The sequence below is a fragment of the Halobaculum saliterrae genome (assembly GCF_009831625.1).
GTDB lineage: Archaea > Halobacteriota > Halobacteria > Halobacteriales > Haloferacaceae > Halobaculum > Halobaculum saliterrae.
The window spans coordinates 112,327-165,329 of sequence record NZ_WUUS01000009.1 but is presented as its reverse complement, the minus strand read 5'-3'; the positions used below and the strand labels follow the sequence as shown (position 1 = coordinate 165,329).

65 protein-coding genes and 1 tRNA gene (2 of these 66 only partly in view) are annotated in these 53,003 nt (G+C 69.5%); 35 read left to right on the top strand and 31 right to left on the bottom strand.

Annotated features, from left to right (window positions below; genetic code table 11):
- Window positions 1-532: the end of a ribosome biogenesis/translation initiation ATPase RLI gene (locus GRX01_RS14710; protein ID WP_159669094.1), read on the top strand. The gene continues 1,298 nt to the left of window position 1, outside the view; 532 of the gene's 1,830 nt are visible here — the last part of the coding sequence; its start codon lies beyond the left edge, outside the window; it ends in the stop codon at window positions 530-532.
- A 71-nt stretch (window positions 533-603) separates the two neighbouring features.
- Here GRX01_RS14710 and GRX01_RS14705 read toward each other — a convergent pair whose 3' ends face one another.
- Both GRX01_RS14705 and GRX01_RS14700 read right to left on the bottom strand, forming a co-directional pair.
- Window positions 604-1,056, bottom strand: a complete 453-nt coding sequence (locus GRX01_RS14705; RefSeq protein ID WP_159669091.1) for a ferritin-like domain-containing protein — start codon at window positions 1,054-1,056, stop codon at window positions 604-606.
- A gap of 145 nt (window positions 1,057-1,201) precedes the next feature.
- The gene (locus tag GRX01_RS14700) at window positions 1,202-1,723 is read right to left on the bottom strand and encodes an archaemetzincin family Zn-dependent metalloprotease (protein WP_159669088.1); all 522 of its coding nucleotides are present in this window, start codon (window positions 1,721-1,723) and stop codon (window positions 1,202-1,204) included.
- Window positions 1,724-1,763: 40 nt separating this feature from the next.
- On the opposite strand from GRX01_RS14700, the gene GRX01_RS14695 reads away from it, so the two are divergent.
- The 3 genes from GRX01_RS14695 to GRX01_RS14685 all read left to right on the top strand — a co-directional run bounded on the left by GRX01_RS14695 (window position 1,764) and on the right by GRX01_RS14685 (window position 3,421).
- Complete coding sequence (locus tag GRX01_RS14695) at window positions 1,764-2,189, top strand: UPF0146 family protein (RefSeq protein WP_321168134.1); 426 nt, start codon at window positions 1,764-1,766, stop codon at window positions 2,187-2,189.
- A 106-nt stretch (window positions 2,190-2,295) separates the two neighbouring features.
- Window positions 2,296-3,162 carry a TIGR01548 family HAD-type hydrolase gene (locus GRX01_RS14690; RefSeq protein WP_159669085.1) on the top strand — a complete coding sequence of 289 codons (867 nt, stop codon included), beginning with the start codon at window positions 2,296-2,298 and terminating at the stop codon, window positions 3,160-3,162.
- 7 nt (window positions 3,163-3,169) lie between these two features.
- Complete coding sequence (locus tag GRX01_RS14685) at window positions 3,170-3,421, top strand: DUF7534 family protein (protein ID WP_159669082.1); 252 nt, start codon at window positions 3,170-3,172, stop codon at window positions 3,419-3,421.
- 43 nt (window positions 3,422-3,464) lie between these two features.
- On the opposite strand, the gene GRX01_RS14680 is transcribed toward GRX01_RS14685, so the two are convergent.
- Complete coding sequence (locus GRX01_RS14680; RefSeq protein WP_159669079.1) at window positions 3,465-3,944, bottom strand: hypothetical protein; 480 nt, start codon at window positions 3,942-3,944, stop codon at window positions 3,465-3,467.
- Between the two features lie 144 nt (window positions 3,945-4,088).
- Here GRX01_RS14680 and npdG point away from each other — a divergent pair, with 144 nt between their 5' ends.
- Window positions 4,089-4,757, top strand: a complete 669-nt coding sequence (gene npdG / locus GRX01_RS14675) for an NADPH-dependent F420 reductase (protein ID WP_159669076.1) — start codon at window positions 4,089-4,091, stop codon at window positions 4,755-4,757.
- A 44-nt stretch (window positions 4,758-4,801) separates the two neighbouring features.
- On the opposite strand, the gene GRX01_RS14670 is transcribed toward npdG, so the two are convergent.
- The 3 genes from GRX01_RS14670 to GRX01_RS14660 all read right to left on the bottom strand — a co-directional run bounded on the left by GRX01_RS14670 (window position 4,802) and on the right by GRX01_RS14660 (window position 7,862).
- Complete coding sequence (locus GRX01_RS14670; RefSeq protein WP_159669073.1) at window positions 4,802-4,978, bottom strand: hypothetical protein; 177 nt, start codon at window positions 4,976-4,978, stop codon at window positions 4,802-4,804.
- A gap of 64 nt (window positions 4,979-5,042) precedes the next feature.
- Window positions 5,043-6,053: an NADP-dependent oxidoreductase gene (locus tag GRX01_RS14665; protein ID WP_159669070.1), complete on the bottom strand. Its 1,011-nt coding sequence runs from the start codon at window positions 6,051-6,053 to the stop codon at window positions 5,043-5,045.
- Window positions 6,054-6,191: 138 nt separating this feature from the next.
- Entirely contained in the window at window positions 6,192-7,862 is a 1,671-nt protein-coding gene (locus tag GRX01_RS14660) for an NADH-quinone oxidoreductase subunit D (RefSeq protein ID WP_159669068.1), read from the bottom strand.
- A gap of 140 nt (window positions 7,863-8,002) precedes the next feature.
- Here GRX01_RS14660 and GRX01_RS19525 point away from each other — a divergent pair, with 140 nt between their 5' ends.
- From GRX01_RS19525 to GRX01_RS14635, 5 genes are all read left to right on the top strand, one after another.
- The gene (locus GRX01_RS19525; protein ID WP_201289615.1) at window positions 8,003-8,665 is read left to right on the top strand and encodes a helix-turn-helix domain-containing protein; all 663 of its coding nucleotides are present in this window, start codon (window positions 8,003-8,005) and stop codon (window positions 8,663-8,665) included.
- Window positions 8,666-8,780: 115 nt separating this feature from the next.
- The gene (gene ubaA / locus GRX01_RS14650) at window positions 8,781-9,596 is read left to right on the top strand and encodes an SAMP-activating enzyme E1 (protein WP_159669065.1); all 816 of its coding nucleotides are present in this window, start codon (window positions 8,781-8,783) and stop codon (window positions 9,594-9,596) included.
- Between the two features lie 147 nt (window positions 9,597-9,743).
- A complete protein-coding gene (locus GRX01_RS14645; RefSeq protein ID WP_159669062.1) occupies window positions 9,744-10,184 on the top strand; it encodes a PaaI family thioesterase in 441 nt (146 codons plus the stop codon).
- Window positions 10,185-10,271: 87 nt separating this feature from the next.
- A complete protein-coding gene (gene citZ, locus GRX01_RS14640) occupies window positions 10,272-11,408 on the top strand; it encodes a citrate synthase (RefSeq protein WP_159669059.1) in 1,137 nt (378 codons plus the stop codon).
- 107 nt (window positions 11,409-11,515) lie between these two features.
- Entirely contained in the window at window positions 11,516-11,776 is a 261-nt protein-coding gene (locus GRX01_RS14635; protein WP_159669056.1) for a hypothetical protein, read from the top strand.
- A gap of 51 nt (window positions 11,777-11,827) precedes the next feature.
- Here the strand turns inward: GRX01_RS14635 and GRX01_RS14630 are convergent, their stop codons facing one another.
- Together GRX01_RS14630 and GRX01_RS14625 are read right to left on the bottom strand one after the other, a co-directional pair.
- Complete coding sequence (locus GRX01_RS14630) at window positions 11,828-13,330, bottom strand: MATE family efflux transporter (protein WP_159669053.1); 1,503 nt, start codon at window positions 13,328-13,330, stop codon at window positions 11,828-11,830.
- Between the two features lie 76 nt (window positions 13,331-13,406).
- Complete coding sequence (locus tag GRX01_RS14625; protein WP_159669050.1) at window positions 13,407-14,831, bottom strand: MATE family efflux transporter; 1,425 nt, start codon at window positions 14,829-14,831, stop codon at window positions 13,407-13,409.
- Between the two features lie 123 nt (window positions 14,832-14,954).
- Here GRX01_RS14625 and GRX01_RS14620 point away from each other — a divergent pair, with 123 nt between their 5' ends.
- The 5 genes from GRX01_RS14620 (at window position 14,955) to GRX01_RS14600 (ending at window position 17,721) form a co-directional block, all read left to right on the top strand.
- Window positions 14,955-15,428: a gamma-glutamylcyclotransferase family protein gene (locus GRX01_RS14620; RefSeq protein ID WP_159669046.1), complete on the top strand. Its 474-nt coding sequence runs from the start codon at window positions 14,955-14,957 to the stop codon at window positions 15,426-15,428.
- Between the two features lie 288 nt (window positions 15,429-15,716).
- Entirely contained in the window at window positions 15,717-16,928 is a 1,212-nt protein-coding gene (ilvA, locus tag GRX01_RS14615) for a threonine ammonia-lyase (RefSeq protein ID WP_159669043.1), read from the top strand.
- Between the two features lie 95 nt (window positions 16,929-17,023).
- Window positions 17,024-17,404, top strand: coding sequence for a Rid family detoxifying hydrolase (locus GRX01_RS14610; RefSeq protein WP_159669040.1), 381 nt, complete (start codon window positions 17,024-17,026; stop codon window positions 17,402-17,404).
- Between the two features lie 3 nt (window positions 17,405-17,407).
- A complete protein-coding gene (locus GRX01_RS14605; RefSeq protein WP_201289614.1) occupies window positions 17,408-17,611 on the top strand; it encodes a hypothetical protein in 204 nt (67 codons plus the stop codon).
- A 28-nt stretch (window positions 17,612-17,639) separates the two neighbouring features.
- A tRNA-Ser gene (locus GRX01_RS14600) sits at window positions 17,640-17,721 on the top strand.
- A gap of 427 nt (window positions 17,722-18,148) precedes the next feature.
- On the opposite strand, the gene GRX01_RS14595 is transcribed toward GRX01_RS14600, so the two are convergent.
- The 3 genes from GRX01_RS14595 to GRX01_RS14585 form a co-directional block, all read right to left on the bottom strand.
- Window positions 18,149-18,580, bottom strand: a complete 432-nt coding sequence (locus tag GRX01_RS14595) for a hypothetical protein (protein WP_159669037.1) — start codon at window positions 18,578-18,580, stop codon at window positions 18,149-18,151.
- Window positions 18,581-18,753: 173 nt separating this feature from the next.
- The gene (locus tag GRX01_RS14590; RefSeq protein WP_201289613.1) at window positions 18,754-19,323 is read right to left on the bottom strand and encodes a helix-turn-helix domain-containing protein; all 570 of its coding nucleotides are present in this window, start codon (window positions 19,321-19,323) and stop codon (window positions 18,754-18,756) included.
- A 200-nt stretch (window positions 19,324-19,523) separates the two neighbouring features.
- A complete protein-coding gene (locus GRX01_RS14585; protein WP_159669031.1) occupies window positions 19,524-19,982 on the bottom strand; it encodes a hypothetical protein in 459 nt (152 codons plus the stop codon).
- 153 nt (window positions 19,983-20,135) lie between these two features.
- Here GRX01_RS14585 and GRX01_RS14580 point away from each other — a divergent pair, with 153 nt between their 5' ends.
- Window positions 20,136-20,687: a DUF4188 domain-containing protein gene (locus tag GRX01_RS14580; protein ID WP_159669028.1), complete on the top strand. Its 552-nt coding sequence runs from the start codon at window positions 20,136-20,138 to the stop codon at window positions 20,685-20,687.
- Window positions 20,688-21,005: 318 nt separating this feature from the next.
- Here GRX01_RS14580 and GRX01_RS14575 read toward each other — a convergent pair whose 3' ends face one another.
- Window positions 21,006-21,677 (bottom strand): riboflavin synthase, encoded by a 672-nt coding sequence (locus GRX01_RS14575; protein WP_159669025.1) that lies wholly within the window; start codon window positions 21,675-21,677, stop codon window positions 21,006-21,008.
- A 95-nt stretch (window positions 21,678-21,772) separates the two neighbouring features.
- Between GRX01_RS14575 and GRX01_RS14570 the strand changes: the two genes are divergently transcribed.
- Window positions 21,773-22,417 (top strand): DUF502 domain-containing protein, encoded by a 645-nt coding sequence (locus GRX01_RS14570; protein WP_159669022.1) that lies wholly within the window; start codon window positions 21,773-21,775, stop codon window positions 22,415-22,417.
- A gap of 70 nt (window positions 22,418-22,487) precedes the next feature.
- Window positions 22,488-22,736 (top strand): DUF7533 family protein, encoded by a 249-nt coding sequence (locus tag GRX01_RS14565; protein ID WP_321168133.1) that lies wholly within the window; start codon window positions 22,488-22,490, stop codon window positions 22,734-22,736.
- A gap of 13 nt (window positions 22,737-22,749) precedes the next feature.
- Here the strand turns inward: GRX01_RS14565 and GRX01_RS14560 are convergent, their stop codons facing one another.
- From GRX01_RS14560 to GRX01_RS14535, 6 genes are all read right to left on the bottom strand, one after another.
- On the bottom strand, window positions 22,750-24,027 hold the full coding sequence (locus tag GRX01_RS14560; RefSeq protein WP_159669019.1) for a M24 family metallopeptidase: 1,278 nt from the start codon (window positions 24,025-24,027) through the stop codon (window positions 22,750-22,752).
- Window positions 24,028-25,887, bottom strand: a complete 1,860-nt coding sequence (locus tag GRX01_RS14555; RefSeq protein WP_159669016.1) for a UvrD-helicase domain-containing protein — start codon at window positions 25,885-25,887, stop codon at window positions 24,028-24,030. It abuts the gene before it with no gap.
- Between the two features lie 189 nt (window positions 25,888-26,076).
- Complete coding sequence (locus GRX01_RS14550) at window positions 26,077-26,265, bottom strand: HVO_0416 family zinc finger protein (protein WP_159669013.1); 189 nt, start codon at window positions 26,263-26,265, stop codon at window positions 26,077-26,079.
- Window positions 26,266-26,497: 232 nt separating this feature from the next.
- Window positions 26,498-28,027 (bottom strand): carboxypeptidase M32, encoded by a 1,530-nt coding sequence (locus tag GRX01_RS14545; protein WP_159669010.1) that lies wholly within the window; start codon window positions 28,025-28,027, stop codon window positions 26,498-26,500.
- 75 nt (window positions 28,028-28,102) lie between these two features.
- A complete protein-coding gene (locus GRX01_RS14540; RefSeq protein ID WP_159669007.1) occupies window positions 28,103-28,522 on the bottom strand; it encodes a hypothetical protein in 420 nt (139 codons plus the stop codon).
- An 87-nt stretch (window positions 28,523-28,609) separates the two neighbouring features.
- The gene (locus tag GRX01_RS14535; protein ID WP_159669004.1) at window positions 28,610-29,461 is read right to left on the bottom strand and encodes a deoxyribonuclease IV; all 852 of its coding nucleotides are present in this window, start codon (window positions 29,459-29,461) and stop codon (window positions 28,610-28,612) included.
- Between the two features lie 145 nt (window positions 29,462-29,606).
- Here GRX01_RS14535 and GRX01_RS14530 point away from each other — a divergent pair, with 145 nt between their 5' ends.
- Window positions 29,607-30,155, top strand: coding sequence for a peroxiredoxin family protein (locus GRX01_RS14530; protein WP_159669001.1), 549 nt, complete (start codon window positions 29,607-29,609; stop codon window positions 30,153-30,155).
- A gap of 85 nt (window positions 30,156-30,240) precedes the next feature.
- On the opposite strand, the gene GRX01_RS14525 is transcribed toward GRX01_RS14530, so the two are convergent.
- On the bottom strand, window positions 30,241-31,110 hold the full coding sequence (locus GRX01_RS14525) for a lipoate--protein ligase family protein (protein WP_159668998.1): 870 nt from the start codon (window positions 31,108-31,110) through the stop codon (window positions 30,241-30,243).
- Window positions 31,111-31,290: 180 nt separating this feature from the next.
- Between GRX01_RS14525 and GRX01_RS14520 the strand changes: the two genes are divergently transcribed.
- The 4 genes from GRX01_RS14520 to GRX01_RS14505 all read left to right on the top strand — a co-directional run bounded on the left by GRX01_RS14520 (window position 31,291) and on the right by GRX01_RS14505 (window position 34,140).
- Window positions 31,291-32,208, top strand: coding sequence for a serine/threonine-protein kinase RIO2 (locus GRX01_RS14520; protein WP_159668995.1), 918 nt, complete (start codon window positions 31,291-31,293; stop codon window positions 32,206-32,208).
- Window positions 32,209-32,265: 57 nt separating this feature from the next.
- Complete coding sequence (locus tag GRX01_RS14515) at window positions 32,266-32,574, top strand: hypothetical protein (protein WP_159668992.1); 309 nt, start codon at window positions 32,266-32,268, stop codon at window positions 32,572-32,574.
- 134 nt (window positions 32,575-32,708) lie between these two features.
- Entirely contained in the window at window positions 32,709-33,299 is a 591-nt protein-coding gene (locus GRX01_RS14510; RefSeq protein WP_159668989.1) for a 50S ribosomal protein L15e, read from the top strand.
- Window positions 33,300-33,453: 154 nt separating this feature from the next.
- Entirely contained in the window at window positions 33,454-34,140 is a 687-nt protein-coding gene (locus tag GRX01_RS14505) for a rhomboid family intramembrane serine protease (protein WP_159668986.1), read from the top strand.
- A gap of 19 nt (window positions 34,141-34,159) precedes the next feature.
- Here the strand turns inward: GRX01_RS14505 and GRX01_RS14500 are convergent, their stop codons facing one another.
- Genes GRX01_RS14500 through GRX01_RS14490 form a run of 3 tightly spaced genes read right to left on the bottom strand, consistent with a single transcriptional unit; the run spans window position 34,160 to window position 35,729 of the window.
- The gene (locus GRX01_RS14500) at window positions 34,160-34,768 is read right to left on the bottom strand and encodes a uracil-DNA glycosylase (protein WP_159668983.1); all 609 of its coding nucleotides are present in this window, start codon (window positions 34,766-34,768) and stop codon (window positions 34,160-34,162) included.
- A gap of 30 nt (window positions 34,769-34,798) precedes the next feature.
- Window positions 34,799-35,512: an endonuclease dU gene (locus GRX01_RS14495; RefSeq protein ID WP_321168140.1), complete on the bottom strand. Its 714-nt coding sequence runs from the start codon at window positions 35,510-35,512 to the stop codon at window positions 34,799-34,801.
- 46 nt (window positions 35,513-35,558) lie between these two features.
- Window positions 35,559-35,729, bottom strand: a complete 171-nt coding sequence (locus GRX01_RS14490; RefSeq protein ID WP_159668980.1) for a DUF5786 family protein — start codon at window positions 35,727-35,729, stop codon at window positions 35,559-35,561.
- A gap of 125 nt (window positions 35,730-35,854) precedes the next feature.
- Here GRX01_RS14490 and GRX01_RS14485 point away from each other — a divergent pair, with 125 nt between their 5' ends.
- Entirely contained in the window at window positions 35,855-36,481 is a 627-nt protein-coding gene (locus GRX01_RS14485) for an MBL fold metallo-hydrolase (protein ID WP_159668977.1), read from the top strand.
- 137 nt (window positions 36,482-36,618) lie between these two features.
- On the opposite strand, the gene GRX01_RS14480 is transcribed toward GRX01_RS14485, so the two are convergent.
- Window positions 36,619-36,768, bottom strand: coding sequence for a 50S ribosomal protein L40e (locus GRX01_RS14480; protein WP_159668974.1), 150 nt, complete (start codon window positions 36,766-36,768; stop codon window positions 36,619-36,621).
- Between the two features lie 128 nt (window positions 36,769-36,896).
- Window positions 36,897-37,163, bottom strand: coding sequence for a thioredoxin family protein (locus GRX01_RS14475; RefSeq protein ID WP_159668971.1), 267 nt, complete (start codon window positions 37,161-37,163; stop codon window positions 36,897-36,899).
- Window positions 37,164-37,295: 132 nt separating this feature from the next.
- Here GRX01_RS14475 and GRX01_RS14470 point away from each other — a divergent pair, with 132 nt between their 5' ends.
- The 5 genes from GRX01_RS14470 (at window position 37,296) to GRX01_RS14450 (ending at window position 40,094) form a co-directional block, all read left to right on the top strand.
- Window positions 37,296-37,457 carry a preprotein translocase subunit Sec61beta gene (locus GRX01_RS14470; RefSeq protein ID WP_073306607.1) on the top strand — a complete coding sequence of 54 codons (162 nt, stop codon included), beginning with the start codon at window positions 37,296-37,298 and terminating at the stop codon, window positions 37,455-37,457.
- A 48-nt stretch (window positions 37,458-37,505) separates the two neighbouring features.
- Entirely contained in the window at window positions 37,506-38,135 is a 630-nt protein-coding gene (pdxT, locus tag GRX01_RS14465) for a pyridoxal 5'-phosphate synthase glutaminase subunit PdxT (RefSeq protein ID WP_159668969.1), read from the top strand.
- An 83-nt stretch (window positions 38,136-38,218) separates the two neighbouring features.
- On the top strand, window positions 38,219-38,494 hold the full coding sequence (hisE, locus tag GRX01_RS14460) for a phosphoribosyl-ATP diphosphatase (protein ID WP_321168139.1): 276 nt from the start codon (window positions 38,219-38,221) through the stop codon (window positions 38,492-38,494).
- An 89-nt stretch (window positions 38,495-38,583) separates the two neighbouring features.
- Window positions 38,584-39,405, top strand: coding sequence for a prephenate dehydratase (gene pheA / locus GRX01_RS14455; RefSeq protein WP_159668966.1), 822 nt, complete (start codon window positions 38,584-38,586; stop codon window positions 39,403-39,405).
- A 251-nt stretch (window positions 39,406-39,656) separates the two neighbouring features.
- The gene (locus tag GRX01_RS14450; protein ID WP_159668963.1) at window positions 39,657-40,094 is read left to right on the top strand and encodes an Hsp20/alpha crystallin family protein; all 438 of its coding nucleotides are present in this window, start codon (window positions 39,657-39,659) and stop codon (window positions 40,092-40,094) included.
- Between the two features lie 60 nt (window positions 40,095-40,154).
- Here the strand turns inward: GRX01_RS14450 and hisH are convergent, their stop codons facing one another.
- Window positions 40,155-40,799 carry an imidazole glycerol phosphate synthase subunit HisH gene (gene hisH / locus GRX01_RS14445; protein WP_159668959.1) on the bottom strand — a complete coding sequence of 215 codons (645 nt, stop codon included), beginning with the start codon at window positions 40,797-40,799 and terminating at the stop codon, window positions 40,155-40,157.
- 158 nt (window positions 40,800-40,957) lie between these two features.
- Between hisH and GRX01_RS14440 the strand changes: the two genes are divergently transcribed.
- Window positions 40,958-41,398, top strand: a complete 441-nt coding sequence (locus GRX01_RS14440) for an Hsp20/alpha crystallin family protein (RefSeq protein ID WP_159668955.1) — start codon at window positions 40,958-40,960, stop codon at window positions 41,396-41,398.
- Window positions 41,399-41,456: 58 nt separating this feature from the next.
- Here GRX01_RS14440 and GRX01_RS14435 read toward each other — a convergent pair whose 3' ends face one another.
- Window positions 41,457-41,936 carry a hypothetical protein gene (locus GRX01_RS14435; RefSeq protein ID WP_159668952.1) on the bottom strand — a complete coding sequence of 160 codons (480 nt, stop codon included), beginning with the start codon at window positions 41,934-41,936 and terminating at the stop codon, window positions 41,457-41,459.
- Window positions 41,937-42,065: 129 nt separating this feature from the next.
- Here GRX01_RS14435 and GRX01_RS14430 point away from each other — a divergent pair, with 129 nt between their 5' ends.
- Complete coding sequence (locus GRX01_RS14430; RefSeq protein WP_159668949.1) at window positions 42,066-42,557, top strand: hypothetical protein; 492 nt, start codon at window positions 42,066-42,068, stop codon at window positions 42,555-42,557.
- A gap of 39 nt (window positions 42,558-42,596) precedes the next feature.
- Here GRX01_RS14430 and leuS read toward each other — a convergent pair whose 3' ends face one another.
- Window positions 42,597-45,302: a leucine--tRNA ligase gene (gene leuS / locus GRX01_RS14425; protein WP_159668946.1), complete on the bottom strand. Its 2,706-nt coding sequence runs from the start codon at window positions 45,300-45,302 to the stop codon at window positions 42,597-42,599.
- Window positions 45,303-45,438: 136 nt separating this feature from the next.
- On the opposite strand from leuS, the gene GRX01_RS14420 reads away from it, so the two are divergent.
- Window positions 45,439-45,678, top strand: a complete 240-nt coding sequence (locus GRX01_RS14420) for a DUF7535 family protein (protein WP_321168132.1) — start codon at window positions 45,439-45,441, stop codon at window positions 45,676-45,678.
- A gap of 37 nt (window positions 45,679-45,715) precedes the next feature.
- Here GRX01_RS14420 and GRX01_RS14415 read toward each other — a convergent pair whose 3' ends face one another.
- Window positions 45,716-46,708: an ornithine cyclodeaminase family protein gene (locus GRX01_RS14415; RefSeq protein ID WP_159668940.1), complete on the bottom strand. Its 993-nt coding sequence runs from the start codon at window positions 46,706-46,708 to the stop codon at window positions 45,716-45,718.
- A 240-nt stretch (window positions 46,709-46,948) separates the two neighbouring features.
- On the opposite strand from GRX01_RS14415, the gene GRX01_RS14410 reads away from it, so the two are divergent.
- Both GRX01_RS14410 and GRX01_RS18920 read left to right on the top strand, forming a co-directional pair.
- Window positions 46,949-47,266 (top strand): hypothetical protein, encoded by a 318-nt coding sequence (locus GRX01_RS14410; protein WP_201289612.1) that lies wholly within the window; start codon window positions 46,949-46,951, stop codon window positions 47,264-47,266.
- Window positions 47,267-47,402: 136 nt separating this feature from the next.
- On the top strand, window positions 47,403-47,918 hold the full coding sequence (locus GRX01_RS18920; RefSeq protein ID WP_201289611.1) for a hypothetical protein: 516 nt from the start codon (window positions 47,403-47,405) through the stop codon (window positions 47,916-47,918).
- Window positions 47,919-48,043: 125 nt separating this feature from the next.
- Here GRX01_RS18920 and thsB read toward each other — a convergent pair whose 3' ends face one another.
- The 3 genes from thsB to GRX01_RS18915 all read right to left on the bottom strand — a co-directional run bounded on the left by thsB (window position 48,044) and on the right by GRX01_RS18915 (window position 50,571).
- On the bottom strand, window positions 48,044-49,687 hold the full coding sequence (gene thsB / locus GRX01_RS14400) for a thermosome subunit beta (protein WP_201289616.1): 1,644 nt from the start codon (window positions 49,685-49,687) through the stop codon (window positions 48,044-48,046).
- Window positions 49,688-49,919: 232 nt separating this feature from the next.
- A complete protein-coding gene (locus GRX01_RS14395) occupies window positions 49,920-50,339 on the bottom strand; it encodes a DUF7383 domain-containing protein (protein ID WP_159668934.1) in 420 nt (139 codons plus the stop codon).
- A gap of 55 nt (window positions 50,340-50,394) precedes the next feature.
- On the bottom strand, window positions 50,395-50,571 hold the full coding sequence (locus GRX01_RS18915; RefSeq protein ID WP_201289610.1) for a hypothetical protein: 177 nt from the start codon (window positions 50,569-50,571) through the stop codon (window positions 50,395-50,397).
- Window positions 50,572-50,662: 91 nt separating this feature from the next.
- Here GRX01_RS18915 and GRX01_RS14390 point away from each other — a divergent pair, with 91 nt between their 5' ends.
- On the top strand, window positions 50,663-53,003 hold the 5' portion of the coding sequence (locus GRX01_RS14390) for a penicillin acylase family protein (RefSeq protein ID WP_321168131.1). 104 nt of this gene lie beyond the right edge of the window; only the first 2,341 of its 2,445 coding nucleotides appear in the window; the start codon lies at window positions 50,663-50,665; the stop codon falls past the right edge of the window.

Genomic DNA, 53,003 nt, shown 5'->3' with positions numbered 1-53,003 from the left:
GATGCGCGTCGACGCGTTCCTCTCGTCGATCGCCGACGACTTCGGCTCCTCCTATTGGGACACCGAGATCGCCCGGCCGCTCCAGCTCAACCCGATCATGGAGCAGTCCCTCACCGACCTCTCGGGCGGGGAGCGACAGCGCGTCGCCATCGCGGCGTGCCTCTCTGAGGACGCCGACCTGTACCTGCTCGACGAGCCGTCGGCGCACCTCGACGTGGAACAGCGCGTGCAGGCGACGACCGCGATCCGCCGGTACGCCGAGAACCACGACGCGACGGTGATGGTCATCGACCACGACATCTACATGATCGACCTGCTGGCCGACCGGCTGATGGTGTTCGACGGCGAGCCCGCCGTGCACGGACAGGCGAGCCGGCCACAGGGAATGCGCTCGGGGATGAACGACTTCCTCGGCGACTTGGACATCACGTTCCGCCGCGACGAGCGGACGGGACGCCCGCGGATCAACAAGCCCGGCTCGCAGCTCGACCGCCAACAGAAGGGCGACGGCGAGTACTACTACTCCCGGTAGGCCGCTCCGCCCGTTCGATCCATGGCCGTCCGCGGGTCCGGAACGACCCGCCCTCGGGGAGGCGACGCGATCTACTCCCGCTTGTACTCCTTGCGGTACCCCTTGAACTCCGAGCGATGGGCCTCCTCCTCGGAGAGGATCGTCACCGCGAGGTCCTCGGTGACCGGGTCGTCGGCCGCCTCCGCCGCGTCGACGAGGTCGCGGTACACCGAGATGGCGCCCTCCTCGGCGTCGATGACGCCCTCGATCACCGACAGCACGTTCGTCGAGTCCTCCGGCGGCTGCAGCGAGTCCTGGCCCGCGGTGAACTCCGCCGACCCCGGCGGCCGCGCGTCGAGCTGCTTCAGTCGATTGCCGAGCTGTTCGGCGTGGGTCAGCTCCTCCTGAATGTCCGCCCGGAGGCTGTCCTTGATCTCCTCGGCGCGCACGCCGTCGAGGACGATGGCGTTCGTCTGGTAGTTCATCACCGTCTCCATCTCGTCGCCGTACGCCTCGCGCAGCAGGTCGATGACTTCCTCGGACATGACAACTCGATGTCGTCGTCCCGCGGCAATATAGCTGTCCGCCGGAGCGGGACCGTTGGAAACGTGAGACTGGAGGAGGGCGCCGATGGATGGACCGGAAGAGGGCGCCGATGGGAGAACGGAGGGTGCCGCTGGCGGGGGAACGCTACAGGTACTCGCGGGCGCAGGTGCCACAGAGGTGCTCCTCCTTCACGTCGACCTCGCGGACCGTCGGGGAGAAGGACATCACGCACTTGCTGTTGTCGCAGTGCTCTAAGCCGAGCGTGTGGCCGATCTCGTGGACGATCTCCTTGCGGACGCGGTCGGCGAACACCTCGCGGGAGGGCTTGGAGGTGACGCCGCCGTCCGAGGAGGTCTGGAGGCGGTAGGTGGAGACGACCGAGCCGTTGCCGTTGAGGTACGCGAGCCCGAACACGTAGTTGCGACGGCGGTAGTACAGGTCCTGCGGGGTGATACCGATGTTCTTCTCGCCGCTGCCGGTCCGCGAGACGAGCTCGATGAACTGCTCGGCGCGGTACTGGTTCCGGCTGCGGTCGTACGCGCCCTCCGGGATCGACTGCTCGTCGTGAACCGTCACGTCGCAGTCGTACACCGAGCGGAGACCCGCCGACGCCTCCCGCTTCACTTGGGCGGAGACGTCCCCGATGGGCACGATGTCGACATGCATGAGCGTGTTTATGACGGGTGCGAACATAAGTTACCCGCCCGTGTCAGACGATCGCCGCGCCGCAGTCCGCCGAACGCTCGCCGGATTCGAACGCGTCTGTGAGGTCGGGATCGGAACTCGCCACGGGGTCGCCGCCGGCCTCGCCGGCGACGGCCACGCGGTGACCGCGACCGACGTGGTCGAGCGCGATCCCCCCGGGGGCGTCGCGTTCGTCCGCGACGACGTGGTCGCCGCCGCCGACCGCGGGGACCCGGGCGAGCACTACCGCGTCGACTGCGTCTACGCGCTCAACTCCCCGCCCGAACTGCACCGGCCGCTCGTCCGCGTCGCCGACGCGGTCGATACAGCCTGCTGTTTCACGACCCTCGGCGGCGACCCGCCCGCCGTCGACGCGACGCCGCTGGCGCTTTCCGGCGGGGACACGCTGTACGTCGCCCGCGACCCCGACGGCGTGCTCGTCGAGTGAGTCGATCGCCGCCGCGTTCGCCGAGTGAGCCGGTCGTCGCCGCGGCGGAGCCGTCCGCCCGCACGGAGTCGCAACGCCCATACGCCGTCCCCCCGCTCCCGTTCGTATGCGAGTCGACACGGTCGTGTTGGACGTGGACGGCGTGCTCGTCGACGTTGCGGATTCGTACCGTCGGGCGGTCGTCGAGAGCGTCGAGCGGCTGTACGGCGACACGCTCGACCGCGGGGACCTCCAGCCGTTCAAGGACGCCGGCGGCTTCAACAACGACTGGGAGCTGAGCGACGCCGTCGCGCTGTACGTGCTCGCCCGCGAGCGCGGACTCGACGCCGACGTCGCGGGCTTCACTGACGCGATCGCCGCGAACGGCACCGGCCTCGCGGGCGCCCGCGAGACGATCCGCGACGCCCTCGGCGACGACGCTGCCGACGGGATCGAGGACGAGTGGGACCCCGACGCGCTGCGCGAGACGTTCCAGGCGCTGTACCTCGGGGCCGAACTGTACCGCGACATCGAGGGCGGAGAGCCGCCGTTCGAGGCGCCGGGGTTCATCCACGACGAGCCGGTGATCCTGACGGATACGACCCTCGAAGCGCTCACGGAACGCTACCCGGTGTGCGTCCTCACGGGCCGGCCCGCCGCGGAGGCGGACATCGCGCTCGACCGCGTCGGTCTCGACGTGGCCACGGACCGCCGCTTCACCATGGACGACTGGGAGGAAGGCAAGCCGCACCCGCGGGCGCTCGTGACGTTGGCCGAGCGCACCGACGCCGACACGGTCGCGTTCGTGGGCGACACGCTCGACGACGTGCGCACCGCGGTCAACGCCGACCGCGAGGACGACTCGACCGCCTACTACGGGATCGGCGTCCTCACGGGCGGGCTCACCGGCGACGACGGCCGCGCGAAGTACGCCGACGCCGGCGCCAGCGCCGTCGTCGAGAGCGTGAACGACCTGCCGGAGCTGCTGGAGTGACCGCCCCGTGAGCGAGCGCGGCGGCCAGTCCGAGCCCGACGGCCGACGGGAGGGTGTGGACCGACGGACGCGGATCGCGCGGCTCGTTCGGTTCCTCACCCTCGTGGCGATGCTCGACCTCTTGGCGCTGGCGCTCGCGACGCGGTTCGTTCCGCCGGACCGCCTGACGCTCGCGCTCTCGGTCGGACCGATGCTGGTGGTGTCGCCGGTGCTGGCGTACTGGTTCGTCTACGAGCGCGGCGGCGAGATCGAGGGATAGCCGACCTGAGGCGGTCGCCGCCGGGTTCCCGGGACCGCCGCGATCACTCGTCGAGCGACAGCGGACGCGTCCGTCCCCCGGGATCGAACGCCGAGGGGTCGCCGCCGGCGGCGCGCGCCCGATCGCGGAGCGCCCGCGCGAGCGAGACGGCCTCCGCCCGCTCGTCGTCGGAGCGGAACGCCAGCCGGACCTCCTCGCTCCGGCCGTCGACGCGGAGGTGGAGCCCGAAGCCTGTCGGCCGCACGAACGGCGCGAGTCCCGTGAGGTCGCCGTAGCGGATCCGGAGCGTCTCCGGGTCGTGGACCGCCTCGGTCCGGGAGACGGCGTGCGGGTCGTACAGCCCGAGCGACTCGGGGAGGTGAGCGAACAGTCCGTTCACGGTGCCGGCGACGAACCGCGCGAGCCGCCCGTGGCGCGTCGGCGCCAGCAGGAGCTCGTCGTCGCCGAGGAACGCGCGCCCCGGGCGGGCGCGCTCGCCCGGGCTGAGTCGGAGGAGGACGTTGACGGCGTCGGGGACGGCCATGTGTTCGAGTCCACAGGGAGTCGTATGAAGCCGGCGGCGCCGTGGGCCCAGCGGCGTCCACGACGACCGGGAGGTGCCCGCTCGATAGCGTCATCCCTGTCCGGTCACGCAACGCTTACCGCGCGCCCGACCCCATGTCCGGCCATGCGAATCGCGCTGCTCGGCGGCACCGGCGACATCGGCGAGGGGCTCGCCGTGCGCTGGGGCCGCGACACGGACCACGAACTGCTCGTCGGCTCCCGGGACCCCGAGAAGGCACGCGCCGCGGCCGACGACTACGCCGAGACGGTCGCCGACGCCGGCGGCGACGCGACGGTCAAGGGCTTCGACAACGCGATGGCGGCCGACCGCGCCGACGTGGTCGTGCTCGCGGTGCCGCCGTACCACGTCTCGGACACGGTCGAGGCGGTCGAATCGAGCCTCGACGCCGAGGACGTGGTCGTCACGCCGGCCGCGGGGATGAAACGCGAGGACGACGGCTTCCACTACCATCCTCCGGGCGCGGGCAGCGTGACCGCGCTCGTGCGCGACGCCGTCCCCGACGGGGTGCCGGTCGTCGGCGCGTTCCACAACCTCGCGGCCGGGCGGCTCTCGGACCTCTCACAGGAACTGGGTATCGACACGCTCGTCCTCGCCGACGACGACGCGGCCGCCGACACCGTCTCGCGGCTGGCCGAGGAGATCGAGGGACTGCGCGCGCTGTCGGCGGGCGGGCTGTCGAACGCCGCGGAGGTGGAGTCGCTGACGCCGCTGCTGATCAACGTCGCGACGAACAACGAGGACCTGCACGACCTGGGCGTCCGGTTCGACTGACGCCCGATCCCGGGCCGCCCCCCGAGGGTCTCTCGACGCCGCGACTACTCCGACTGCCGGTCGAGATAGCCGTTGACCAGGAGCGGCGCGATCACGCCGACGCCGACCACGACGGCCCCGCCGACCCACAGCGGCTGTTCGCCCAGCAGCGTCGTCGCATACAGAAGTACGACGGCCGCGGCGATGAACACGAGGATGACGACGTTCTCGCGGGAGACCATTACTCGGAGTGTCAGGGCGTGGAAGTGAAACCCTGTCGGCCCGGCCGGAACGGACGGTCCCGCGTTACTCGTCCGTCTCGGCGACCTTCACCACCTGCTTGCCGACGTTCTCGCCCTCGAACAGCCCGAGGAACGCGTCGGGGGCGTTCTCGATGCCCTCCGTGACCGTCTCGCGGTACTGCAGGTCGCCCGCGGCGACCAGCCCGGCGAGGTGCTCGGTCGCCTCGCGGAACCGCGGGGCGAAGTCGCGCACGAGCAGCCCCTCGACGCGGGCACGCGTCTCGACGAGCTTGGAGAGCTTCCGCGGGCCGGTGGGGAACTCCTCGTCGTTGTAGAGGGCGATCTGCCCGCAGATCGCGACGCGAGCGTCGACGTTCAGCCGACCCCAGACGGCGTCCGTGACCGGGCCGCCGACGTTGTCGTAGTACACGTCGACGCCGTCGGCGACCTCGTCGAGACGGGCGCCCACGTCCTCCTGTTTGTAGTTGATCGCGGCGGTGAAGCCCAGGTCGTCGGTGAGCCACTCGCACTTCTCGTCGGAGCCGGCGATCCCCACCACGTTCGCGCCCTGCAACTCGCCGAGTTGGCCGACGACCGAGCCGACCGCGCCGGCGGCGCCGGAGACGACCATCCAGTCGTCGGCCTTCGGCTCGGCGACCTCGCGGGTGCCGAAGTAGGCGGTGCGGCCGGGCATTCCCAGCACGCCCAGCGCCGTCGAGACGGGGAGGCCGCCGGTGTCGACCGGCGTGAGGTCCGACCCGCTCGCGGTCGCGTACTCGGCCCACGGGAGGTTGCCGACGACCGTGTCGCCGGGCTCGAACCCGGCGCCGTTGGACTCGACGACCTCACAGACGGCGCCGCCGCGGAGCGGGTCGCCCACCTCCCACGGGTCGGCGTACGACTCGCCGGCGCGCATCCGGTCGCGCATGTACGGGTCGACCGAGAGGTACAGCACGCGCACGAGCGCCTCGTCCGGACCCGGGTCGGGCCGGTCGACCTCGCGGAGGTCGAACGTGTCTGTGCTCGGGACGCCTTCCGGTCGCTTCGCGAGGTGGAAGCGTCTGTTGTCGGACATGGACGACGCGACGGGCGCCCGGCGCGTAACCCTTCGGGAACGGGAGACGACGCGCCGGCGGTTTCCGTCGGCGACCCCTCCCGGAGCCGGCGTGCCGAAGCGGACCGCCAGTCGAACGTCGCGGCGAGCCGACCCGCCTCAGCGGTCGACCTCGCCCATGATCGTGTCCAAGCTTCCGAGGCTCGCGATGAGGTCGGGAACGTGTTCCCCCTCGGCCATCTCGGGCAGCGCCTGGAGGTTCGAGAACGACGGTCCCCGGATCTTGAACCGCGCGGGCTCGTCCGTCCCGTCGGCGCGGACGTAGATGCCGAGTTCGCCCTTCGCCGCCTCGACGGCGGTGTACACTTCGGTGTCGTCGTCGGGTTTGATCGTTCTCGGGACGTTCGCCTGCACCGAGCGATCTGCCTCCGGCCACCCTTCGAGGAGGTCGATACACTGCTCGATGATCTTCGCGGACTCCTCCATCTCTCGAAGCCGGACCTGCAACCGAGCGAAGTTGTCGCCGCCTTCCTGCGTGATGACGTTCCAGTCGAGCTCGTCGTAGTAGCCGTACGGGTCGTCGCGGCGCAGGTCGTAGTCGACGCCGGAGCCACGGAGGACCGGTCCCGTACAGCCGTAGTTCTTGGCGACCTCCGGCGGCAGCACGCCCGTGTCGACGGTTCGGATCTGAATGATCTCGTTGCCCGTGAGCAGGTCGTGGAACTCCGCGAGCCGGCGGGGCAACTCATCGAGGAAGTCGCGGGTCTTCTCGAAGAACTCCTCGCGGGGCTCGGGCAGGTCCCACGCGACGCCGCCGAGGCGGAAGTAGTTGAACATCAGCCGTTGGCCCGTCAGGTCCTCGAGGACGTTCTGAACCGTCTCACGCTCGGTGATCGCGTACATGAAGGTCGCGGTGAAGTCGCCGGCGACGTCGAGCGCGTACGCGCCAACCGCCAGCAGGTGCGAGAGGATACGCGACAGCTCGGCGCTCATGGTCCGAATGACCTGCGCGTACTCGGGCACCTCGATGTCCGCGAGCGTTTCGGCGACCCGGGCGTACGCCCACTCGTTGAGCAGCCCGCCGCCGCCCCAGTCCCAGCGGTCGGGGTACGGCATGATCTGGTGGCGGTAGGTGCCGTTCTGACACATCTGTTCCTCGCAGCGGTGAATGTAGCCGATGTCCGGCTCCACGTCGACGACCTGCTCGCCGTCCAGCGTCGCCTCCAGGTGCATCACCCCGTGAGTCGCGGGGTGGTGGGGACCGATGTTGAGCATCATCGTGTCCGTGGCCTGCTCGGCGCGGGTGTCCGCTTCGAGCGGGTTGGCGTTCTCGTCGTACCTGACGATCTGCGGACGGGTCTGATCGTAATCGAGCGACAACGGATGCCCCTGCCACGTCTCGGGAAGGAGGATGCGGCGGAGGTCGGGGTGGTCGTCGTACTCGATACCGATCAGATCGTACGCCTCGCGTTCGTGCCAGTCGGCCGTCCGGAACACGGGCTCGGCCGACTCGCTTCTGGGCGCCTCCGTGTCCGCGGGGACGACGACCGAGACCTCACGAGTCGGATCATCGTACGTCTTCAGGTGGTAGATGGACTCGTAGCGGTCCTCGTACTCCTGAGCGGTGACACACGAGAGGTGGTCGTATCCGGCCTCGTTCCTCAGCGTCGACAGTACATCTTGGACGGTGTCCGGCCGGATCACGTAACCGGGCGCGTTCAGGTGCTCCTCGCGACCGATCACACGATCGCCCAGCAGTTCGGCGAGCTCGTCGGGTGGCGCGATCGGGTCGTCGCTGTCGGGTCGTTCCGCTGGCGTCTGTGTGCTCATGGATGGGAGTGTGGCCGGTGGCCGCCGCGGGGGACGGCGACGGGTCGCCGGTCGTGTCCGACGATCGGTTCCGACGAACGCTGACCGTTTTCCCGCATATCTGGGATCGTTTATGTGTCGGGCACGTGATCCGGTCGGGCGTGAAGACGCTCGCCCTCCGGCTCGAACCCGACGAGGCGTCGACGCATCCGATGCACGCGTTCGTCGCCGAGCGTCCGGAGTTCGGTCCGACGCGGCTGCTCCAGTGGAACCCGCGGATCGGCGAGACGAACGTCCTGCTGTTCCACATCGACGGGCCGCCCGAGCCGTTCCTTCCCGCGCTGGACGGCGTCGACACGGCCGAGGTCGTCGAACCGTCCGCCGAGTCCACCGTCGACGGCTTCTACCTGTACGTCCGCGAACGCCTCACCGAACGCGACCGCGGACTCGTCGAGGCGTTCGCCGACGGGAACGTCGTGGTCGTCCCGCCCGTCGTCTACGACACCGACGGCTCGATGCGGTTCTCGGTCGTCGGCACCGGCGACGCGCTCGGACGGGCGATCGACCGAACCCCCGACGGCGTGGACGTGTCGGTCCGTCGGGTTCGCAGCGGCGCCGGCGCGGCGGTCGACCCCGGCGCGGGACTCACCGATCGCCAGCGCGAGGTCGTCGCCGCCGCCGTCGACGCCGGCTACTACGAGGAGCCGCGGGGTGCGACGGTGGCGGACGTGGCCGAGCGTCTCGACTGTGCCCCGAGCACGGCGGCCGAGCACATCCGGCGAGCGGAGGCCACGCTCGTCCGGGGCGCCGTCGACGATCGATAGCGACGGGCGGAACGCGACCCACGAACCGGCTCACTCGACGGTCGGAGCCGCACAGTCCACCGGCCGCCTCGCCGCCGGCAGGGCGCTTATGCCCGTACGGAAACGACAGTCGAGCATGACCGGACTCGCGCTCGACTCCACCCAACTCGACCGCTACTCGCGGCACATCATCCTCGACGAGGTCGGCCCGGCGGGCCAGCAGGCGCTCCTGGAGGGCTCGGCGCTGGTCGTCGGCGCCGGCGGGCTCGGCTCGCCGGTCATCCAGTATCTCGCGGCCGCGGGGGTCGGCCGTATCGGTATCGTCGACGACGACGAGGTCGAGCGGTCGAACCTCCAGCGACAGATCGTCCACGCGGACGCCGACGTGGGGTGCCCGAAGGTCGAGTCGGCCGCCGAGTACGTCGGCCGCCTCAACCCGGACGTGGACGTGGAGCCCCACGAGACGTGGCTCGACGCCGGCAACGCCGAGGAGTTGGTCGCCGATTACGACGTTGTCGTCGACGCCTCGGACAACTTCGGCACGCGCTATCTCGTCAACGACGTGGCGCGCCTGACCGACACGCCGGTCGCCCACGGCTCCATCTACAAGTTCGAGGGGCAGGCGACCACGCTGGTGCCCGAGGGCCCCTGCTACCGCTGTCTGTTCCCCGAGGCGCCCGAGCCGGGCGAGATCCCCGACTGCGCGAGCACGGGCGTGCTGGGCGTGCTCCCCGGGACCGTCGGCTGCGTGCAGGCGACCGAGGCCGTGAAGCTCCTGCTCGATGCGGGCGAGGTGCTCGACGGCCGGCTCCTGTTCTACGACGCCATGGACATGACCTTCGAGACGGTGCCGTACCGGCGCAACCCCGACTGCCCGGTGTGCGGCGACGACCCCATCGACTCCATCGAGGGGATCGATTACGAGCACGGCTGCGCCGTCACGGCCGACTGAGCGAGGGACGCCGGGAGCGGTCAGGGACAACGGAGCGACGAGCGCCTCGAGACGACCCGTCCGGCGTCGGTTCGGTCCGCTTTTGCTCCCCGACACCGACCCCGACCGTATGCACGACTCTCCGGGGCACGCCGAGCGGGGGGAGCGATGAGCGTCGCCGACCTGCTCAACGGGATGCCGTTCGCCGACCACCTCGGACTCGACGTGGTGGAGGCCGCGGACGGCCGCGCGGTCGTCGAACTCCCCATGCGCGACGAGCTGTCGTCGGTACCGGGGCGGCGGATCGCCCACGGCGGCGTCACGTACGCCCTGGCGGACACGGCCGCGGGCGCGGCGGTCATCTCCCTGCACCACAAGCCGACGCCGACAGTCGACATGCGGATGGACTACCTCGCGCCGGCGACGACCGACCTGCGCGCGGAGGCGACCGTCGTGCGCGACGGCGGCAGCGTCGCCACCGCGGAGGTGACCATCGAGGACGTCGACGGCACCCACGTCGCCGACGCGCGGGGGACGTTCAAGACGGGCGGCGGCGGCGACGGCGGCGCCTGGGGCGTCACGCCGGGCGACGACTCACTGAACGAGTGAGACGTCCGCGCCGGAGCGTACCCGGCGACGCGTGTGGGTTCTTCCCGAAAGATAACGCTTTTCGGCCGCCCCTCGGAATCCCGAGGTATGTCCGACGAACTCAAGCGGGGACTGGAGGGCGTCCTCGTCGCCGAGTCCGACCTCAGCTTCATCGACGGCGACGAGGGCAAACTCGTCTACCGCGGCTACGCCATCGAGGACCTCGCCGAACACGCCTCCTACGAGGAGACGGTGTACCTCCTGTGGAACGGCGAACTCCCGACGGAGTCGGAGCTGTCAACGTTCGCGGACGCGATGAGCGCCGAGCGCGCCCTCGACGACGACACGCTCGAGACGGTCACGCGACTCGCGGAGGCCGACGAGGAGCCGATGGCGGCGATGCGCACGGCCGCCTCGATGCTGTCGGCGGCCGACCCCGACACCGACGCCGACCCGACGGACCCCGAGGCGAACGTCCGCAAGGCGCGCCGGATCACGGCGAAGCTGCCGACGGCGCTGGCGGCGTTCGCGCGCGTCCGCGACGGCGACGAGCCCGTCGAGCCGCGCGAGGACCTGGGCCACGCCGAGAACTTCCTGTACATGCTCAACGGCGAGGTGCCTGACGAGGTCACCGCCGACGTGTTCGATCAGGCGCTCGTGCTCCACGCGGACCACGGCCTCAACGCCTCCACCTTCTCGGCGACGGTGACGGCGTCGACGCTCGCGGACATGCACTCGGCGATCACCTCCGCGGTCGGCACGCTCTCGGGGAGCCTCCACGGCGGCGCCAACGCCAACGTGATGCGGATGCTCCAGGAGGTCGACGAGGCCGACGAGGACCCCGTCGAGTGGGTGAAGCGGGCGCTCGATGAGGGCCGCCGCGTCGCCGGCTTCGGCCACCGCGTCTACAACGTGAAGGACCCGCGCGCGAAGATCCTCGGCGACCGCTCGGAGGAACTCGGCGAGGCCTCGGGCGACCGGAAGTGGTACGAGATGAGCGTCGCCATCGAGGAGTACATGGCCGAGGAGAAGGGCCTCGCGCCGAACGTCGACTTCTACTCGGCGACGACGTACTACCAGATGGGGATCCCGATCGACATCTACACGCCCATCTTCGCCGTCTCGCGCGCCGGCGGCTGGGCCGCGCACGTGATGGAGCAGTTCGAGGACAACCGGCTGATCCGTCCGCGGGCCCGCTACGTGGGCGAGAAGGACGCGAAGTGGGTGCCGATCGACGAGCGATAGATCGGATACTGGTAGACGTTCGATCGACTTCTCTCGGATATCGCTCCGAGTCTCGTGCTCACACGCGCCTGAGAAATGGTTATATCCACAGAGCGGGTATAGTGTGTATGGATCTAAAGATCAAAACTCCCCGAAGCGACGACTACAGCGAGTACGCCGAGAAGGTCCGAAGCGAGGCGCGAACTCGAGCCGGAGAGCGCGGCCAACTCGTCCGTCACGAGGTCGGCGAGCGCATGTTCGACCTCATGACGGACTACTTCCCCGAGGAATACGCTGCGCGACGCCGCAGCGGACTCGCCCGCGCGTTCGGCGCCGGCCTCGCGGTCGGCTTCCTCGGTCGCGAACTCGTCCGGTACGCGCGTCGCTGAGGCGACGACTCGGACCGCTCTCGGATGGCGCCGCCTTTCTGACCCGATCTCTCACCCGTCCGAGCCGACGCTTCCGCGCTCGTCGAGCATGGCCGTCGCCCGCCCGACCCAGTCGGTCCGAACGAGTCCCCATGCCGTCACGGCGAGCATGAGCGCATAGCAGGCGAACTGGCCGGCGTAGGCGGCCTCGATCCCCCACCCGGCGATCTCGTACAGTCCCCACGAGACGCCGACGTAGCCGCCGAACATCCCGACGACTCGCGAGGCGAACGGGATCCGCGTCTCGCCGGCGGCGTCGAGTGACGCCGAGGCGACGACGTTCGTGATGCCGAGCACTCCCGACAGTCCCAACACCGTGATGAACGGGGTGGCGGCGTCCGCGACGGCCGGATCCGCGGCCAGGAGGCCGGCGATCGGCGCGGCCGCGAGGGCGACTCCACCGCCGAGCAGGAGCGCGATGCCACCGCCGAGGACGACCAACGCCGTCGCCACGCGCGCGGCCGGGAGCCCGGGCTCGTCGTTCTCGGCGGCAGCGACGTCAGCGCCTCCGTCGTCGTCATCGCCGCCGGCAGCGTCGCCGCCTCCGCCGCCCGCATCGGCGGCGGCGCGCTCGCCGAGGCGCTGGCCGACGACGATGCTCGCGCCGCGGGAGACACCCCTCCCGACCGGCGCGAGGACCTGTGTGTACACCCGCCACGCGAGCTGATACCCCGCGTTGGCGGCGGTCCCGAACTGGAGGACGAGCGTGTTGAACGGGAACACCGCGACAGCTGTGACGAGCCCCGCAGCGCTCTGTGGGACGCCGATGCGGACGATCTGTCGGGCGATCGTGGGATCCCCCGGCCGGACGAACCCGACGGGGCCGCGCAAGTGCACGTAGCCCACGAGCACGAGCGACCGGACGGTCATCGCGACCAGCGACGCCGCGCCGATCCCGACGATCCCGAGCCGCGGCGCGCCCAGCAGACCGAGACCGAACACGAGCGAGGCGGCCGCGTTGAACACGGACGCCGGCACCGAGACGTACGTCGGAGTTCGGGTGTCACCGGTCGCCTCGAGCGTCGCGCTCGACACCGCGGCGAGCGCACCCAGCGGCATCGGGACCGACACCAGCGCGAGGTAGCGCGCCCCCTCGCGGGCGGACTCCGCGTCGGCCCCGACGATCCCGAGTACCGCCTCGCCGAACGCTATCCCGACGAGTGCGAACGGGAGCGTCACCAGCGCGGCGAGCAGGGCCGCCTGGGTGAACGCCTCGTCTCGGTTCGCGTCGGCGCCGGCGCCGGTGTCCTGACTCGTGAGAGTCGACGACGCACCGATGACGCCGCCGCTCGCGCGGAACGGGAGCGAGGCGAAGAGGTCGGCGATGCCGAGGCCGACGACCGCGGCCGGCGACAGCGCCGCAGAGATCACGACGTCCGTCGTCCGCATGAGCTGGCCGACACCGTTGCGGGCGGTCACCGGGATGCCGAGGCCCAGCGCCCGCCGCCAGGTCGGGTACCACCCGGTCGGGAGGGCGTCGTCGAGGCCCGCGGCGACGCGCGAGCGGAGGGACACACCGGACCGCCGCGGCTCGCCCACTTGTAAATATCGGACCTTAGACAGGAGTTCCCGCGGCGACGGCCGGCGTCGGCTACGATCCGCCCGGACCGCCCGCCGGGTCGCCCTCGCCGGCCCCGTCCGCCTCGTCGCCGCCCTCGGCACTCCCGCGCTCGGCCATCATCTCGGCCGCCCGCGACGCCCAGTTCGTGTAGCGGAACCCCCAGAGAACGATCGCGGCCATGCAGACGTACTGGAGGGCGACCGCGAGATACGCGCCCCGTGCGCCGAAGCCGAGCACCTCGCCGACGAGATACGTCGTTCCGAGCAGGAAGCCGAAGGTCCCGACGAGCCGTCCCACGAGGGGAACGCGCGTCTCGCTTGCGCCCTGAAGCGCCCCCGAGAGGACGGTGAAGGCGACGAGGAACGCGGCGGTCGCGCCGTACACGCGGGCGAACGCGACCGCGTGCGGGACGGTCCCGGCGTCGTCGGTGAACACCGAGACGAACGCCGGCGCGAACGCGACCAGGAGGACGCCGATGACGCCGACGGTCGCGAGGCCGAGCCCCGCCACCGCGTAGCCGTTGTAGCGGGCGCCGTCGGCGTCGCCGTCGCCGAGCGACTGCCCGACGACGACGCTGGCGGCCACGTTGTAGCCGCGCGAGAGCGGGCCGGTCACCTGCTGGTACATCCGGCGACCGATCTGGAAGCCGGCGTTGACCTCCGTCCCGAACCCGAGCAGCAGCGCGTTGAACGGGAACTCCGCGATCGTCGCGGAGAAGCCCTCCAGCACCCGCGGCGTCGACACTCGGAGGAGTTGTCTCGCGATCACCGTGTCGCGGGGACGGACGAGGCTCGCGTCGGCCCACGAGGTCGCCATCGCCGCCAGCAGGAGCGCGGCGGTGAGCACGTTCGCGGCGGCGGTCGCGACGCCGACGCCGACGATGTCGAGGCGCGGCGCGCCGAGGAGCCCCAGGCCCAGCACGAACGACCCCGCGATGTTGAGCGCGTTCGCGAGCACGTTCACGTACATCGGTGTGCGGGTGTCGCCGGTGCCCTGTAGCGACCGCGCGCCGATGAGCGCGACGTGGCGCGCGGGCGCGGTGGCGAACACGATGGCGAGGTACGTTCCCCCCAGCGCCGCGGTGTCCGCGTCGGCGCCGAGGAGCGCGATGATCGGCTCGCCGAGGAACAGCCCGACGAACACGAACGGGACGCCCGCGAGCAGGCCCATCAGGAGCGCCTGCGTCACCGCCTCGTCGCGGTTCGCGTCGGCGGCGGCGCCGGTGTCCTGACTGGAGAGCGCGATGGCGCCGCCGCCGAGGCCGAGGCCGATCCGGAGCGGGAACCGGGCGTACAGGTCCGCAAGGCCGATGGCGACGACTGCCGCCGGGGAGAACTGCGCGGTGACGATGATGTCGGTCGTCCGCATCGCCGTGCGGAACGTCTGCTCGGCCATCACGGGCCACGCGAGCGAGATCACGCGCCGCCAGACGCCGAGCAGGCGCTCCCGGCTCATATCCACCCCTCGAACGGCCGCGGTTTGGCGGTTCCGGAAGCGGAACGCCCCGGAACGACCGAGGGCGCTGCGGTGGCTCCGGCGCGTCCAAACAGCCAAACCCACGGGCGGACTGTGGCTCCCATGGACGTGTTCGTGTACGGCACGCTCACGGAGCCCGACCGGGTGCACGAACTGCTCGACTCGTTCGCGTTCGTCGGCGCCGCGAGGCTGGAGGGGCTGCGCGTCGTCGAGGGTCGCTACCCGACGCTCGCACCGCCCCTCCGGGGCGAGGACGCCGGCGGGGACCGCATCGGCGGCGACCGCGTCGACGACGGTATCGGCGCCGACGCGACGGTCGGCGGTCGACTGCTGCGCACCGACGAGATCGCGGCGCTCGACGCGTACGAGGGGGTCGACGACGGGCTGTACGTGCGGGTGTCGGTTCCGCTGGTCGCCCCGGACGGCGAGCGACGGGGCGAGGCCGCGGTGTACGTCGGCGACCCAGGCCGACTCGACGCGCCGGCGACGTGGCCGGGGGACGGATCCTTCGAGGCGCGGGTCGTACGCGCGGTCCGTGACCGCGGCGTCACGGTGCGGGTACAGCCGCAAGGTTGAAGCGCGCGACGGGAGGCGGACGAGCGTCTGACGCCGACTGGAGGTGGCTGCTGTCTTGCGGTTTCACTTCCACTCCGCGTGAATTACTTTTATATACTCGGGGTGCCTGTCTGCTCTTGCACGTCACACGCGTGCATTCCCCCTCTTTCCCCACTTTCCGCTCGCGAGCCGTCGGCTCGCTGGCCCGTTCGCCCGGAGCGGACGTGGAGCCCGCTCGACCAGCTCGACTCCCGTCCGACCGACTGCGGTGACCACAACCGATACACCGGCGACCGGCGAAGCCGGTGTATGCTCGACTACGAGGACGTGCTCGCCGCCCGCGAGCACGTCGAACAGGTCGCGGTACGGACGCCCCTGAACTACTCACATAGCTTCTCGCGACTGACGGGGGCGGAGATCAATCTGAAGTTGGAGAACACCCAGCGAACCGGCGCGTTCAAGATCCGCGGCGCGATGAACCGGATCGCCGCCCTCACCGACGAGGAACGCGAGCGCGGCGTCGTCACCGCCAGCGCCGGCAACCACGCGCAGGGCGTCGCGCTGGCGGCGACGCGGGCGGGCGTGGACTCGACCATCGTGATGCCGAAGTACGCGCCGGTCTCGAAGGTCGAGGCGACCAAGCGCTACGGCGGCGACGTCGTCCTGCACGGCATCGACTACGACGAGGCGCAGGCGCACGCCCACGAGCTCGAACGCGAGGAGGACAGGGTGTACGTCCACGCGTTCGAGGACGAGCGCGTGATGGCCGGCCAGGGGACGATCGGCCTCGAGATCGCCGAACAGTGCCCCGAGGTGGACACCGTCGTCGTTCCGATCGGGGGTGGCGGCCTGATCTCGGGGGTCGCGACGGCGATGAAGGGCGCGCTCGACGACGTGCGCGTCGTCGGCGTGCAGGCCGCCGGGGCCGATTCGGCCGCCCGGTCGATGGAGGAGGGGGAACGCGTCGAGTTGAGCGGCGTCGACACGGTCGCCGACGGCATCGCGGTGCGGGAGGTCGGCGAGCACACGTTCCCGTACATCCGCGAACGGGTCGACGAGGTCGTCACCGTCGACGACGAGGCGATCGCCGAAACGCTCACTCTCCTTCTGGAGCGCTCGAAGACCGTCGTCGAGGGCGCGGGCGCGGTGGCACTCGCGGCGGTGCTGGAGGAGCGGTTCGACTACGAGGAGGGGGAGGTGATCGTCCCGGCGCTGTGTGGCGGGAACGTCGACATGAACACGCTGATCACGGTGATCCTCCGCGGGCTCGTGCGGATGGGCCGCTACCTCAAGGTCTCGCTGGAACTGAAGGACCGTCCCGGCGAACTGGAGCGCGTCGCGACCATCATCGCCCGCGAGGACGCCAACGTCTACGCGTTGACCCACGACCGCACCTCCCGCGACATCGCCGTCGATGCCGCGGACCTGGAGATCGAACTGGAGACCCACGGGCACGAGCACGCCGCGGAGGTCGTCGCCGCGCTGGAGGAGGCGGGCTACGAGGTCGAGGTCGAGGCCTGACGTGACGCGACGCCGTCGCCGGGAAGACGGCGGACGCCGTGTCCGACGAACTGACTCCCCCGCGATTTATGCGCCGCCCGGTCGCACTCTCGGGTATGAAGCGCGTGGTCTCCACCGACGAGGCGCCGGCCGCGGTCGGCGCGTACAGCCAGGCGACGACGAACGGCGACCTCCTGTTCACGGCGGGGCAGATCCCCCTCACGCCCGACGGCGAGTTGAAGGACGACGCGCCGATCGCCGAGCAGACCGAGCTCGCGCTCGACAACCTCCTCGCGATCGTCGAGGAGGCCGGGGGCGACGCCTCGGACGTGCTGAAGACGACGGTGTTCCTCGCGGACATCGACGACTTCGAGGAGATGAACGAGACGTACGCGACGTACTTCACCGAGGAGCCGCCGTCGCGCTCGGCGGTGCAGGCGGGCGCGCTCCCGAAGGGCGTCGGCGTCGAGATCGAGGCGGTCGTCGACGTGTCGTAGGCGGTGTCCCGCGAGAAGTCGGCGCTGCTGTGGGGCGCGGTCGGGCTGTTGCTCGTGCTCGTCGGCGGGCAGGCGCTGGTGCTGGTCGGTCCGGGCCTGCCGTTCGGGTTCGCCGGGCTGTTCGCGCTCGCGGCGGTCGCGGGCGGGGTCGTGGCCGTCGCCGCCTATCGGTTCGAGTATCGACTGACGCGGAAGGGACAGGCTTAAAACTCACAGCGGGGAAGGATCGGTGCGAGCCAGGATGGCCGAGTGGTAAGGCGCACGCCTGGAAAGCGTGTTCCCCTATGGGATCCAGGGTTCAAATCCCTGTCCTGGCGTACTTCTCGGGTCGACAACGCGAACGAGCGTAGCGAGTGAGCCGTCGACCCGTGTATGCCCTTCCGACGGGGATTTGAAATAGACGAGTCGCAGCCTGCGCAGCGAGCGACGCGAGCCGTGGCTCCGTGAATCCAGCCGCTGACGGCGCCGATGGGGAGGGTCAGCCAGAACGTGGTGAGGGATCCGACGGCGCCGACGAGCAGACCGAACTCCACGGACACCCTCGGTCGGGAGGGGCTGCTGGCGATCGAGAGGGGGACGACCAGCAGCGTCGCGCCGACGTCGGTCAGTACCGTCGCGAGCAAGCCGGCGAGGGGCCCGCGGTACGACATCGACCCGGGAAGCAGTCGCCACGCCACGGCGCCGCCGGCGAAGTCGACTCGGACGACGAGTGAAATCGCCAGCAGCCCAGAGTGATCGCTCTCTCTAACCCACAGCGACCGCGAGATGGAACAGCCCGATGAGCGTGAACCCGGCCGCGACCAGCCGATCGCCCGGTCGGGATCCCATATGACGCTGTGTCACCGCGCGGAGGAACCACCAGCCAGCGATCCACACGAGCAGGTACGGTGCGAACCACGCCGCAAGCCAGCGCGACGCCAGTAGATCGACAACGCCGATCGAAACGAGGGTGTAGCTGACGGCGTGATTCATGATCTGCGCGATCCCGCGGAGATCCGACCGCTTCGTCCGGTATGTGACGACGAACAGATCAAGCGGACGCAACGAGTCTCCATCGAGCGGTATCGCGCCGTCAAAGTCCAGTAGCCACGGCATGGCAAAGTGAACGATCCCCAGAACAACGGTGAACGTGCCGCAGATGAGGAATCCGGCCGCGAGAACTGGATCGGGGACCATCAGTAGACAGGCATTTGACTGGAGGGATATTGGAAGTGGGCATTCTCTCGGTCTACAGCTTAGAACGGAGTAAGGTGGGTGTGCCGAGTACACGGTATCACAACGCTATTGAAACCCTATTTGATAGACATATCCCCGTCTGAAACAGCTGATCCCTGAAAACTGCTTAGCGATCACTCACGACTAACGATGAACTGGCCGATAATTCGCCCGGCTCCACGGCGAATCGTCTCGCTGGCACTCGATTTGTCCACACCAAATGCATCTGCCAGTTCAGCAAGGGTACACTCCCGGGGTACCTCGAAGTACCCACGGCGGTACGCGACAGTCACGTATTCCCACTGCCGGTCGGTCAGCAGGCTGTCCTGTTCATCAGTATGGACGAGCGTCAAGAGTTCGTAGTCGCGGTTGGTCTCCTCGAGTGCTGAGCCAAACGCCTCGAACTGTTTCTGTGTCGCGGTCAGGTCGAACTCCATCTCGCCGTTCTCGACGATGATCGGAAACTCCGGCGGGAGTGAGGAGTCCCAAAGGAACGCGTAGAGACTCTTCTCGTCGGCTTCGTACTGTCCGATGGCTCTGTGCTCGTCCACGTACAACTCGTCGTAGTTGAATATATCCGGGTGGGCCCGGATCACATCGGCGACTTGCTCCGGATCGTCGGCCCGTACTTCACCGAGTTCGAGCGCCCGATCACCCTTCGGGACGCCGGTGAGCAGTCGGAGCGTCGCTTCTGGAAACGACATTGACACCTCAGTGACCCAGATATCTTCGGACAGTGGCATGCGGAACCGTGCGCGAATCACGTCTCGCTCACCTGGTACGACCGACGTGACTGAAACGAAGCCATTGTAGCACACCCCTCCCGTTGTGTTAAAAAACAATCTCTTCACTAGCCCGTACTACGGTGCTCACATCTCCGGCTTGATCGCTCCGGTATCCCTAGTCACGGGGCGTTCCGGTACCACAGAACTGCCCCGTATATGGATCCGATGACGACTGATGCGATGAGTGCGAGCACGATCCCAAACGCAAGATAGCCGGCGACGGGATTCGCGTACGGCACCATCACGTCCTGTGGTGGTTCCACGGCCCACGGACTGATATGGAAGTACGCGAGCATCCCGGCACTGAACGCGAAGAACCCGGCCCAGTACCTGGCCTCGACACGCCGAGTCAGCGTCAGATAGATACTCATCACGAGCAGCGGATAGATGACAAGACTGTACGTAAACGCGTTCACCTCGGGAGTGATTGGCCAGCCGACGTGATTGCCGCGGATGATGTGATCGATATGATGTGCTATTCCCAGCACCGTCGGCACCAGTACGAACAGCGAAAACGCCCGCGTCAAGGTGGTGTCTGTCGTTGGCAGGTCGATCGGAAACGCGTCTTTGAGTTCCATATCTGGATATCGTCGGCTACCGCAGTCAGATTTTGCCCAACATGTTGGTTCGTGTTGAACAGATACGACGCGCAGTTATGAACGGTCGCTCGGCCGTTGCAGCCCAACATATTGGGCGAAGGCACACCCGGAAAGAACCTCTTTTCCATCACGATGTCGGACGACCACCATCGCACTGACGAACCTATCGAACAGAAGGTTGCTGCGGAACGTGACGAGGAGTTTGTCGTCTTTCATATCGGGGTCCGAATCAACGCGTTCTGGAAGATCCATCGTTGGCTGCCGATCCTCCTACTCGCGCCACGAATGGTTCGGGAACTCGTCTCGGATCCGGAATCGGGTCTACTCGGAAGCCGAACAGTAGTCGGGCCCGGTATCCGAAACGTCGGATTCATCCACTACTGGGACTCTTTTGAGGCCCTGCATGAGTACGCACGGGATAGTGATCGCCTCCATTACCCTGCTTGGCAAGACTACTACGAGGCCGGGAGGAAGGAGGATGCGGCCGTCGGAATCTGGCACGAGACGTTCATCGTGGGTCCTGACGAGTACGAGACGGTCTACAACAATATGCCACCCCACGGCCTTGCCGCGAGCGACGGCACGAAGATCGCCCCTGCATCGGGCCAACGGGATACGGCAGCAGGCCGATCGGGACATACTGACGGGACTGATTCCCCGCTCCGAGCAACCGACTCCGCGTGAGAATTGACTAGTGTGTCACCCGTACTTACCGAGGACCTCAACCCTATCACCAGCCGAGGATCGAACAGAGCCGGCTACCCGATTCCGACGATGCTCGCGTCGATTCGGACGGGAGGCCTGACATCGACGGGATGGCTGTGAAAGCCCCACCCGACTGCCGCCTCACCTTCCCCGGTCGATTCGCCCGTCGATCACGACTCACTCATCCCTGCATCAGCGTTCGCTGTGCTGTGCTCACACGGCCCTGTTCGCGTGACCGGAAGTCGGCCGACACGCGCCGTTCACGAGAGCACAGCCCTCGTGAACGACCGCAGAACGCTAATCGTCCGCCGACGGCGCCCGCTCCGGCGCGTCCAGCAGCGACTCCGCGTACCCCTCCAGCATCTCCTCGACGTACTTCGCGACCACGTCGACCTCGACGTGCACCGGATCGCCGACCTCCTTCCCGCCGAGGTTCGTCAACTCGTAGGTCGTCGGAATGATCGCCACGTCGAACTCGCCGTCGCGCTTCTCGGCGACGGTCAGCGAGATACCGTCGAGCGCGACCGAGCCCTTGTCGACGACGTAGCGCCCGAACCCCTCGGGGATGGAGAAGGTGAACCGCCAGTCCTCGCCCACGCGCTCGATCTCGGTGATCTCGGCGGTGGTGTCGACGTGTCCCTGCACCACGTGGCCGTCGAAGCGGCCGTCCGCGGCGAGCGCGCGCTCGATGTTGACCGCGTCGCCCTCGCGCAGGTCGTCGAGGTACGTCCTCGCGACGGTCTCGGCGGCGAGGAATACGGAGAACCACGAGCGGTCGTCGCCGGGGGCCGGGTCGTCCGCGTCGATCGCGCCGAACTCCTCGACGGTGAGACAGACGCCGCTGACGGCGATCGACTGGCCGTGATGGAGGTCGTCGAGCCCGCCGGCCGCGACGCGCAGGCGGAGCCCGTCGGGCGTCTCCTCGCGCCCGACCACCTCGCCGGCCGTCTCAACGATTCCGGTGAACATGCCCGACCGAAGTATCTCGCGAGCGGAAAGCGTTCCGATACCGAGACGGCCGCGGAGACGCGTGGACTTATTTGGGTCCGCCCGCGTCGACCGGTATGGACGCGATCGCGCGGCTGCGTTCGAGCTTCGTCGCGGGGCTGTTCGTCGTGCTCCCGTTGGCGGTGACGCTGTTCGTTCTCGACTGGGCGGTCGACCGGCTCACCGTCACGCTCGCGCCGGTCGTGAGCGGCACGGGCCTCGCCGAGGTGGCGGGCAACGAGGCGCTCGCGACGGCGCTGGCGATCGCGCTCGTCGCGCTGGTGATCACACTCGTCGGCTTCGTCGCCTCCCACGAGGCGGGGCGACGGCTGTTCGGCGGGTTCGAGCGGGGCGTTCGGCTCCTGCCGGTGATCCGGGCGGTGTACTTCGGCGTCCGGCAGGTGAGCGAGTCGCTGGCGACGCCCGGCGACGGCTTCGACCGCGTCGTCGTCGCGGAGTTCCCCCACGACGGCACGTGGTCGATCGGCTTCGTCACGAACCCCGCCCCGCGCAGCGTCCGCAGGGCGGCCGGCGAGGAGCTGATGACCGTCTTCTTCCCGCACAGTCCCAACCCGACCGCGGGGAAGCTCGTGATGATGCACCCCGACGACTACGCGGAGATCGACATGAGCGTCGCGCGTGGTCTCCGGCTGCTCGTCACGACGGGGCTGTCGGTCGACGACCCGAACCGGCTCCCCCCGGCGGTCTCCACGGCCGAGTGATTCCGGTGAGGGTGTCCGACGGCCGGACCCGGGCGACAGGGTTTCAACGCCCGCCGCTGTACCGACTCGCGTGGCGCTCGGCATCCTCGAACAGGTCGGACTCGCGGCGACGCTGATCTTCGCCCTCCCGGTCGCAGTCTACGGGATCCAGACCATACTCAACGGCGGAACCGTGTTCGGTACGCTGGCGCTGGTGATCGCGGTCCTGATGGTCGTGTTGCCCCGCCGGCTCACGAGTCCCGACGACGTGCCGGCGAAGGCGGCCGAGACGGCCGTCGGCGCCGTTGTCGACGAGCCCGACGACGCCGACGAGCGATAGCGCCGGGACCCGACTACTCGCGCTCGCGCGGTACCAGCGAGAACGGGTACTCCCCGAGGAACTCGAAGCCGTCGTCGGTGACGACGATCAGGTCCTCGAGGCGAACGCCGCCCTCCTCCGGGTCGTACACGCCCGGCTCGATCGTGACCACGTTGCCGCGCTCCAGTTCGTCGTCGCCCCCCAGCGACGGCCCCTCGTGGAGCGAGACGCCGACGCCGTGGCCCGTCGAGTGGGTGAACCCCACCTCGGGGGAGTCGACGCGGAAGCCGTGGGCCGCGAGTTCGGCGGCGGCCTCCTCGTGGACGGTCGAGGCCGGGACGCCGGCTGCGACCTCCTCGAGGGCGGCCTCCCGAGCCGCCTCGACCGCGAGGTAGGCCCGGCGCTCCCAGCCGCCGTCGGGGGCGACCGCGAACGTCCGCGTCACGTCGCCGTAATAGCCGTCGGGGCCGCGCGGCGACACGTCCAGCAGCACCGTCTCGCCCGGCCGGATCACGTCCGTGCCGGTGTAGTGCAGGTCGGCGGCGGTCGGTCCCGCGCCGATCACGGTGTTGTCGGCGTCGCGAACGCCGTGGGCCGCGAGCACCTCGTTCACCTGTCGCCGGAGGCGCTCCGTCGAGAGCACGCCGCCGTTCCAGCGCACCGCGCCGGCACCGTCGCCGCCCCCGGCCGCGTCGTCGCGTCCGTCCGCGGCGGCGTCGACGGTCGCCTCGGCGAGTATCTCCTCCGCGCGGGCGATCCCGCGGATCGCCGCGCGCTGGACGCGCCGCAGTCGGTCGATCTCCGCGTCGGTCTTGGTCTCCCGGGCGCGTGCGACGGCGTCGGTCGAGGCGACCTCGTAGCCCGCGCGTTCGAGGTAGACGGCGGCGTCGTGGGGGATCCCCCGCGGGACGAGCACGGTGCCCGACTCCGCGCCGCGGTCGGCGAGCGCGCCGGCGGCGCGAACGCCCGCCGGATCGCCTTGGTCGTCGACGCGGACCGCGTCGCCGGGGAACTCCCGCCGCGCCTGCTCGTCGAACAGCGCGGGCGCGCATAGTGAGGTGTGAACGCTGTCGCCGTCCGCTTCGGCGCCGTCGCGGTCGTCGTCACTGTCGCTCGCGGGCGTCGCCACGAACGCGTAGTCGCGGTCCGGACCGGAAAATCGAGTCAGCCACCGGAGGTCGTCGTCGAAGCGGTCGCCGACGGCGACGAACCCGACGGCGTCTCGCGCGGCGAGTTCGGCCGCGAGCGGCGCGTAGTCGGTGTCGAGCGCGTCGTCGGTTCCGGACGCGGGGCCGGCTCCTTGGCCGGGCATCTACGCTTCGACTTCGGGGTCGGGCGCCTCGACCTCCTCGACGATCTCGTCGACGATCGCCTGGGGGTCCTCCTCGCGGATCTCGTTGTGGAGGACGACCGAGATGGGGAGCGTCGGCGCGCCGGTGACGAGGTTCTCCATGAGGACGAGCCGCTCGCGAGCGCGGGACATGCCGACGTAGAACACCCGGCGCTCGTTGTTCGTGAGCACCGGCACGGGGCTGGTGGACTTGGTGAACTCCTCGCCGTCGACGCCGGTCACGTCGAGGCCCTGCTGCTCGGCCTGGGCGGCCATCTGTTCGACCACCTTCTCGGTGAGGTCCGTGTTGACGAACACGTGGTCGGCCTCGCGACCCTTCGCGGAGTGGATCGTGCCGAGGCGGACCCGGCTGGGGTCCTCGCCCTCGTAGTCGCCCGCGAAGTACGCCTTCACCGACTTCCGCTGGAAGCTGGTGATCTTGCGGGCCATGTCGGCGGCGGCGGGACCGTCGGGCATGAACGGGACGTACTCCTTCACGTCCTCGGGCGACAGCGGGATCTCCGCGAGGTCGTCCTCGTCGGCGGTCTCCTCCACGTCGTCGAGGAAGTCGTACAGCTCGTCGCGGTCGTTGCTGCCGAACGCCGAGTCCTGCAGGATGTCCGCGAGGCGTCGGGCCTCGAGCGCCGTCAGCGCCTCGCCCCTGTCGACCGCCTCGACCGCGCGGACGTAGTCGGTGAGCCGGTCGGTCCACATCCGCTGGTCGGTGAGACAGGAGAAGGGGATCCCCTCCGACATGAACTCGTCGATGAAGTCGAACATCTGGTAGCGCGCGCGGAACAGCACCATCACCGTCTCGTCGTCCGAGCTGCGGACGGTGTGGCGAACGTTCCGCACGAGGTCGAGCATCGACGGGGAGTCGACCGCCTCGACGGTGCCGCCCTCCTTTCGCGGCTTGAGGTCCTTCTCCTGTCGCTTGTCGATGTGCCGGATCTCCGTGTTGACGACGTTGAGGATGTTCGAGGGGAGCCGGTAGGAGTTCGGCAGCACCTCGTCGTTGTCGACCTCGGTGTCCAGCAGCAGCGCGGGGTCGGCGCCCTGCCAGGCGTACACGACCTGGTCGTCGTCGCCGGCGATGAGAGCCGACTCCATGTGCGGCTTCCACTCCTCGTACACGTCGTACTGGAGGGTCGTGATGTCCTGGAACTCGTCGATGACGAGGTGGTCGACGCTGGGGAGCAGCGAGCGCTGTGCCACCCGTTCGAGCATGTCGGCGAAGCCGACAAGCCCCTCGTCGCCCTTGTACGCGCGCCACGCCCGGATCGCCTCGGGCACGTCGAGGCGGTCGTCGTCGCCGGGCCACGTCGGGGTGTACTTGTTCCCCTCCTGTGCGTTCGGGTCGATATCGGGGGGCAGCCGGACCTCCTCCACGTCCCACTGGAACGGCACGTCGTACCAGTCGGCCACGTCGCGCTTCGTGCGCTGGAGCCACTGGGAGGTGGCGATCACCTTGTTCCCGAGCGTCGTCGACCGCGCGGTGCGGCGGCCGCCGCCGGAGTACTCGTCCTCGTACTCGACGCCGTAGTCGTCGCAGAACGCCTCCTTGTCGTCCTCCCCGACCACGTCGCCCCGGGAGAGGTTCAACAGCTCGTACGCCTTCGCGTGCATGGTACAGACGTTCCCCTGAAGGTGACGGGGGGTGGTGTCGAGACGTTCGGCGAGGCGCTCGCGCACCTCGGCGGCCGCCGCGCGCGTGTACGAGACGACGAGGATGTCGCGGACGTCCGCGCCCTCGTCGATGAGCCCCTCGACGCGGTCGAGGAGCGCGGTCGTCTTCCCGCTGCCCGGGCCACCGAACAGGCGGGTCACCGTCGGGTCGCTCATTACCGTTCCCTCTCGGGCGCGACTCATAAGCGCCGTGGCTTGCGCTCGCGAACGGACGCGTGTGGAACGGAGAACGCGATATCGATGCCTCGCGAGGGTCGAACCGACGGCCTCGGGCCGCGCGGTCGGCGACCGGGGCGGTTCTCCGGTCGAACAGTCGGCTCGCCCGGCCGTCAACTCGCGGCGCGGTCAGGGGGACGGCTCGGGTCGCCAGCCGCACACCGAGCACTCCACGGCGTCGTCGTCGTGCAGTCCCCCGCAGTCGGGACACTGCTTCTTGTTATAGGACTCCTCCCATCGGGCCGGCTCCACGTCGTGGCCGCGGCTGGTCAGGAACTCGTCGAACAGGTCGCCATCGGGGCTCGGTGCCGACGCCATACATGTTATGCTATACCACACCACTACATATACCTTCTGGCGAGTCTCTCGTTCGTGAAATCGCCGGAAGGGGGTTGGAACGCACGGAACGACGTCCGGAACCGGTCGGATCGCGGTTCACCGGTGGCGATCCGATCCGTCGTGAGCGGTCGGGGTCGGCAGTGAGCGATCCGGTCGGCCGTGGGCGGATCCGAGTTCCCGGGGAACGTGACCGTCGCGCCTCGTCCGTCGCTCAGAGGTCGTACAGATCGCCGAACTTCCGTTCGACGTAGTCGAGGAAGTACTCGGCCGTCAGCGGCTCGCCGGTCGCCTCCTCGACCAGCTCGTCGGTCGGATACCGCCGGCCGTGGCTGTGAACGTGTTCGGTCATCCACTCCCACAGCGGTTCGAGGTCGCCCTCGCGGATCAGCGCGTCCACGTCGCCCAGGTCCTCGCGCATCGCGTGGTCCAACTGCGCCGCCAGCACCGACCCGATGGTGTACCCCTGGAACGCGGCGAAGCGGCTGCTCCAGTGGATGTCCTGCAGACAGCCCTCGGCGTCGGTGTCGGGGACGACGCCGAGGTAGTCGTCCATCTTCTCGTTCCAGACCCGCGGGACCTCCTCGATCGAGAGGTCGCCCTCGACGACCGCGCGGTCGATCTCACACCGGAGGATGATGTGGAGGTGGTAGGTGAGCTCGTCGGCCTCGACGCGGATCAGGTTGTCCGGGTAGATCTGGTTCACCGCCTCGTACGCCTCCCGCGCGGTCGCGTCGGTGCCGAGGTGGTCGTTGGCCTCGTCGACGAACCCCTCCCAGAACGGCTCGGTTCGGGCGACGTGGTTCTCCCAGAACCGCGACTGCGACTCGTGGACGCCGGAGGACAGCGACGCGCCGATCGGCTCGCCGAAGCGGCCGTCCGGCAGGCCCAACTCGTAGCTCGCGTGGCCGAACTCGTGGACCGTCGCGGTGAACGCGTCCATCGGGTCCTCGGGCTTGAACCGCGTCGTGATCCGCGCGTCGAACTGGTTGCCGGAGGTGAACGGGTGGGCGGACACGTCCAGTCGACCGCGGTCGTCGGGGTAGTTCAGCAGGTCCAGTACCGCCTCCGAGAGCCCGCGCTGGGTCCCCTCGTCGTACGGACCCGCCGCGACGAACGGCGACGCGAGATCGGCGTCCGAGGCCTCGATCTCCTCGATGAGCGGCACGAGCCCCGCCTTCAGTTCCTCGAATATCTCCTCCAGCCGCTCCAGCGGGAGGTACGGCTCCCCGTCCTCGTACATGACCTCGTAGGCCGGCCGGTCGGGCGCGATCGCCTCCGCGCGCTCGACTTGGAGGTCGCGAAGCGTCTCCAGCGCGGGCGCGAAGTGGCCGAAGTCGTCGTCGGCCTTCGCCTCCTTCCACACCTGCTGGCTGTGCGAGCGGTGCTCGGTCAGCTCCTCGACGAGCGACTCGGGCACCGAGCGGTTGCGCTCGTGGCGCCGCCGGATCTCGCGGACGTTCGCCGCGCGCTCGTCGTCGAGGTCGGCGTCCTCGGCGGCGTCGAGCGCGTCGGCCATCTCGTCGCTCGTCAGCTTCTCGTGGGTCGTCGCCGACAGCGCCGCGAGCTGTTTCCCGCGGGCGGCGGTGCCGCCGGTCGGCATCGTCACCTGCTGGTCCCAGTAGAGGACGCCGCTGCCGCTCTCGAGGTGCGAGACGCGGGCGTATCGGTCCATCAGATCGCGATACGCGTCGGGGGCGTCGTCGGTGACCGTCGAGTCGAGGTCGGCGGATGGAGGTGCCATGCGCGTGGGTGTGTGCCCCGCGCTATCAAGGTCCGGGTGGCCCGCACGGATGGCCGACTTCCGCGTCGCGGACGGCTACCGATCCCCGGCGAACGTCGCCGCGCCGTCCTCGACGACGACGCCCCGTCGGAGCACGCCGTCGAGGGCCCAGCCGGCCGTGTACGCGAGCGCGACGAACACGGCGTAGCCGGCGACCAGCGAGATCAGCTCGTTCGTCGTCGCCGCGCCGGCGCCGAACGCCGCCGTCGACAGCGCGGTGAGGAGGCCGGTAGCGACGAGGACGCCGACGATATCACGCCCGTAGACGGACAGCGACGACGCCGCGACGCCGCCGGCGGCGACGCAGGCACCGACGAGTGCGGCGTCCGCGAGCGCGGCCGGGTCGAACACGCTCTCGGGCGCTCCCCACGAGACGCCGAGAACCAGTTGCACGCCGACGGCGCCGGCGGTCCAGAGGACGAACTGGCCGAGCAGGGAGCGGGGAGCCCGGGTCATCGATTCGGGGTCGGTGAGTGAGCGAGTAGGTGAGCGAGTGGATGGGTGTGGTGGGCGCTGAGGATGCGGTGTCGGTCGGTGACTGGGTTACTCCCGAAGCTCGCGCACGCGCTCGATGTTCCACGCGAAGGACTTGCCGTCCTCGGTGGGCGTCTCCAGCACGAGGGGCACGTCGCGCAGGTCCTCGTGGTTGATGAACGTGCGCATGCCCTCCTCGCCGATGAGTCCCTCGCCGACGTGGGCGTGCTCGTCCTTGTTCGTCCCGCACTCGTGTTTGGAGTCGTTGAGGTGGACGCACTCCAGGTGCTCCAGCCCGACGACCTCGTCGAGTTCCGCGATCGTCTCCTCGACGCCCTCCGCCGTCGAGAGGTCGTAGCCCGCGGCGAACGCGTGGGCCGTGTCGAGGCAGACGTCCAGGTCCTGCTCGGAGCGTTCCAGCACCGCCGCGAGGTGCTCGAAGTCGCCGCCGAGCTTGGTGCCCGAGCCCGCGTCCGACTCGACGAGCACGGTCACGCCGTCCGGGATGTCGAGTTCGTCGAGGGCGCTCGCGGCGTTGTCGAGCCCCTGATCGACGCCCGCGCCGGTGTGGGCGCCCAGATGGACGTTGACGTACGGGATGTCGAGCTTCGCGGCGGCGTCGACTTCCTCCTGCATGGAGTCGACCGACTTCTCGCGGAGGTCGTCCTTCGGCGTGCAGAGGTTCACGAGGTACGACGAGTGGATGACCCACGGGCCGACGCCGTGTTCGTCGCTCGCGGCGCGGAACCGCTCGGCCTCGTCGTCGTCGATGTTCGGGCTCTGCCACACCTGCGGGGAGTGAGTGAAGATCTGGCCGCAGTTGCCGCCGTCGTCGACCAGCGCGTCGACCGCGTTGTACGTGCCGCCGGCGATGGACTCGTGGGCTCCGATCCGGAGCGTCGCGTCGCTGTCTGCGCTCATACCCACTGGTGGCGAGTCGGGGGGCAAAGCGGCTTCGGAAGCGGCCGCTCGCGGGAGTTCGCAGACGCCCCGGCGGTCACGGAAGTTCTCAACCGCGAGAGGTGGATGCGCACGCTTATTCCCCGAGCACCCGCAGGTCCGTCGAATGCTATCGTCCGATCCGCCGCAGGCTCCGGGCGACCCGCTCGACGTGGGCGATCCGGCCCCGGAGTTCGCCGCGACGCTCGTCACGCCCGAGGGGGAGACGCGCGAGACGTCGCTCTCGGAACTACTCGACAAGCCCGTCCTCCTCAGCTTCTACACGGTCGATTTCAGCCCCGACTGTATCGAGGAGTGGTGTGCCTTCCGCGACTTCGACTGGTTCGCCTCCGGCGAGGAGGTGAACGTCGTCGGCGTCTCGAAGTCCGGCCCACGCCTGCATCGCCAGTTCATCGACCGCCTGAACCTCGGGTTCCCCCTGTACGCCGACACCGACCTGTCGATCTCGGAGTCGTTCGGCGTCGCCTACCGGACGTTCGGCCTCTTTCGCCGCTCGCGGCGCTCGTGCTTCCTGATCGACGAGGACGGCGTGATCCGCTACCGCTGGCTCGGCGAGCACTGGCTCGACCCGACGCGCGACACGCCGCCGGTCGCGGAGATCCACGAGGCGGTGCGAGCGGAACTGGGCGAGGTGCCCGAGACGTTCGGCTTCTGACTCGGCCGCGCGCTCGCCGTCGGCGAGACCGAGTACGACGCCGACGTGGGCGACGCGACCGCGGTCGTCGCCGCCGGCGACGCAGTCAACGACCCCCGGGACGCTCGCGAACCCAGCCGTCGTCGCGGTACTTCTCGTCCGCGACCTCCTCGGCGCGCGCGAGTTCGTCGTCGGTCCACTCGCCCTCCTCGGCGCCGGCCCACGTCGCCAGCGCGTCCTCGAACGCGGCGACTGCCTCCTCGCGGGTCGCGTCCGCGTAGTCGGTGATCCCGCCGACGCGCTCGGCGAACCGCTCCTCGCTCACGCCGTGGTCGCGGAAGACTGCGAGGTGATCGCTCGGCTTCGCGTCGAACGTGACCGAGCCGTGCTGGATGACGCTCTCCTCGCGGCGGTACTGGGCGTTGCCCGACAGTTTCCGCCCCGCACCCCCGTCGGCGCACACGTCGTGGGCCGGGTGGAGAGCGCGGAGGTAGCACGCGGGCTGATAGATCGCCGGGCGCTCCTCGTCGGCGTAGTCGGCGTCGACGCCGAGCGCACGGAACGCGGCGAGGACTGGCTCACACAGGAGGTGGTAGGCGTCGAGGAGTTTCCCCGGAAGCTCCGCGGCGGGCGCCGTGATCGAGTAGGAGATGTCGCCGTCGTGATCGTGATAGATGCCGCCGCCGCCGGTCTGGCGACGCGTCACGTCGACCCCGGCGTCGGCGCAGCGGTCCCAGTCGACAGTCTCCGGCTCCTGGGCGTAGCCCATCGAGAGACACGTGGGATCCCAGCGGTACACGCGGACCGTGCGGGGACCGCCCGCCGCGGCGGTCTCGGCGGCGACCTCGTCGAGCGCCATGTTCAGCGGTCCGGGTCGGGACTCCTCACGGATCAGGCGCCACTCCCGGTCCGCGAGCGGGCCCGCGGAGCCGTCGCCTGACCCGACCGCATCGCCCTCGGCGTCCGAATCGCTCATGGCGGGAGTCCGGCGTCGGGGGCCAAAGAGCCGCCGGTCGCGAGCCGACGGACCGAGGATCGAGCGTAGGCGACCGGTGAGTCGGGGGACAGCGGGCTGGCGACCGACGGTCGGCGTTCGGGACGTCGATCGGTTCCCGCCACGAACCCCTTTTCACCTCGCGGCGACGACACACGGGTAATGGTCGGGAACGTCGCCGAGACGATGGCCGAGCTCGAGCCCGAGGACTTCTATCTCCTCTCGGGCGTCGAGCAGGGCATGCGTTTCTCGGAGTGGGTGAACGTCGAGAAGATCCCGGGGTACGCCGGGCTCTCCGAGGAGAACGCCGAGTACCGGATCGACCGCTGTTCGGATCGCGACCTGATCCGGCGCAAGACGATCCAGTACGAGGGGTACCAGCTCACGTTCATGGGATATGACGCGCTGGCGCTGCACACGTTCGCCGAGCGCGAGACGGTCACCGGGATGGGGTCGTCGCTGGGCGTCGGGAAGGAGAGCGACGTGTACGAGGTGGAGACGTACCGCCCGATGGCGCTGAAGTTCCACCGCGAGGGGTACACCAACTTCCGCGAGGTGAACAAGGAGCGCGACTACACCAGCGACAACAACCACGTCTCCTGGCAGTACACCGCGCGCAAGGCCGCCGAGCGCGAGTACGGCGCGCTGGAGGACCTGTACCCGCAGGTGTCGGTGCCGCGGCCGATCGACCACAACCGTCACGCGATCGTGATGGAGAAGCTCCCCGGTCCGGAGCTGGCGAACGCGAAGCTCCGCTCCGAGCAGGTCGTCGGCGTGCTCGACCTGATCCTCCGCGAGATGGATCTGGCGTATCGCGCGGGCTACGTCCACGCGGACATCTCCGAGTACAACGTCGCCGTCAGCGACGACGGGATCGTGATCTTCGACTGGCCCCAGTCGGTCGAAACTGACCACGAGAACGCCGACGAACTGCTCGCGCGCGACGTGGACAACATCGTGAGCTACTTCGTTCGGAAGTATCCGAGCGAGACCCCTGACGTCGACGCCGACGCCGTCGCCGACGCGATCGTCGACGGCGAGTTCGAGTCGGTGCGGGCGTTCGCGGGATCCGAGGCGTAGGCGCCGAACGCACGGCCCTGCGGCGGACTTTTCAGGGATCGTCGCGAGCACCGGGCCGTGAACGAACTCGTCGCGGCGGCGCTGCTCGTCGGCGCCGTCTGGTCCCCACGCCTTCTCGATCGCTATCCGAAGCCGATCGTTCGCCCGGTCGTCGCGGCCGTCGGAACGCTCGCGCTCGCGTACGGCGGCCGGGAGTTCCTCCGCGGGCTCGGCGGCGGTTACTACTGCTGCTCGCAGGGCTACTACGCGTTCGCCGGCGCAGTGCTCGTCGTCGCCGGCTGGGTCGCGCTCGTGCCCGCACTCGGCATCGCCGAGCGGATCGGTCCGCGCCTGTTCGACGGTGACGACTCGAAACGCAGCCCTTAACAGCGCCTGCGCGGAACGATCCGTAACTCGCTGGCAGGTGGGCCGCCAGTGGGCACCCGGTACGCCGGGACGAAATGTGACCGCTCGGGGGTTCCCCGACGCGGTTGAATCGCAAGCGCCCGCGGAGACCACCAATGGCACGAAGCTTCTACTCCCACATCAAGGAAGCCTGGCGGAACCAGGACGAGGGCAAGCTCGCGGAACTGCAGTGGCAGCGCAAACAGGACTGGCGCGACGAGGGCGCCATCGTCCGCATCGACCGACCGACCCGCCTCGACAAGGCGCGCGAGCTCGGCTACAAGGCCAAGCAGGGCGTCGTGATGGCGCGCGTCTCCGTCCGCAAGGGCGGCGCACGCAAGCAGCGCCACAAGGCGGGCCGCCGAACGAAGCGGCAGGGCGTCAACCGCATCGGTCGCCGGAAGTCGATCCAGCGCATCGGCGAGGAGCGCGTCTCGCGGAAGTACCCGAACCTTCGCGTGCTCGCCTCCTACCCCGTCGGGCAGGACGGCTCCCAGAAGTGGACCGAAGTGATCCTCGTCGACCCCGAGCACCCCGCGATCCAGAACGACGACGAGCTCAACTGGATCTGCGACGACTCCCAGAAGGGCCGCGCGTTCCGCGGTCTCACGAACGCGGGCAAGAACAACCGCGGCCTGAGTCAGCGCGGCAAGGGTACCGAGAAGACTCGCCCGTCCATCTCGCGCGGCGACCGCGGCGGCAAGTAACGGCCGCGACGCGACCGGATCCACGTTCTTTCGACGCCACGCCGCACAGCGGCGGCCACAGCCTTTGCCTCCCTACTGTCGCCAGCACCGGCTCTCCCCGTGGCTGCCACGTGTCGAGGAAGTGCTAAGGGCGTCTGTCCCCGACCACCGTCCGATGGAGCCAGCGGACCGACCGGCGCCGACCGCCGACTGGCGCGCGTTCGTCTCGACCCTCCGGCGCCAGTACCGTGCGGCACGGACGCGGACGACGATGACGGTCGTCGCGCTCACCTCGACGGTGTTCCTCCTGCAGGCGGTCGCGGCGTGGGCCACGGGGGCGCCGTCGATCCGCGCGCTGACTGCGTTTCTCTATCTCGAGGGCGGCGACGCGGTCCTCCTCCTGTCGCCGTTTCTCCACCGGGGCGCCCCGCACTTCCTCTCGAACGTGCTCGTCCTGCTGGTGCTCGCGCCCCAGGAACGACACTTCTCGCCCGGGGGCTACTGGGTGTTCCTGCTCGGGGGGCTCGCGCTCGCGCTCGGCGTCGGCTACGCGGTGCTGTCGGCGTACAGCCCGGCGTCGAACGTCGCCGTCTACGGGATCAGCGGGCTCGGCTACGCGCTCGGCGGGTTCGCGTTGACGCGGGCGGCTGGGAACCCCGAGGACCGCTCCGAGTTGGACCTGATCGCCGCCGTGATCGGCGTCTCGTCGGTCCTCACGGTCGCGGTCGACCTCCTCACGAACCTCCCGGGGGCGCCCGCGGCGGTGAACGGCGGACACCTCACCGGCCTCGTCTTCGGCCTGCTCGTCGGCGCGCTGTGGCGCGGTCCCCCCGACGGATCGCGGGAGACCGACGCCTCGTAGTGCTCGCTCCCGCCCGAACTCAGTAGTCGCCCAGCGACGCCTGCCCGCCGGAGTCGCCGTCGGCGAGCCCAGCGAGCTCCGCCGCCGTCCGAACCGTCTCCTCGAAGGCGTCGGCTTGACTCCGGTCGTACAGCGTCGCCGCCGGATGGAGACACACCAGCAGGCGGACCGCGGTGTCGCCGACCCGGGCGTCGAACACCTCGCCGGACTCGCTCGTCACGGCGACCGAGCGACCGAGGAGGTGCTGGGAGGGTACCTTCCCGAGCGTGACGACGAGCTCGGGATCGACGCGCGCGAGCTCCTCGGCGAGATACCCGCGGCAGTCCTCCAGCTCGTCGCTGTGGGGGTCGCGGTTGTCCGGCGGACGACAGCGCACGCAGTTGGTGATGCGAACGTCGGCGCGGGCGAGGCCGGCGTCGCGCAGCGCGTCGTCCAGCACCGTTCCCGAGCGGCCGACGAACGGCTCCCCCTGCTCGTCCTCGTTCGCACCCGGCGCCTCGCCGACGAACACGAGGTCGGCGTCGGTCGGCCCGGCCCCGTTGACGATCCGCGATCGCGACTCCACGAGCGCCGGACAGCGCTCGCAGTCCGACACGCACAGATCCGCGTCCAGCGACTGCTCGCTCATACGCGAACCCGGCCCGCCGCGGAGGTAAACCTACTCGTCTCGACCGTCGTTCGGCGCCGACTCCGGTGCGGTGTTCGAGGAGGCGTCCGTGCGACGATCGGCGTACGAACGGCCGGCGCGCGCCGCGAGTCGCGCCACGCGGAGGGGCTCCGGGCGACCCTGTCCGTCGGGGGTGTGGGCGGCGACGATCCGGCGAGCCGCGGCGGCGTCGACGCCGACGGGGCGGACCCACAGGTCCGGTTCGCGCTCGTCCTCCGGACCGCCGCCGCTCCCGTCGCTGTCGACCTCGTCGCCGCCGACTCCGCCGCTCCCGTCGCCGTCGAGGGACACCGGTTCCCGATCGGGAAGCGACTCGTAGACGGCCAGTCGGCGGTCGAGCGCCCCGCCCGAGAAGTGCTCGCGGAGGTGCGGTCCCAGCCCCGCGCTCGCCTCGAACGAGACCGCGAGGACGGGTCGGTCGGCGGCCTCGTGGACGCGGCGGAGATCGATCAGGTTGAACCACGCCGGAGCGACGCCGGCGAGCAGGAGGTGGCGCGCGTCCGGGCGGCCGAGCCGGTCGACGCAGTCGACGACGGCGGCGGTCGCGTCGCTCCCGCCGACGGTGCACGTCGAAAACGAGAGTCCGTCGACCACGCGGTCGGCCCGGACGACCGCGGCCGCGACCGTCGCGCGCGCCGGCGGGTACTCGTCGGATCGCCCGTCGGCCGAGACGGCGACGCCGAGCGCGCGGGTTCCGGGGTTCACGACGTGGTCCGGCACGATACGACGGCGTCCGACGATCTCGCGGCCGTCAGTCCTTGATGTCCTCGAGCTTGTCGAGGAGCTCGTCGTTCGAGGCTTCGAACTCGAACTCGATGTCGCCGTCGTGGTCGGCCTCGCCGCCGTCCACGGTGTCCTGATCGAGATCCGAATCCAACTGCTGGTTCTCCTGTTCGGATTCGTCGTAGCTTCCGAAGCCCATACCATCTGTACGTAGCCGATACCGACAGAAATATCTGGGGGTCGGTCCGGTCGACGCGACGGCTCCGCGACCGCGTCGCTGCCGCGGCAGGTCGGCTTTTACGCGCGGCGCCACAGCGTTCGACCATGGACGCGGTCAACGTCACGGCCGACGCCGAGGAGTTCACCTGCAACGCGTACCTCGTCGACGGCGCGGTGCCGACGCTCGTGGACGCGGGGACGATGCCGGGCGTCGTCGACGTGCTGACAGAGCACACCGACGACCTCGATCGGGTGGTTCTCACGCACCAGCACCACGACCACGTGGGCGAGTTGGACGCGGTGCTCGACGCGTTCGACGCCGAACTGTACGCCCACGGCGATCACCCGCGGCGCGACCACGCGCTCGACGACGGCGACGAGGTCGAGATCGGCGACGAGACGGCGGAGGTCGTGTACACGCCGGGGCACGCCACGGACCACGTCTCGCTGGTCGGGGAGACCGCGCTGTTCTCCGGCGACGTGGTCGTGTACAACGACGGCGCGTTCGACGACGGCTCGTTCGGCCGAACCGACATGGCGGGGCAGTCGCGCGAGCGACTCATCGAGAGCCTTCGGGACCTGCTCGACCGGCTCCCCGACTCCGTCGAGTCGCTGTACGCGGGTCACGGCGACGCGTTTCACGCCGAGGCCGGCGGCGACTCCGTTCGCGACGTGATCGAGCGGGCGCTTGCGCGCGCCGAACGCCGCGAGCCGAAGTATCCGGAGGAGTAGCACGCGCTCGGCGTCGCCCATGATGGGTCGGTAGCCGCGGGGGGCGGTAGCCACGCAGAACCGGTAGCCCCGCAGCTGGCGACACAGCGGATCGGAGGAGTGGGCGGCGTTTCCGGGCGTGACGCCCGATCGTCGAGTTATGCGGTGCGCGGTTCCTTCGCCTTCGGGCGGAGGTTCCCGTAGCCGCACTTGCGACAGTTGTCCGCGCGCTTCGGGTTCCGGGCGTTGCACCGCATGCAGACGAGTTTATCGAGCGTACGGCGCTCGGCCGCCTCGAAATTTGCCATACGTGTCGAAAGCGGCCGCGCCCGTGTTAACGGTTGCGAGTCGGACCGGGACCCCCACCGTGGCGGTCGTCGTCATGGAAGCCCGGCGGACCCCCGTGCGGCCAACCGGTGTCGGCGGCCGTCCGGCCCTACGCGCCGGCCTGCGCGAGCGCCTCCTCGAGGTCCTCGCGCTGGGTGACGCCGACGAAGCGGTCGACGACGCCGTCGTCGTTCTCGACGATGAGGGTCGGGAGGGAGCGCACCTGATACTGGTTCGCGATCTCCTGTTCCTCCTCGACGTCCACCTTCTCGAAGCTCACGTCGGGGTAGTCCTCCTCGAGCTCGTCGAGGATCGGGTCCTGGGTCTTACAGGGGCCACACCAGTCCGCGTAGAAGTCCTTGAGTCGAACGCTCATACCGACCGCCAGTTGCGACGGGCCGCGCATAAGGATTACTCACTGGCCGTTCCGACGGTCGGCCGCCACCGATCCGGCCACGTGCGAGCGCCGGTCGAAAGGCTTAGGCCGGCGACTCACGATGACCCGGATATGAGCAGCGGACAAAACAGCGGCGGCCTGATGTCCAGCGCGGGGCTCGTCCGCTACTTCGACGCGGAGGACCGCAACGCGATCCGGATCGACCCGAAGACCGTCGTCGCCTTCGGGCTCCTCTTCGGCATCCTCGTGTTGATCCTCGGGTTCGCGTTCTGACTCGGTCCGAACGACAGCTTTTCACTCGCAGCCCGTCGATTCTCTCCCATGAACGCGGGCGTTATCGCCGTCCAAGGCGACGTCTCGGAGCACGCCGACGCGGTCCGCCGCGCGGCCGCGAGCCACGGCGTCGACGTGGAGGTCGTCGAGATCCGCGACGCCGGCGTCGTCCCGGAGTGTGACGTGTTGCTCATGCCCGGCGGGGAGTCGACGACGATCTCTCGGCTGCTGCGTGAGGAGGGAATCGACGAGGAGATACGCGCGCACGTCGCCGCCGATAAGCCGCTGCTCGCGACGTGTGCGGGGCTCATCGTCGCGTCCCGCGACGCCAAGGACGACCGGGTGGCGACGCTCGACGTGCTCGACGTGAGCGTCGACCGCAACGCGTTCGGTCGACAGGCGGACTCCTTCGAGGCGCCGCTGTCCGTGGTCGGGCTCGACGAGCCGTTCCCGGCGGTGTTCATCCGCGCGCCCGTCATCGACGAGGTCGATGAGGAAGTCGAGGTGCTCGCCGAGTGGGACGGCGACCCGGTCGCCGTCAAGCAGGGCTCGGTGATCGCCACCTCGTTCCACCCCGAATTGACGCCCGACTCCCGGATCCACGATCTGGCGTTCTTCGGGCAGGAACACGCGGCGCTCCCCGTGGACGCCGACGCGGACGCGGGGGTCGACACGTGAGCGACGACGCCGCGGCCGACGCGGACCCCGAGGTACCCGACGACGACGTCGCCCCGGAGTCGGCCGCGGTCGCCGACGAGGAGGTGCTCGACGCGCTGTTCGCGACGATCGAGGACCGAAAGGAGCGCCTCCCCGAGGGCTCGTACACCGCCTCCCTGTTCACCCACGAGAAGGGCGAGAACGCGGTGCTCGAGAAGATCGGCGAGGAGGCGACCGAGACGATCCTCGCGGCGAAGGACGACGACGTCGAGGAGCTGACCGCGGAGGCGGCAGACCTCGTCTACCACCTGCTCGTGCTGTTCGCGCGGAAGGACCTCGACGTGGCGGACCTCCGTACGGAGCTGCGCGACCGCTTTTGAGCCCCGGACGCCGCTCTGACTCGCCGGTGTCGTGTGGAAGTTCTGACGGACCCGGTGTCCTTATCGGGGTCGCCGGCGCACGGCGGGGTATGCAGGCAGTCACGCTCGGTCCCGCCGGTACGTACTCCCACCGCGCCGCGCGGGCCGTCGCCGACGACGTCGCCTTCCGCGAGTCGGTCACGGCCATCGTCGAGGCGGTGGCCGACGGCGAGTACGACCGCGGCGTCGTTCCCGTCGAGAACAGCATCGAGGGCAGCGTCACCGAGAGCCTCGACGCGCTCACCGAGGCCGAGGTGTCCGTCGTCCGCGAGATCGTCACGCCGATCCGCCACGCGCTGTTGGCGCAGGCGGAGACGTTCGACGTGGTCGCCTCGCACTCCCAGGCGCTCGCACAGTGCCGCGACTACCTGGAGCGCGAGTACCCCGACGTCCGACAGGAGGCGGTCGCCTCCACGGCCCGCGGCGTCGAGCGCGCCCGCGAGGACGCGTCGGTCGCCGGCATCGGCCACCCCGCGAACGCCGTGGCCGACGACGGCGGCGTCGACCTTCGCGTGCTCGCGGAGGACATTCAGGACCAGTCGTCGAACGCGACCCGGTTCCTCGTCGTCGCGCCCGAGGCCGAGCGGAGCGAGGCCGGCGGGAAGAGCTCCGTCGTGGTGTACCCGGGCGCGAACTACCCGGGGCTGTTGCTGGAGGTCCTGGAGGCGTTCGCCGACCGCGACGTGAACCTCTCGCGCATCGAGTCGCGCCCGAGCGGCGAGCGCCTCGGCGACTACCTGTTCCACATCGACTTCGAGGCCGGAATGTACGAGGACCGCGCCCGGGCGGCCGTCGACGACGTGGCGGCGATCGTCGACGACGGCTGGGTCCGCGTGCTGGGGTCCTACGACACCGAGCACGTCGTCTCGTAGCGTCGGCTCCGGACTGTCCTCGATCGCGGTCGGATCCGTCCCCGCCGGTCCACTCCCTCCGACGGCGTTCGGTGGCTGACAGGCGACGCCTCGACCCGCCGCTTCCCGACGGCGGCGTCGCACACCCGCTGCCCGCCGGGGGCCGTACTTACCGCACGGCGTCCGTGGTCCCGTCATCCGGTTTCAATCCTCGCCTATTCCGACCCTTCCCCGGCGACAGGCTCAAGCCGCCTACCGGTCTACTCGTCGACATGACGGAACGGACGCCGTTCGACGACGTCACCGACCTGCTCGAACAACTGGGCGAGGAACTGGACGAGGTCGACACGACGCTGGGGAACCCCGGTCGTGGCGACGTACCGGTCGACCTGCTCGAGCGCGACGGCGAGTTCGTCGTGGTCGCAGACCTCCCGGGGTTCGGCGACGAGGACGTCGAGGTGACCGTCTCCGGCCGCACGCTGACGCTGCGCGCGGAGTCCGACGACGAGGAGACGAGCGCCGGGGCGGCTCCCGACGGACAGTACCACCGCCGCGAGCGGCGTCGTCGCTCTGTGACGCGACGAGTGCAGCTTCCCGACGAAGTGAACGAGTCGGAGGCGACCGCCACCTACGACCACGGGGTGTTGACCGTGACGCTGCCGAAGCGGGAGCCGGACTCGGGGGATGGGACGCAGATCGACGTCGAGTGAACGATCGACGTAGGGGATCGAGACGTCGGTCGGCGGTGCGGACGACGCGCCTCTGCGCCGTCAGTCCGCCGTCGCGACCTCGCCGGCGTGGTACGCCTCGGCGTAGTCGACGAAGTTGCTCAGGACCTGCAGGCCGGTCTCGCCGCTCTTCTCCGGGTGGAACTGTGTGCCCACGACGTTGCCGGCCTCGTTGGCGGCGATGGCGGCGAAGCGTCGCCCGTACTCGCAGGAGGCGATGGTGCGGTCGGTCACGTCCGCGCAGTACGAGTGGACGAAGTACGCGTAGTCGCCCTCGCTGATCCCGTCCATGATGGGGTGGTCGCGCTCGGGGGTGAGCTCGTTCCAGCCCATGTGCGGCACCTTCACGGAGTCGGGGAGCCGCTCGACGCGCCCCGGAATGAGGCCCAGCCCCTCGACGGTCTGGCCCTCGGACGCGCCCTCGGTGCTCTCCTCGTACATGAGCTGGAGCCCGACGCAGACGCCGAGGATCGGCGTGTCCTCGGCCTTCTCGATCAGCACGTCGTGGAACGGCTCGGAGTTGGCGACGCACTCGCGGAAGGCGCCCACTCCCGGGAGCACGAGCGCCTCCGCGTCGCGGATCGCGTCGGGGTCGTCGGAGACCGCAACGTCCGCGCCGGCCCGTTCGAGCCCGCGGCGAAGGCTTCGGAGGTTGCCGACGCCGTAGTCGATGACGGTGACGTTCATACCGGACGTGGGGCGTGGCCGGTGAAAACCGTTGCCCGTCGGTGTCCGGTCCGCGGGTACCGGCGTCGGGGAGACCGATCATGGGCCGTGAAGCGAGCTACCACGCGTCCAGCGGTGTTTAATACCTGACGAGACGTGGTATAACTCGGTGATATTCCATGAGTAACATGACTCCCTTCGACGATATGAACCGGATGTTCGACCGTATGTCCCGCAACGTCGGGCGGATGGACTTGGGCGAGTTCGACCGGATGCGACGCTCGGGCGTCGACGTCGACGTGGCCGAGTACGACGACGAGGTCGCGGTGATGGCCGACCTCCCGGGCTTCGAGACGGAGGACATCGACCTGACCGTCCGCGACGGCGTCCTCTCGATCCGCGCCGAACGCGAGATCAGCCGCGACGAGGGCGACGACGCCGGCGCGTACCTGCGCCGCGAGCGCCGTTCCGAGTCGATGCGCCGGTCGATCACCCTCCCCGCCGAGATCCACGAGGACGACGCGAGCGCGACCTACGCCAACGGCGTGCTCACCGTCACCCTCCCCAAGGTCCACGCGGACGAGGAGGGCGACGAGGGCCACCGGATCGACGTGAACTGATCCGACGGCGGTCGCGACCCCGTTTCTGACGATTTCTCCCCCGTCGTTCTCGTCCTCGCTAGTGCCCCGTCGTCACTTCCCGACCGATCCGGTCGCCCACGTTCTCGACCGACTCCCGCCAGTCCTCGGGCAGGTCCCCGCCGCGTCTCGGCGGGTCGATCCCGAGCGTGACCGCCGTGAACGTCGCGGCCGGCACCGTCTCGGCGACCCGTTCGCCGACGAAGACGGCGTTACGTCGCTTCGTGCTCACTCCCCCCGACGCGAGGTCGTAGTAGCGACTGAACAGTTGGACGACGTGGACGGAACCGAACGACGACGCCAGGTCCGTCTCCGCGAGTTCGCGGAACAGTTTCACCGTGTTGTTCGCGGGATCGGCCCGACGCCACTCCAGTTCGACGAGCACGAGCGCGTCGCCCACGCCCGCCACGTCGACCGGGGTGTCGCCGACGACGTGCTCCTCGTGCCACTCGTACCCGGGAAGCGCACACGCGAGGCGTTCACGTAAGTGGTGTTGGACCCGGTTCGCCGCCTCGCCCATGGTCCGCCCTCTCCGGGCACGAGCTTGAATCCGACGACCCGACGGCGACGCGAGTCGACCGAGTCGGTCGGCAACCCCTCACTCACCGCAGTCGACGCCGACTTGGGCCCCGCCCGCGTTCGATCGCTCGTGTCCGATCCAACGCCGTCGACCGAGCGGACCCCCGGAACGCCCCGCGACCGCGCGGTCGGCGCGGCCGCGTGGGGGCTCGCGGCTGTCCACCTCGGCGTGTCGCTGTCGGGCGTCCTCGCCTTCCTCGCCGCCCCGGGCTGGCCCGGCGGCATCGCGGGGCCCTTCGACGGCGCCCTCCTCGCCGGCGTCGTCGTGCTCGCGAGCCTCGCGGGCGCGTGGCGCGGGGGCGCGTCAGCGACCCCGACGGCCCGCGCCCGCCGGGTCGAGGTCGCCGGCGGCCTGATCGTCCTGCCGGGCGCGTGGGTCGCGCTGCTGGCGGCGTTCGCTCCGCGGACGGTGTTCGTGGACCTCCCGTTCGTCCTGCTCCCGCTCGTCGGCAACCTCCTGCCGGCGCTCGCGGTGCTCGTCGTGGTGTACGGCTTCGGTCCGTTCGCGGCCGACCCCGGCACGCGACGCGACGTGGATCTCGACTGGAACGAACGGGACTGAGCGAACGGGAGGTGAGAGTGTGAGGGGGCGTCGCGCCCGTTACTCCGCGATGTCGATCGCCGGACGCCCCGGCTCGGCCTTGTTCGCGACCGCGTCGTCGGCCTCCTCGGCGGACAGCACCCGAACCGGCGCCCCGAACTCGCGTTCGACGAGCCACGCCGCCGCCTCCAGCGCCTCGCGCTCGCGCTCCGGCGCCAGCGCGGGACGCAGCGCCTCGCGCTCGGCCTGCAGGTCCTTCGCGTAGTCGGAGGCGGCCGAGCCGTGCCGCTGGATCTCCGGCTTCTGCATCAGCTCCCCCACCAGGTTCGGCGCGTCGCTGTCGATGGCGGTCTCCAGCGCCTCGTGCATCCACTCGGGTGCGACGACCACGTCGACGCGCTCGGGGTCCTCGATCCCCGCCACGTCGACGATGTTGCGCACGTCCTCGCGAGTGTTCTCGACCAGTTGGCGGCGCCTGTCTACCTCCGCCAGGTCGACGTCGGCGGTCGGCCACTCGGCGTCGACCAGCAGCCCGTCGTCGTCGCTCAGCTCCGCGTACAGCTCCTCGGTCAGGTGCGGCGCGACGGGCGCCAGTAGTTCGATCGCCACCTCCAGCCCGCGCTCGAACGTGGGCGCGTGCACCTCGTCGACGTACGCGCGGTAGCTCCGCAGGGTCCCCACCAGCTGCTGCGCCTCGCGCGTCGCCAGATCGAAGCCCAGGTCGTCGAAGTTCTCCGTGGCGACGGCGACCGCGGCGTCGACCTCGGAGCGGACGTACCGGGCGGCAGGGTCGGCGTCGCCGTCCGCGTCGGCGTCGTTCCCGGCGAACGAGCGCACGGTCTCGGCCAGCCGACCCAGGAACCGGTGGGTCGACTTGACGCCCTCCTCGGACCAGTCGAAGGCGGTGTCCGGCCGGGCGGCCTGCATCATGAACAGGCGCGCGGTGTCGGCGCCGTAGTCGTCGACGATGCGCTGGGGCGAGACGGTGTTCCCCTTCGACTTGGACATCTTCTCGCCCTCCAGCTGCACCATGCCCTGCCCCAGCAGGTTCGTGAACGGCTCGCGGTGCTCCAGCATGTCCATGTCCGCGATGGCCTTCGTGGCGAAGCGCGCGTACAGCAGGTGCATCACCGCGTGCTCCAGCCCGCCGACGTACTGGTCGACCGGCATCCAGTCGTTCGTGCGCTCCACGTCGAACGGCGCGTCGTCCAGGTCCGGCGAGACGTAGCGCAGGAAGTACCACGAGGAGTCGACGAAGGTGTCCATCGTGTCCGTCTCGCGCACCGCGTCGGCGCCGCAGTCGGGACAGGTGGTGTGTTTCCACTCGGTCGCGGCGTCCAGCGGGTTCCCGGTCGTGTTGACGAACTCCGGCAGCTCCACGGGCAGGTCCTCCTCGGGGACCATGACGGGGCCGCAGTTGTCGCAGTGGATCACCGGTATCGGGGTTCCCCAGTAGCGCTGGCGGGAGATGAGCCAGTCGCGCAGGCGGTACTGCGTGTGGAACGCCGCGGAGTCGATGTCGGCGGTCAGCGACTCGCGCGCCTCCGCGCTCGACAGGCCGTCGTACTCGCCGCTGTTGACGACGACGCCGTCCTCGGTGTAGGCGCCCTCGCTCACGTCGGGGATCTCCGGATCGGCGTCGCCCTCGGGGTCGGGCGCGACGACTGGGACGATGTCGACGCCCATGCGCTCGGCGAACGCGTGGTCGCGCTCGTCGTGACCGGGCACGCCCATCAGCGCGCCCGTCCCCACGTCCGAGAGGACGAAGTCCGCGACGAACACGGGCACCTCCTCGCCGGTCGCGGGGTTCGTCGCCGTCAGGTCCGTCCGGATACCGTTCGGCTCGTCGCCGTCGGGGTCGGCAACCTCCTCGACGAAGCGTCGGATCTCGTCGTCCTCGGCGACCAACTCCTCCGAGATGGGGTGATCGGGCGCCAGCGCGAAGAACGTCGCGCCGTGGATCGTGTCCAGCCGGGTGGTGAACGCCTCGACCGGGCCGAAGGTCCGCGGCTCCTCGTCGTCGCCGCTCCCCGAGGCGCTTCGCGCCTCGCCGACCTCGAACTCCACGGTCGACCCCTCCTGCTTGCCGATCCAGTTGCGCTGCATCTCGCGGACGCTGTCGGGCCACCCCTCCAGGTCGTCGATAGCCGAGCGCAGTTCGTCGGCGTACTCGGTGATCCCCAGCGTCCACTGGTCCAGCTCGCGCTGCTCGACCAGCGTGTCACAGCGCCAGCAGTGTTCGTCTTCCCCCTCGACCTGCTCGTCCGCCAGGACCGTCTCACAGGAGGGACACCAGTTCACCTCGGCGGCGCGGCGCTCGACCAGTCCCTCGTCGTGGAACTGGTGGAACAGCCACTGGTTCCAGCGGTAGTACTCCGGCTCGCAGGTGGTGATCTCCCGCTCCCAGTCGTAGCCGAACCCCATCGACTCCATCTGCCCGCGCATGGTGTCGATGCAGTCCATCGTCCAGTCGCGCGGGTTCGAGTCGCGCTCCTTGGCGGCGTTCTCGGCGGGCAGCCCGAACGAGTCCCACCCCATCGGATGGAGCACGTCGTCGCCCTGCATCCGCCGGTAACGGGCGTACGCGTCCGTGATCGTGTAGTTCCGGACGTGGCCCATGTGGAGCTTCCCCGACGGGTACGGGAACATCCCCAGCACGTACGTCGGATCCTCGGCGTCGTCCGGCGTCCGGTAGGCGTCGGCCTCCGCCCACGCCTCCTGCCAGCGTCGTTCGACCGCCGCGTGGTCGTAACCCTCCTCGGACATTTCTTACGTGGTCGTTCGGCCGCTTCCGCCCCTATACCTTTCCATCGAACACGGCGGTAGTTGCCAACACGCGACACGGTCTCAGGGTGTGCCAACCGACACAAGCGATATGCTGTCATCGAACCTATATATGTACGTGAGTTCCGATACCGACACCCGCGACGCGGACGACGATGCCGGTCTCCTGAAGACGACGTACCGGACGGTCACGCCCGGCTACACATCGCACTCGGACGACGGGATGAACGTGATCGGCTGGGCGGTGTTTCTCGGCATGTTCGTGATCCTGTTCCCGCTGCTCCCGTTTGTCGCCCTTGTCTGGGGTGTGAGCAAGGTGATCGAGGCGTTCTCAGGCGAGGCGGAGTCAGGGGAGTGACCGGGCCCGAACTGTCGATCGAGTGGCCGGCGCGAGTCTACTCGTCCAACCCCAACAGATCGAACTCGTAGCCGTTGTCGCGCTCGTTCGCGTGCTCGTACACGACGTGGGCGGCCGCGACGTCCTGGATCGCGAGGCCCGTCGAGTCGAACACGGTGACACCGTCGTCGGCCGTCCGACCCGCCTTCTCGCCGACGACGATCTCGCCGATCTGGCCGTAGATGTCGTCGTCGTCCAGGACGCCCGCCGCGTAAGGGACGTTGATCTCCCCGGAGTGGGTCGTCTGCTCGTAGTCGTCGATGACGAGCTTCGCGTCGAGCAGCACCTCGTCCGCGAGTTCGTGTTTCCCCTCGGCGTCGGCGCCCATCGCGTTGATGTGGGTGTGGTCGCCGACGGCGTCGCGGGAGACGATCGGGTCCTCGACGGGAGTTACCGTCGAGAGGACGTCGCAGCCGGCGGCCTCCTCGATGGAGCCCGCGCGCACGTCGAAGCGGTCCTCGAAGGCGTCGATGAACCGGGCGACGCGCTCCTCCGAGAGGTCGGAGATCACGACCTCCTCGATGTCCCGGACGGACGAGATGGCCTCCAACTGGGTGTACGACTGGACGCCGGCGCCGACGATCCCCAGCGAGGAGGCGTCCGCGACCGCGAGGTGGTCGGTGGCGACGGCGGCGGCCGCGCCCGTGCGCTTCATCGTCAGCTCCGTACCGTCGAGGATGGCCAGCGGGAAGGCGTTCCTCGGGTCCGAGTAGATCATCGTCCCCATCACCGTCGGGAGGTCGTACTGTTCCTCGTTGTCGGTGTGGACGTTGACCCACTTGACGCCCGCCGCGTCCCACTCGCCCGCGTCGAGGTACGCCGGCATCGAGCGGAAGTCGCCGTTGTACTTCGGGAGGTCGATGTAGCTCTTGGGGGGCATCTGGGCGTCGCCCCGCTGGTAGGCGGCGAACGCCTTCTCGATCGCGGGGACGAGCTCGTCCATCTCGGCGTTCTCGTGCACGTCGTCGCTGTTGAGGAGCAGCGTCTTCATGGTCGCAAGAATTGCGCGGGCCGATTAGAAGCCACCGGTACGGCGCCGCGATCGACGCGACACCGCGCGCGAGTCGGCCACGTGAGTACGGATCGGTCGGTCCGGTGTCGAATCGCGTCCGCGACGGGGCGATCCCGGATTAACTCGGGTTAATCGAGCTTATCGAGCGCCGAAACGCCCGAACTCGGCTTTCGGGTGTTCCCCCCTCTTTACCCCGGAGGCCACACGGACGAGTGCAACATGAGCCGAACGAAACTCGCCGCGATCGCGCTCGCGGCCCTGCTCGCAGTGACCGGTGTCGCCGCCGCGGCCCCGGGGAACGCCCCCGCGGACGCCGGCGCGAACGATGGAACGGCCGGACAGGCCGGCCCGCCGTCCGAGCTGCCTGACCCCGTACCGAACTTCGTGAGCGACATTCACGACCAGATCCGCTCGTTCCTCGACGGGGGCGTCGAGAACCTCGGCGACGCCGTCTCCGGGATCGCCGGCGACGACGCCGACGGTGCTGACGACGGCGGTGCCGACGACGGCGGTGCCGACGACGCCGCGGACGCGTAACGTGCGGAACCTGTTCGCTGACCCGCTGCTCGGCCCTCACGCGGCCTGACCTCGTTTTCGCGGACTCAGAGACGGTCAGACGACCGTTTGTGCCTCCGGAAGGAACTTTCCGTGCTGTGCTGTACGACGGAGTGTCATGCCCTCCAGATCGACCCCGCTGGCGGCCCTCCTCGTCGTCGTGATCGTCACGGCCGGCTGTCTCGGAGGCCCGGCGCCGGGCGCCGGAACGACCGCCGACGGCACACCCACGCCGACCACGTCGCCGACTCCCACGTCCTCGCCGACGGCGGCGAGCTCGACACCGACGGACACGCCGCCGGGGACGGAGTACGCCTCCGAGCAACCGGACGCCTCCCACTCGGTCACCCTGACGAACGAGTGGAACCGGAGCGTGACGGTCCAGGTGACCGTCGTTCGTGAGGCGACGAACGAGACGGTCCACGAGGGGACGTACGATCTCGATGCCGGCGAGGAGCGCGCCGTCTACGACACGGCGGAGGCGGACCCCGACGGGATCGAACGGTTCACGATCACGGCGACGGCCGTGAACGCGACCGGATCGGTCACGATCGAGACCTCCCGGTGCTACGGGAACGCCCACGTCGAGATCACGGCGGACGGGGAGTTGTATCCGTACTACGTGATCTGCTGAGCCTCGGCGCCTCCGAGCAACGCTGTCGCTCGCGAGTCGGTCGCGGCGTCGAAAGAAGTCGAAGGTTCGGTCGAGAGCTGTGCGGCGGTGGGGTGCGTGTGTGAGTGGTCAGGCTGTGCCCGGTTTCACATCGCGCCGCCCATGCCGCCCATGCCGCCCATGCCACCCATGCCGCCGCCGGGGGCGCCGCCCTCCTCGTCGTCGTTGCCGCCGGTGGACAGGTCGCCCGCGGCGATGATGTCGTCGATCTTGAGGACGAGGTTCGCGGCCTCGGTGGCGCTGGAGAGCGCCTGCTCCTTCGCGTGGGCCGTCTCGACGACGCCCGACTCGAAGGTGTCCTCGATATCGCTGGAGAACACGTTCAGACCGGCGTTCTCGTCGCCGGCCTCGTGCGCGGCGCGCAGGTCGACCAGCGTGTCGATGGAGTCCAGCCCGGCGTTCTCGGCGAGCACGCGGGGAACGAGCTCCAGCGCGTCGGCGAACGCCTCGACTGCGAGCTGCTCGCGACCCTCGACGGAGTCGGCGTAGTCGCGGAGGCGCGAGGCGAGTTCGACCTCGATGGCGCCGCCGCCGGCGACGAGGCGACCGTCGGAGACGGCCGTGGAGACGACGTCGAGCGCGTCCTGAACGCCGCGCTCCAGCTCGTCGACGACGTGCTCCGTGGAGCCGCGCAGCAGCAGCGTGACGCCGTGGGCGTCGTCGCCGCCCTCGACGTAGAACAGCTCGTCGGCGTCGTCACGGGAGACCGAGCCGTAGCCGAGGTCAGCCTCGGTGGCGGCGTCGACGTCGGAGACGATGTTGCCGCCGAGGATGTTCTTCAGGAAGCTCAGGTCGGACTTCTTCACGCGGCGGGCCGCGAGGATGCCCTCCTTCGCGAGGTAGTGCTGGGCCATGTCGTCGATCCCCTTCTGACAGAAGACGACGTTGGCGCCCGTCTCCTTGATCCGCTGGACCTTCTCCTTGAGCTGGTTCTCCTCCTGATCGAGGAACGACTGGAGCTGGTCGGGGGAGTCGATGGACACCTGCGTGTCCACGTCGGCCTCCTCGACCTCGATCGGGTCGTTCAGCAGGAGCACCTTCGCGTCCTCGACCGTCGAGGGCATGTCGTCGTGGAGCGGGTCCTTGTCGACGACGGCGCCCTGCAGGAGCTCGGACTCGCCCGCCGAGCGGCCGGTCTGGGTCTCCATCGCGACGTTCTCGAGGTCGACGACGAAGGAGCCGTCGTCCGCCTCGACGGTGACCTGCTTGACCGCGCGGTAGATGAGGTCCGCGAGGACCTCCTTCTCCAGCTCCGCGCCCTTGCCGGTCATGGAGGTCTCGGCGACCTTCCTGATCAGCTCCCCGTCGTCGGGGTCGACGTCCGTGGCGATGTCGTCGACCTCGGCGCGGGCCTGCTCGCTGGCGAGGTGGAAGCCCTTGATGATCGCCGTGGGGTGGATCTCCTGTTCGAGGAGGTCCTCGGCGTTCTTGAGGAGCTCGCCCGCGATGGCGACGGCCGTCGTCGTCCCGTCGCCGGCCTCGTCCTCCTGCGTCTCGGCGACCTCGACGATCATCTCGGCCGTCGGGTTGTCGATGTCCATCGTCTGGAGGATGGTGACGCCGTCGTTCGTGATGGTCACGTCGCCCATCGAGTCGACGAGCATCTTGTCCATCCCCTTGGGGCCGAGCGTCGACCGAACGGCCTCGGCGACGGCACGCGCCGCGGAGATGTTGTATTCCTGTGCGTCCTTGTCCTTCACTCGCTGAGAGTCCTCACCCATAATGATCATGGGCTGACCCTGCATACGTCGCTGACTCATGTACAGGAGTTAATGAGGTTGTGATTCTACATAAAACCTTGGGTCTCCTGTGGTTGCGGTTCACGGGTGCCGAGATCGCTCGTCTCACAGAGATCGCAATACAGCGGCCCTATTATGGGTGACAACTGGTGACAATATCCACGGATATACCGACCGCAACAAGACGACAGAATCGCATCTTTATATATCCATTCGGCGGTCGCTAGCAGTCGACCCGTTCCGTCGAGGGGTCGCCGTCGACGGGCTCCTTCCAGTGGACGCGGATCGTCCCGACGGCGAAGGCGTCGCCGGTGTCCGTGTCGCGCGCGATCGCGAGCGTGTTCGTTCCCTCGCGAAGGTCGACGCCGGTCACGGTGTCGCTCCACAGCTGCCACCCCTCGTTCGGCGGGATATCGAACCCCGACAGCGGCTCCCCGTTCACGATGACGTCGTGGCCGTACTCCGCGACGTCGAACGCCTGGATCTCCAGATACGCCTCGCGGGGTTCGTCGGTCGACACCGCGAACTCGTGGTCGTCGGTCCGGGCGCCGGCGTCGTCGGCCCAGTCGAGGTCCAGGCTCGACTCCGCCGGCGAGAGCTGCGCGCCGAGGTAGACGGTGGCGTACGTCGCACGCTCGGTCATCGACCGAAGTTGGCGACCCCGCGGCAAAAAGGCGGCTCCTCGTGCGGGCCCGGCGTCACTCGGCTTCCTGCGGCGGCGCGGACAGCAGCTCCGAGTCGGCCTCCTCGGGCGGATACTCCGGGAGCGCCTCGTCGTCGTCGAGCGTCTCCACCGCTCGCTCGGTGAGGTGTTGTTCCAACTGCTCGAGCTTCTTCCGCCCCTGCCGTTCGCGTCCGCGCTTCGTGTCTGGCATTGACAACCGTGTCAACTACACCCATGGTAATGAATCTTTCCGCCACCGACCCGCCTGTGGACTTATGAACCGATCGCGCGTCCCGCCGCACGTGACCGAACGTTCAGTCGACACGACGAGGCGGGCGCTGCTCGCGGCCGTCGCCGGCGGCGCGGCGACCGGCGGCTTCCTCGGGCCGGTTCGCGGCTATCTCTCGGCGTTCGCGCCGCTCTCAGGGGGAGCGTGGAATGCCGCCGCTGACGATCCGCCCCTCCGGATCGCGAGCGATCACGGCGACGCCACGCTCCGCTACGACGGCGAGGCCGTTCCTCGGATCGAGGCCGATGACGAGGCCGCGATCTACTTCGCCGCCGGCTACGCGCACGGCGCGGACCGACTGTTTCAGATGGACCTCCAGCGCCGGCAGATGCGGGGCCGGCTCTCGGCGGTCGTCGGGGAGGCGACGCTCGACTCCGACCGCTTCCACGTCCGGATGGACTTCGCGGCCGCCGCCGACGCGACGTGGGACCTCGTTCGCGACACGGAGGCCGGCCCGCTCGTCGAGGCGTACTGCGAGGGGGTGAACCGCGCCCGTACGGACCTCCCGAGGTCCGTCGAGTTCGAACTCCTCGACTACGAACCGGGGCCGTGGACGCCGGCGGACGTGATGCTGGCGGAAAAGCAGATCGCGTGGACGCTCACCGGAAGTTTCCGGACGCTCCGTAGGGAGACGATCCGGGCGGAGTTGGGGCTCGAGGCCGCCGAGGAGATCATGCCTGGACGACCGGATCACGACGCGGCGATCCTCGGCCATCCCGGCGCGACCGACGACTGGAAGGTCCCCGACGGCGACGCGATCCGTGGCCGGGTGTCGGATCCGGGGGACGCGAGCAGCCGCGCGTCGACCGCGACGGGTCCCGACCTCGACGGCTGGCTTACGGGCGTGGAACCGCCCGCGTGGGCGGGGTCCAACTCGTGGGCGGTGGGCGCCGAGCACACGGAGAGCGGGGACCCGATCATGGCGAACGACCCGCACCTCTCGCTGATGGCGCCGCCGGTGTGGTACGAGCAGGTGCTCCGTCATCCCGACTATCGGACCCGCGGCGTCACCTTCCCGGGGGTCCCGTTCGTGATCATCGGCGAGAACGATCGCGGCGCGTGGGGGTTCACCAACGCCGGCTGCGACGTGATCGACTTCTACGAGTACGAGACCCGCGCCGATGGGACCGAGTACCGGTACGGCGACCGCTGGCGGTCGTTCGAGACCGAGAGTCGGACGGTCGAGGTCGCCGGGGCGGCCGACCGGGACGTCGAGGTAAAGAAGTCCGTCCACGGCGCGGTGCTGAGCGCGGGCGCCGGCGGCGACGAGTTCCGGAACGAACTCGGCGTCGCGTGGACGGGGCTCTCGGCGACGAACGCGACGAACGGGATCCTCGGTATCAACCGCTCGCGCGACGCCGAGGACGTCGACGAGGCGCTGCGGGAGTTCGGCGAGCCGACGCAGTGTTTCGTCTACGCCGGCCGCGACGGCTCGGTCCGCTACCGGGTCACCGGCCGCGTCCCGATCCGTCGGACCGACGGCGAGATGGTCCGCGGGACGCGCGTGTTCGACGGCTCCGCCCGTGAGGGGGAGTGGGCCGGCTACACTCCGTACGGCGAGTCGTCGTGGAAGGGGTTCATCCCGTTCGAGGAGATGCCTCACGACGACGACCCCGACTACGTCGGCACCGCGAACCAGCGGATCGTCGACGACGCGGACTACCCGTACTATCTCGCGGAGGACTACAGCGAGCCGTTCCGTGGGATCCGGCTGTGGGACCGTCTCGACGCACTCGTCGACCGCGGCGACGTGACGCCCGCGGACCTGCGCGATCTCCAGCGCGACGTGCACGACGGCCGACTGGAACACTACCGGCCGGTACTGGAGGACGCACGGTCCGGACTCTCCGGCGACGCCCGTGGCGACCTCGACGCCGTTCTGGAGTGGGACGGCGAGGCCGAACGCGACGCGCGGGCGCCGTTGCTGTTCGTCCACTTCCTCGACGCCTACGAGGGTCGGTTCGTCTCCGATGCCCTCGGCGGTCTCGACGGCCGGCGTGACGCCGCGGCGTACGCCCCGAACCAGTGGGTGCTCGCGACGCTCGGCGACGAGTGGTTCGAGCCCGACCGCGCGACCGCGGCGGCCGACGCCTTCGAGGAGGCGCGCGACCGGATCGAAGCGGAGGGCTGGGAGACGTACGGCGACTACAACCGCACGGCCATCGACCACCCGTTCGACCAGTCGTGGCTCAACTACCCGCGCTACCCGACCGATGGCTCGGCGGCAACGCTGTTCAACGTCCGCGTCGAGGCGGGCGCCGGCAGCAGCTGGCGACAGATCTGTCCACAGGACGGCTCGACATCGCGGTGCATCCTCCCCGGCGGCAACGACGGGAACGTCTACAGCGACGACT

Bases quoted from the DNA above. Each gene is read 5' to 3' on its own strand.
- GRX01_RS14705 (WP_159669091.1), bottom strand. From the start codon at position 1,056: ATGTCCGAGGAAGTCATCGACCTGCTGCGCGAGGCGTACGGCGACGAG.
- GRX01_RS14700 (WP_159669088.1), bottom strand. From the start codon at position 1,723: ATGCATGTCGACATCGTGCCCATCGGGGACGTCTCCGCCCAAGTGAAG.
- GRX01_RS14690 (WP_159669085.1), top strand. From the start codon at position 2,296: ATGCGAGTCGACACGGTCGTGTTGGACGTGGACGGCGTGCTCGTCGAC.
- GRX01_RS14680 (WP_159669079.1), bottom strand. From the start codon at position 3,944: ATGGCCGTCCCCGACGCCGTCAACGTCCTCCTCCGACTCAGCCCGGGC.
- npdG (WP_159669076.1), top strand. From the start codon at position 4,089: ATGCGAATCGCGCTGCTCGGCGGCACCGGCGACATCGGCGAGGGGCTC.
- GRX01_RS14670 (WP_159669073.1), bottom strand. From the start codon at position 4,978: ATGGTCTCCCGCGAGAACGTCGTCATCCTCGTGTTCATCGCCGCGGCC.
- GRX01_RS14665 (WP_159669070.1), bottom strand. From the start codon at position 6,053: ATGTCCGACAACAGACGCTTCCACCTCGCGAAGCGACCGGAAGGCGTC.
- GRX01_RS14660 (WP_159669068.1), bottom strand. From the start codon at position 7,862: ATGAGCACACAGACGCCAGCGGAACGACCCGACAGCGACGACCCGATC.
- ubaA (WP_159669065.1), top strand. From the start codon at position 8,781: ATGACCGGACTCGCGCTCGACTCCACCCAACTCGACCGCTACTCGCGG.
- GRX01_RS14645 (WP_159669062.1), top strand. From the start codon at position 9,744: ATGAGCGTCGCCGACCTGCTCAACGGGATGCCGTTCGCCGACCACCTC.
- citZ (WP_159669059.1), top strand. From the start codon at position 10,272: ATGTCCGACGAACTCAAGCGGGGACTGGAGGGCGTCCTCGTCGCCGAG.
- GRX01_RS14635 (WP_159669056.1), top strand. From the start codon at position 11,516: ATGGATCTAAAGATCAAAACTCCCCGAAGCGACGACTACAGCGAGTAC.
- GRX01_RS14625 (WP_159669050.1), bottom strand. From the start codon at position 14,831: ATGAGCCGGGAGCGCCTGCTCGGCGTCTGGCGGCGCGTGATCTCGCTC.
- GRX01_RS14620 (WP_159669046.1), top strand. From the start codon at position 14,955: ATGGACGTGTTCGTGTACGGCACGCTCACGGAGCCCGACCGGGTGCAC.
- ilvA (WP_159669043.1), top strand. From the start codon at position 15,717: ATGCTCGACTACGAGGACGTGCTCGCCGCCCGCGAGCACGTCGAACAG.
- GRX01_RS14610 (WP_159669040.1), top strand. From the start codon at position 17,024: ATGAAGCGCGTGGTCTCCACCGACGAGGCGCCGGCCGCGGTCGGCGCG.
- GRX01_RS14595 (WP_159669037.1), bottom strand. From the start codon at position 18,580: ATGGTCCCCGATCCAGTTCTCGCGGCCGGATTCCTCATCTGCGGCACG.
- GRX01_RS14590 (WP_201289613.1), bottom strand. From the start codon at position 19,323: ATGTCGTTTCCAGAAGCGACGCTCCGACTGCTCACCGGCGTCCCGAAG.
- GRX01_RS14585 (WP_159669031.1), bottom strand. From the start codon at position 19,982: ATGGAACTCAAAGACGCGTTTCCGATCGACCTGCCAACGACAGACACC.
- GRX01_RS14580 (WP_159669028.1), top strand. From the start codon at position 20,136: ATGTCGGACGACCACCATCGCACTGACGAACCTATCGAACAGAAGGTT.
- GRX01_RS14575 (WP_159669025.1), bottom strand. From the start codon at position 21,677: ATGTTCACCGGAATCGTTGAGACGGCCGGCGAGGTGGTCGGGCGCGAG.
- GRX01_RS14570 (WP_159669022.1), top strand. From the start codon at position 21,773: ATGGACGCGATCGCGCGGCTGCGTTCGAGCTTCGTCGCGGGGCTGTTC.
- GRX01_RS14560 (WP_159669019.1), bottom strand. From the start codon at position 24,027: ATGCCCGGCCAAGGAGCCGGCCCCGCGTCCGGAACCGACGACGCGCTC.
- GRX01_RS14555 (WP_159669016.1), bottom strand. From the start codon at position 25,887: ATGAGCGACCCGACGGTGACCCGCCTGTTCGGTGGCCCGGGCAGCGGG.
- GRX01_RS14550 (WP_159669013.1), bottom strand. From the start codon at position 26,265: ATGGCGTCGGCACCGAGCCCCGATGGCGACCTGTTCGACGAGTTCCTG.
- GRX01_RS14545 (WP_159669010.1), bottom strand. From the start codon at position 28,027: ATGGCACCTCCATCCGCCGACCTCGACTCGACGGTCACCGACGACGCC.
- GRX01_RS14540 (WP_159669007.1), bottom strand. From the start codon at position 28,522: ATGACCCGGGCTCCCCGCTCCCTGCTCGGCCAGTTCGTCCTCTGGACC.
- GRX01_RS14535 (WP_159669004.1), bottom strand. From the start codon at position 29,461: ATGAGCGCAGACAGCGACGCGACGCTCCGGATCGGAGCCCACGAGTCC.
- GRX01_RS14530 (WP_159669001.1), top strand. From the start codon at position 29,607: ATGCTATCGTCCGATCCGCCGCAGGCTCCGGGCGACCCGCTCGACGTG.
- GRX01_RS14525 (WP_159668998.1), bottom strand. From the start codon at position 31,110: ATGAGCGATTCGGACGCCGAGGGCGATGCGGTCGGGTCAGGCGACGGC.
- GRX01_RS14520 (WP_159668995.1), top strand. From the start codon at position 31,291: ATGGTCGGGAACGTCGCCGAGACGATGGCCGAGCTCGAGCCCGAGGAC.
- GRX01_RS14510 (WP_159668989.1), top strand. From the start codon at position 32,709: ATGGCACGAAGCTTCTACTCCCACATCAAGGAAGCCTGGCGGAACCAG.
- GRX01_RS14505 (WP_159668986.1), top strand. From the start codon at position 33,454: ATGGAGCCAGCGGACCGACCGGCGCCGACCGCCGACTGGCGCGCGTTC.
- GRX01_RS14500 (WP_159668983.1), bottom strand. From the start codon at position 34,768: ATGAGCGAGCAGTCGCTGGACGCGGATCTGTGCGTGTCGGACTGCGAG.
- GRX01_RS14490 (WP_159668980.1), bottom strand. From the start codon at position 35,729: ATGGGCTTCGGAAGCTACGACGAATCCGAACAGGAGAACCAGCAGTTG.
- GRX01_RS14485 (WP_159668977.1), top strand. From the start codon at position 35,855: ATGGACGCGGTCAACGTCACGGCCGACGCCGAGGAGTTCACCTGCAAC.
- GRX01_RS14480 (WP_159668974.1), bottom strand. From the start codon at position 36,768: ATGGCAAATTTCGAGGCGGCCGAGCGCCGTACGCTCGATAAACTCGTC.
- GRX01_RS14475 (WP_159668971.1), bottom strand. From the start codon at position 37,163: ATGAGCGTTCGACTCAAGGACTTCTACGCGGACTGGTGTGGCCCCTGT.
- GRX01_RS14470 (WP_073306607.1), top strand. From the start codon at position 37,296: ATGAGCAGCGGACAAAACAGCGGCGGCCTGATGTCCAGCGCGGGGCTC.
- pdxT (WP_159668969.1), top strand. From the start codon at position 37,506: ATGAACGCGGGCGTTATCGCCGTCCAAGGCGACGTCTCGGAGCACGCC.
- pheA (WP_159668966.1), top strand. From the start codon at position 38,584: ATGCAGGCAGTCACGCTCGGTCCCGCCGGTACGTACTCCCACCGCGCC.
- GRX01_RS14450 (WP_159668963.1), top strand. From the start codon at position 39,657: ATGACGGAACGGACGCCGTTCGACGACGTCACCGACCTGCTCGAACAA.
- hisH (WP_159668959.1), bottom strand. From the start codon at position 40,799: ATGAACGTCACCGTCATCGACTACGGCGTCGGCAACCTCCGAAGCCTT.
- GRX01_RS14440 (WP_159668955.1), top strand. From the start codon at position 40,958: ATGAGTAACATGACTCCCTTCGACGATATGAACCGGATGTTCGACCGT.
- GRX01_RS14435 (WP_159668952.1), bottom strand. From the start codon at position 41,936: ATGGGCGAGGCGGCGAACCGGGTCCAACACCACTTACGTGAACGCCTC.
- leuS (WP_159668946.1), bottom strand. From the start codon at position 45,302: ATGTCCGAGGAGGGTTACGACCACGCGGCGGTCGAACGACGCTGGCAG.
- GRX01_RS14415 (WP_159668940.1), bottom strand. From the start codon at position 46,708: ATGAAGACGCTGCTCCTCAACAGCGACGACGTGCACGAGAACGCCGAG.
- GRX01_RS14410 (WP_201289612.1), top strand. From the start codon at position 46,949: ATGAGCCGAACGAAACTCGCCGCGATCGCGCTCGCGGCCCTGCTCGCA.
- GRX01_RS18920 (WP_201289611.1), top strand. From the start codon at position 47,403: ATGCCCTCCAGATCGACCCCGCTGGCGGCCCTCCTCGTCGTCGTGATC.
- thsB (WP_201289616.1), bottom strand. From the start codon at position 49,687: ATGATCATTATGGGTGAGGACTCTCAGCGAGTGAAGGACAAGGACGCA.
- GRX01_RS14395 (WP_159668934.1), bottom strand. From the start codon at position 50,339: ATGACCGAGCGTGCGACGTACGCCACCGTCTACCTCGGCGCGCAGCTC.
- GRX01_RS18915 (WP_201289610.1), bottom strand. From the start codon at position 50,571: ATGCCAGACACGAAGCGCGGACGCGAACGGCAGGGGCGGAAGAAGCTC.